We start from the raw sequence: 57,671 nt of genomic DNA on the forward strand, positions 1-57,671 counted from the left end.
CAGCAAAAAGAGGTAGTGGGCGAGCAAAATAGCTGCGTAAGTTAGCGCTGTAGTAATAGACAACGCGGTTGAGAAGTCATCACTACCATGAGTAAAGATGAGTTCTCTGGCGCTATCGGAAAATTGCACGAGTGACATCAAAATAAAAAGAGCAACTAACAGTACAAATGCAGTTTGGAATGTAGCAATAAAAAATGCTTCTGTGATTAGCTGAAAATTGGACGCGCCAACGGCTTTTTTTATATAGAAACTGTTTCTCTTCTTTGTGTTTATCACATTGTTAATATTGAAGAAATTCATTGTCGTAGCAAAAAAAATAAATACACCTGATGTGTATAAAATATTTAAGTATGAGCTTGAAACTACAGTGCTAATTTCATCAGGCAATGCATTGTCGTAATGGATATCTGCAATATTATGAGCTGAAAGCTGAATGAATTCTTCTGGACTAAAAGGGGCTCCTGGAAGCTGTGGTGCGTGCTGAATAACGTGAGAATTTAGTTGCTCTGGGGTGGGGGTCATCCCAGATTTCATCGTGATAAAAGCGTAGGCATGGGTGTCATACCAATCATGTCTTTTATCGTGATAGCCATCTAATATTTCAGGAGCGAATGCGATAATTGCAGTCGTTTTAAAACGGCTGGATGGATTAAATTCAACAACATCTTTAATAAGAAATTGGCCTTTATCACCTAACGTTATGACATGCCCTTGAGGGTTATCCAGATGAAGATATTGTCGGTTAAACTCTGGGGTAATGATAATTTCATTCTGCGCCAGATAGAGATTTTTTTGTTGATAGGGATTTAATGTGTTAAAAAAATCGGTGCTAATTGCATAGATATCAATATTTGAATACGTCTTATCATTGGAATGCAGGTTGGTGAAAATACGTACGATGTAATCAATTTTCTTGATACTTTTATCATTTCTTAATACGGAAATAAGTGGGAAGGGGACTTGTGCTGACTTCACTTCATCGCCATTAGGTAGATTAAATGATGTTTCTATCCGATATATATCTTTATAGTTACTATTATGTTTTTCAATACGAGAGTCTGTTAAATAAATAAGCAATACAAAAAATAGTGAGATCAATCCTATAGCCGTTATTAGTATTGCTAACAGGCTTGATACTGGGCTTAGCTTCAGATCATTGAAAAATTCACTTGTTAGCATGGGAAATATCTCACTGATTTTAATAAAATATAGAGTGATGGTGTTGCTTTTTTCTAAAATTCATCAAACGATAATAATTATTATAATTAAGATGCTATTAATAGCATCTTAATTTGTTTTAATTAAAAGCATAATTGTTTGATTTATTGTTGTGTAAAACTTTTTGACCAATTCCATGCAGTTATTTTGTTGTTGGAGTTGCTGCGTGTTAGATTTTCTATTTCATGATCATTTATAGAAAATAAATTATCTTTAAATGATTGTTCTAACGACTCTAACTTAGTCTTTAATGCCATTAAATGAGTGTTATTTATTCTTTCATTTGATTGGTTCGAAGTAAACATATGAATCTCCTTTTAAGTTTATTCCTTTTTTGTGCTGCTCAGCCTCGGTGAGTATTGAGCCATTTATTTGTAATTCTTTTCTTCGATTTTATCAATGTTTTTTTCATCATGCTTTTTATAATAATTTATTAATTATGTTATTAAACTAAAGGATTATTAGTTATTAGCGTAACGAGAGTAAACTATATATTTGCAATAAAATAAAAAGCTCCCGAAGGAGCTTCAGACTGCTGACAAACCTCGACAACCCAATCTTGCAAGGTGAGGACAGGTAGAAGAGTAAAGCGTCCGCGCCAAGGATAATGAAATGGACGCTCCAACTTTTACGGCATCAGAGTGCCTAAATGTGAGTGTTAAAACTCAGAAGAAGGAGCGTCCACATGAAAGTATCTACTCTTGGTATCGACTTGGCAAAAAATGTTTTCCAGCTTCATGGTGTCGGCTGCAACGGTCAAACTGTTCTTAAGAAGAAACTCACCCGCGATAAATTCCTTCCTTTTCTCATGCAACTTGAACCTTGCTTGATTGGCATGGAGGCCTGTGCTTCCAGTCATCATTTTGCGCGTGTTTTACGGCAGTATGGGCATGAGGTTAAACTCATTCCCCCTCAGTATGTGAAACCTTATGTCAAAACGAATAAGACAGATGCCGCTGATGCAGAAGCCATTTGTGAAGCTGTTGCACGGCCTAATATGCGTTTTGTTCAGATTAAAACGGCAGAGCAACAAGCTATTCTGGTGCTGCATACCGAGCGAAATATCCTTATCCGCGAACGCACTGCTTGTGCTAATAGTATGCGGGCCATTTTGGCTGAATTTGGCATTATCATGCCTCGCACATTAAGTCAGCTGTATAAGAAAGTCCCTGAAATACTGGAAGAATATGATAACGAGTTATCACCTTTTGTCCGTTGTAGTGTCGCACGTCAACTTGAACACCTTCAGGGTGTGGAAGATCAAATCACGTTGATCGAACAAGAACTTAGCAGTTGGGCAAAAACACAACCCGCCTGCCAGCGGGTCTTGAAAGTCCCTGGTGTGGGATTGATGACGGCGACCTACCTTGTGGCGTCAGTGGGGAATGGGCAACAATTTCATTCAGCGAAACAGTTTGCTGCCTGGTTGGGATTGGTGCCGAGAGAGTTCTCCAGTGGTGGTAAGCAGAGATTGGGCCGAATCAGCAAAAGAGGTGACCGCTATTTCCGTTATCTTCTGGTCCATGGTGCGCGGGCAGTTGCAGCCGTTATTGAGAGACACAAAGACAATATGCCGTGGCTTTACAGGCTGTTGAGTAAAAAGGCCTATAACGTAGCCGTTGTGGCACAGGCCAATAAAACGGCACGTATTTTGTGGTCGATGCTGGTTCATCATACGGAATATCGAACCTTATCCGCGGTTTGAGATAATCTCAAACACGGACAAGGCTCAAGAAAAAAAGTGAATACGTTTCAGGTAATTGCAAGTGTAATTATTGAGATGGCAAAACAGGTAAGACCGCAAGTGAGAAACTCCGTGAGCCGCCGGGGCATTTGGCCCGTAAGGATGATAGGAACTCACTTGGCGGATTTCATCATGGTTCGGGCGCAATCGCGCCCATAAAGAAACCGGATATATGGCTGCAATACCTGAGCGCTATTTTCAAGAAAAAACACTTGGTTTATTGGGAGCGTCCATATACGCGGCTCGAGCCTCCAGGGATGCTTGTTTTAACAAAAGAAGTACGGCGTCTTTACGATCTGCCTGTTTTCACCGCTACGGGCACTTTGTCATTAACCTCAAGCTCCCGAAGGAGCTTGAGGTTTCTATTATTACTGATCGGCTGAGTTATATCCGTTAGCGATGTAAGTATCCCGCATGGAAACGCAGATGATCTTCAATAAATGTCGCTATGGTGAAATAGCTATGATCATAGCCCGGCTGAATACGCAAGGTCAGAGGCCAATCACGTTGACGAGCCAATTCTGCTAATTTCGCCGGTTGTAATTGATCGGCAAGGAATTGATCTCCATCTCCCTGATCGACCAATATTGGCAACTGGGTTGGTGCATGCGTGAGTAAATGGCAGCTATCATATTGCAACCATTGACTTTCATCAGCACCCAGATAAGCACTAAAAGCCTTGCGGCCCCACGGAACCTGACACGGGTTAACTATCGGTGCGAAAGCAGACACGGATTGATATTGCTGAGGATTACGCAATGCCAACATCAGCGCACCGTGGCCGCCCATTGAGTGACCACTGATAGATTGACGATCACTCACACTGAAATGCTGGCGGATCAACGCAGGTAACTCTTGGCTGACATAGTCGTACATATGAAAATGCTCAGACCAGGGCGCTTGTGTCGCATTCAGGTAGAACCCAGCCCCTTGGCCTAAATCATAGCCGTCATCATTGGGTACGTCATCGCCACGTGGGCTGGTATCTGGCATCACCAGTACCAACCCGAGCTCAGCCGCGATCCGCTGTGCGCCTGCTTTCAACGTGAAGTTTTCATCATTACAGGTGAGCCCCGATAGCCAGTAAAGTACCGGCGGCGGGTTATCATCCCGTGGTGGTGGCAGATAGATGCTGAAGGTCATATTGCAATTCAGGCTGCTGGCGGCGTGGCGATAGCGTTGCTGCCATCCACCAAACATCCGGTGCTCTTCGAGAAGTTCAAGTGACGTGTTCATGCGTTGTCTGCCTCCCTGCGCTATTTATTTTGTAAAGTATGTTTTTTTGGTGACTGATCAAAATGAATCACGGTACGGATAGATTTGCCTTCATGCATCAAATCAAAGGCTTCATTGATTTGATCCAAACCCATGGTATGAGTGATGAAATCATTTAGGGCAAATTTTCCATCCAGATATTGCTGCACAATACCCGGTAATTCTGAGCGACCTTTGACTCCGCCAAAAGCAGAACCACGCCAGACTCGGCCTGTCACTAGTTGGAATGGGCGAGTTGAAATTTCTTCACCTGCACCAGCGACACCAATAATAACTGATTCGCCCCAACCTTTATGGCAGCACTCTAAAGCTGAACGCATGACATTGACGTTACCAATACATTCAAATGAGAAATCGACGCCGCCATCAGTCAGCTCGACAATCACATCCTGAATAGGTTTATCATAATCTTTCGGGTTAATCAGGTCAGTTGCACCCAGTTTGCGGGCCAGCTCGAATTTGCTGGTATTGAGATCGATCCCGATAATCCGGCTGGCACCGGCCATTTGTGCGCCAATAACCGCAGACAAACCAATACCACCCAAGCCGAAGATAGCCACTGTGTCGCCCGGTTTCACTTTGGCAGTATTGATAACTGCCCCCATACCAGTGGTCACACCACAACCTAACAAACAAACTTCTTCTAATGGTGCTTCTTTATTGATTTTTGCCAGTGATATTTCTGGTACGACGGTCAATTCAGAAAAAGTTGAAGTGCCCATGTAATGGAAAATAGGCTGGCCATTCTTCGAGAAGCGCGTGGTGCCATCGGGCATCAAGCCTTTACCTTGAGTGCTGCGAATTGCCTGACACAGGTTAGTTTTGCCGGAGCGACAGAATTTACATTCACCGCATTCAGGTGTGTACAGTGGGATCACGTGATCACCCACCGCGACACTGGTCACGCCTTCGCCAATCGCTTCAACAATCCCACCACCTTCGTGGCCCAGAATTGCCGGGAATACCCCTTCAGGATCTTTGCCTGATAAGGTGTAGGCGTCGGTGTGGCAAACCCCACTGGCGACGATCCGTACCAGTACTTCACCTTTTTGTGGTGGCATCAAATCAACTTCTTCAACGGATAATGGCTGGTTTGGCCCCCATGCGACTGCTGCGCGGGTTTTAATCATCTCCATGGTGTTGCTCCTATAGCTTCTGCGTAATGAGTGTTATATAAATATATTCTTTATGTATCATATATGTTGCGAATGGTTGTTCGCGGTAACAGCAGATGATACTTGTATGAATTATGGTCGGAAATCGTGACTCTGCCCGCTCAGTTACTGAGTTTCAATTTGTTCAATGATCAACTCTTTGAGGGCGCGAACGTTGGGGCTAAAGGCATCTTTGCGCCAAATGAGCCAGGTTGCCGTCTCGGCAATATCGGGTGGCAGGTGATGCACTTTTACCCGCTCGTGACCGGGAAGTAGAGCCAATACCGAATGCGGGATCAGCGCCAACCCCGCGCCACTTGCCACACAAGCTAGCATGGCGTGGTAAGACTGGATTTCCATGATATGCCCAGGTAAACAGCCTGCCTGCCGGAACCAGCTTTCCAGTCGTAGCCGGTAAGAACAACTGGGGCGAAAGGCAAACAGAGTTTCATCCACGGCATCACGAGCTTGATTAATCGCTAGGTGATCCAGACAGGAAATGATAACTAACCGCTCCTCAAAAGAGCGGCAGCCGTGCAGTTCATCATGCTGTACCGGGCCATCGACCAATGCCGTCGCTAGTGTTCCGGCTCGGACTTGTTCAATAATTTCGCCGGATGTTCCTGTAGTCAGTGACAAAGAGACTTTGGGATAGCGCTGGTGATAAGCCGCGAGCAGGTTAGGCAGGCGAGTGGCAGCAGTGCTTTCCATTGAACCGAGTGGGAAATTACCAGCAGGTTCACCCGCATGAGTAATGCTCATGGCCTCTTCGCTCAGCGCCAAAATACGGTTGGCATAGCAAAGAAAATTATGACCCATGGGTGACAGGCGTAGGCGCTGCTTTTCACGAATAAACAGGTCTGCCCCCAACTCGATTTCAAGTTGGCGCAGGCGTGTCGTTAAATTTGATGGGACGCGGTGCATCTGCTCCGCTGCTCGGGCAACGGAGCCGGTTTCCGCTACGCAACAAAACATGCGCAGCTGGGTCAGATCCATAGATGTTCTCTTTTTGTGATGAACTTAGTGTGTATTATTCATTTTTTGTGATTCTAATGCTCTGGCATGATATTCGCAACTTTCTTTTAACCCACTGTCCGCGTAATGAGCTGGCAGCAATAGATGGATTGGACAGATGGCATTAAGAATTGCATTAAGTGGTTTTCTGGCATTAGTGGTGGCGATGGGAATTGGTCGCTTTGCTTTCACCCCCCAAGTGCCGCTGATGATTGCAGAGCATCAATTCAGCCTGACCGGAGCAGGGCTGGTTGCGGCGTTTAATTATCTGGGATATCTGTTTGGTGCTTTTGATGCCATGCGGGCCAGCCGCCATGTCGAACGCCGTTTGTGGTTAGGGGTTTGGGGGACGGTGGCGTTAACTCTGCTATCTGCTGTTGTCGACGGGCCGTGGTGGCATGGTGTGGTGCGTTTTGCTATTGGTTGGGCTAGCGGCTGGTCGATGGTGCTGGTTGCGGCCTGGACTAATGAACGATTAGCTCATTTTGGCCGCCCTGCATTGAGCGCCGCGGTTTTTGCCGGGCCGGGGGCTGGCATATTCATCAGCGGTATGTTGGCTGTGCTTATCCATAGTTATGGCTTATCGGCAAGTGAGGCCTGGCTGGTGTACGGTGTATTGGCGTTGGTTATTATTGCTGCTATTAGTATCAATTTACCGCGTAGTGGCGAGTTGCACCGCCCCCATGTTGCAGCGCTACCATTGACTTTAACGCCAGCACTGAAACGATTAGTGTGGAGCTATAGCCTCGCGGGATTTGGCTATATTTTACCCGCCACATTTTTATCGCAGATGGCAACCGCTCGCTTCCCTGAAAGCTTGTTTGCCCAGTTTGTCTGGCCTGTTTTCGGCGGCGCTGCGGTGATAGGTATTACCCTTGGTATTCTGACGCGCCATTGTTTGACATCACAAACTCGACTGGCATTAACCCTATGGGTGCAGGCCTTGGGGGTATTGTGTGCCGAGGTGGTGCCGGGAGTAAGCGGGCTGGTATTAGGTGCTTTACTCACCGGCGGCGGGTTCCTGAGTGTCGTCCAGCTTTCTTTGCAACATGGCCGTGAGTTGGCACCAGAACACACCCGTTACATGGCCGGTCTATTGACTACTGGTTATGCCATTGGGCAGTTGGTTGGCCCGATATTATCCGCAATTTCGACCGCATTAACTCACCGGTTGGAGCCAGCGTTATATGTTGCAATAGTGGCGCTGATTATTGCCGGCGCTTTGGTGATTAAAACGCCAGCCCGGGCGCGGGAAGCTGCCATCGAGCCAGATGCAACTGTTTCATCATGATAAAAAGAACCACTGGAGATGAATAACGATATTGAATATAAAAACAATCATCGAAGATTAAGAACAATCACTGGATAATCATTTTGCTCTCAACTAAAGTGGGGAGCAAAATCTGAACGTGATCTGCATCATGTTTATTCCGCTCAGATACGCACGCCTGTTGGAGAAAATAATGTCATCGCTGAGTAAAGAAGCTGAGCTGGTTCATGAAGCACTGCTGGCCCGTGGCCTTGAAACCCCATTGCGCAAACAAGAATTAGATGCCGAAACGCGCAAAACCCGGATTCAGGAACATATGACGCAAGTCATGCAATTGTTGAATCTTGATTTATCTGACGATAGCCTGGCCGATACACCAAGACGCATTGCCAAAATGTATGTTGATGAGATTTTCTCTGGATTGGATTATGAGAATTTCCCCAAAATTACCCTGATCGAAAATAAAATGAAGGTCGATGAAATGGTAACGGTGCGAGATATCACCCTGACCAGTACCTGCGAACATCATTTTGTGACGATTGATGGTAAAGCGACAGTGGCCTATATCCCGAAAGACAGTGTGATTGGTTTATCCAAAATTAACCGTATCGTGCAGTTTTTCGCCCAGCGGCCACAAGTACAAGAGCGACTGACACAGCAAATTCTGTTGGCGTTGCAGACCTTGTTAGGGACAAATAATGTCGCTGTCTCCATCGATGCAGTACATTATTGTGTGAAAGCTCGCGGGATCCGCGATGCGACCAGTGCGACCACCACTACATCATTGGGCGGGTTGTTCAAATCCAGCCAGAATACTCGTCAGGAGTTTCTGCGTGCTGTTCGTCACAACGGCTAATTAGCCTTTTGCCAGAGCGGGCACCAATGGGTGCCCCTATACAGGATGTCGGGTATGCGTCAACGCATCGCAACGTTAGACAGCGCGCGAGGTCTGGCCATTCTTGGCATTCTTCTGCTCAATATTAGTGCTTTCGGCCTTCCTAAGGCTGCTTATCTTAATCCCGCTTATCTTGGTCTTCCCTCAGTGTCTGATAGCTGGACATGGGCCATTCTTGATATTGTCGCGCAAGCCAAGTTTCTGTCTATTTTTGCTATCTTATTTGGTGCGGGTTTGGAGCTGTTGCTTAAACGCGGTAAAGGCTGGATACGGGCACGGCTTTCCCTCTTATTATTACTGGGATTGATTCATGGCATTTTCTTCTGGGATGGCGATATTCTCTTTGCCTATGGTTTGATTGGCCTGGTGTGCTGGCGAATGATTCGTGATGCCAAAGATGCCGCCAGCTTATTGCGCACCGGTGGCGTGCTTTATTTACTCGGCGTGGCGGTATTATTGCTGCTGGGGTTTGTCACCAGCGGGGAACCAGGCCGTTTCTGGCAGCCGGGGGCGGCTGATTTGCAATATGAGCAATTCTGGAAATTACAGGGCGGGGTTGATGCCTGGAAAAACCGGCTCGATCTGTTGTCATCCAATTTGATTGCTATCGGCGCGCAATATGGTTGGGAGCTGGCGGGTTCTATGCTATTTGGGGCCGGGCTGATGCGTTGTGGTTGGTTACGTGGCGAATTCAGTCTGCGTCATTACCGTTTGCTGGCCGCCTGTTTGATACCGCTTTCATTAGTTATTCAAATACCGAGTGTGGTACTGCAATGGAGGGTCGGATGGGATTTCCGTTGGACCGGTTTTTTGCTACAAGTGCCGCGTGAGCTTGGCGCGCCCTTGCAGGCAGTCGGCTATCTGGCCTTACTGTATGGCTTCTGGCCAACATTATCGCGCTGGCGAGTCAGCCATTGGCTGGCACAGGTTGGCCGCATGGCATTGAGCAATTATTTATTACAGACATTGCTATGTACTCTGATCTTCTATCACTTCGGCCTATACCAGCAGCTAGATCGCCTGCAATTGTTAGCTGTCGTTCCCTTCGTCTGGCTGTGTAATATTCTTTTCTCTCTGTTATGGCTGCATTATTTTGTCCAAGGGCCGGTTGAATGGCTGTGGCGCAAGTTGACTGCTTATGCTTGTGGACAATCGTTACAACCACGCAACACCCGATCCTGAATATATCTAAAACAGAATAATGATTGAGCAGTTGCAAATTTGTATGTAAACGTTTTCTTTCTTGTGACGTATTTCACGTGGCAATCTCAACAAACTGGGTAGGATAGGCCACCTGCCATGACAGATTGTGCTCAACGTATGCATGGCGACTTATTGACAAAATAAGACACAGGATAAGGTCATGGCCGCTTTGCATTCAGCTGGAAACAGTATAACTATTCGCGATGTGGCCTCACGGGCGGGCGTTTCGCTGGCTACAGTATCAAGAGTGCTGAATAACAGCGCCTCTATCCGACCAGAAACCCGAGCTGCGGTGCTGAAGGCGGTGTCAGAGCTGGGCTACCGCCCAAATGCCAATGCGCAGGCGCTGGCAACTCAAAGTAGTGATACGGTCGGTGTAGTGGTGATGGATGTGTCAGATCCCTTTTTTGGTGCATTGGTGAAAGCGGTAGACACTGTTGCTCAACGACATCAAAAATATTTGTTAATTGGCAATAGCTATCATCAGGCAGATAAAGAGCGGCACGCTATTGAAGTGTTACTGCGCCAGCGATGTAATGCTTTGGTCGTTCATGCTAAGGCCTTGAGTGACGGCGAGTTAATAGCCTTTTTAGAGCAAGTTCCAGGTATGGTTCTGATTAATCGGATTATTCCCGGATTTGAGCATCGTTGCGTTGGATTAGACAATGTTAGCGGTGCGCATATGGCATGCCGCCTGTTGCTCAAACAAGGCCATCAGCGTATTGGTTTCCTCGGTTCCAATCACCCTATAGATGATGTAATGCAGCGTCAGACTGGCTACCTCAATGCACTTGAGGGGGCCGGTATCACTGTACCTGATACCTGGCGCGCCTATGGCACCCCGGACTTAGCTGGGGGAGAACGCGCCATGATTGACCTGCTGGGGCGCAATTTGCAACTTAGTGCAGTATTTGCATATAACGACTCAATGGCTGCTGGAGCACTGGCGGTGCTAAAAGAAAACGGTATCAGTGTTCCTGAGCAGTTTTCACTGGTGGGTTTTGATGATATCCCGATCGCGCGTTATACCAGCCCTAAATTAACCACAGTCCGTTATCCTATTGTTTCTATGGCAACTTTAGCCACTGAACTGGCACTTGAAGGCGCGACTCGTGCGCCAGCCCCCCATGCGACCTATTGTTTTAATCCGACACTGGTACCCCGGCACTCGGTCGCAATTTGTGGTGTTGCTCACTAGTTCGGTATTTATTCTTGTGTAACCGTTTTCAATCTGTGAGAAAATTCACAGATTCTTAACAACGGCCCGTCTATGCTCTAGTTGTTTTCTACCTGAATGTATCAATATGTCATCGGTTACCGGATAAAAAAACACACGGTAGCGGGTTTGAGAATAGCGATTTACAAACACAAGTTCCGCAAACAACGAGTTTGTAAATGACATGGTTTTTGACGACTCAGGCAGCTTTTCGGAGTGGAGTGCGCTCAAGGACGAAAGATATTTGTGTCAGCTGCTTTGAACGATGGGGCTTTCTCACGTTAAGGCGATGGTGTTATCACCCTGTACTACCCTACATAAACCCGGAGATACAAATGAATAAGAAGGTTTTCACATTAGCGACTCTGGTTGCCAGCATGATGTTCGGCGCGGCGGCTCAAGCTGATACCCGTATTGGTGTCACTATTTATAAATATGATGACAACTTTATGTCCGTGGTCCGTAAAGCTATCGAGAAAGATGCTAAAGCATCTCCTGACGTTACCTTACTGATGAATGACTCGCAGAATGACCAATCCAAGCAAAATGATCAAATTGACGTGTTGCTGGCTAAAGGCGTAAAAGCGTTGGCAATCAACCTGGTTGACCCAGCTGCAGCGCCAGTGGTTATTGATAAAGCCCGCGCAAACGATATTCCAATCGTGTTCTATAACAAAGAGCCTTCACGCAAAGCGCTTGATAGCTATGACAAAGCTTACTATGTCGGTACTGACTCCAAAGAATCTGGTGTTATTCAGGGTGAGTTGATCGCCAAACATTGGAAAGCTAACCCAAATTGGGATTTGAACAAAGATGGCAAAATTCAGTTTGTATTGTTGAAAGGCGAGCCGGGCCACCCAGATGCTGAAGCCCGTACCACTTATGTCATTAAAACCCTCAATGAGAAAGACATCCCAACACAGCAGTTGCAGTTAGATACCGCAATGTGGGATACCGCACAGGCTAAAGATAAGATGGATGCCTGGTTATCTGGCCCTAACGCCAACAAAATTGAAGTGGTTATCGCTAACAACGATGCGATGGCAATGGGCGCAGTAGAAGCATTGAAAGCGCATAACAAAACCAGCATTCCAGTCTTTGGTGTTGATGCCTTACCTGAAGCGTTAGCTTTGGTTAAATCAGGTCAAATGGCCGGTACTGTTCTGAATGATGCGAATAATCAGGCTAAAGCGACCTTCGATCTGGCTAAAAATCTGGCCGATGGCAAACCTGCCGCTGAAGGCACTAAATGGAAAATCGACAACAAAATTGTACGTATTCCGTATGTAGGCGTTGATAAAGATAACCTGGCTGAATTTACTAAATAACAGTCGATATTTGTTAGATACCCAACAACAACGGGTAGGAAAGAAATATTAACCTTCTGGCCCCGGTACTTTAGCGGGCGTCGAGTGTCGGGGCTGAAGGTTTTCTGTTGCATTGATCCTTATTTTAGAGTGCGCGCTGACGGGCGGGAGTTTAACACCCAGCAATTCAGTGGCGATTCTTAGCCAGGTATAACTATGGCCGATATTAATACAGCACAACCTCGCGAGTGGTTGCTGGAAATGAGTAATATTAATAAATCATTTCCGGGCGTAAAGGCGTTAGATAACGTAAATCTTAAAGTGCGGCCAAATTCGATCCATGCGTTAATGGGAGAGAATGGTGCAGGTAAGTCAACGCTATTAAAATGTCTGTTTGGTATCTATAAAAAAGACTCCGGGAGTATTATCTTCCAGGGGCAAGAAATAGAATTTAAAAGTTCTAAAGAAGCATTAGAGCATGGTGTGTCGATGGTACATCAGGAGTTAAACCTGGTATTACAACGCACCGTAATGGATAACATGTGGCTGGGGCGTTACCCAACCAAAGGTTTCTTTGTCGATCAAGATAAAATGTACAAAGACACCAAAGCTATCTTCGATGAATTGGATATTGATATTGATCCACGCGATAAAGTTGCCACTTTATCGGTATCCCAAATGCAAATGATCGAGATTGCTAAAGCTTTTTCTTACAATGCAAAAATCGTTATTATGGATGAGCCAACTTCTTCATTAACAGAGAAAGAAGTTAATCATCTATTTACTATTATCCGCAAATTGAAAGAACGCGGCTGTGGAATTGTTTATATCTCTCACAAGATGGAAGAGATATTCCAGCTGTGTGATGAAATCACTATTTTGCGTGATGGTCAGTGGATTGCCACCCAGCCGCTGGAAGGGCTGACCATGGATCAAATAATCTCCATGATGGTTGGGCGCTCACTGAGTCAGCGTTTTCCTGATCGCCTCAACAAGCCGGGTGAAGTCATTCTGGAAGTGAAGAATTTGACCTCACTACGTCAGCCTTCAATCCGTGATATCTCCTTTGATCTGCATAAAGGTGAGATTCTGGGGATTGCTGGATTGGTCGGAGCTAAGCGCACCGATATTGTTGAAACATTATTTGGTATCCGCGAAAAAGTAGCTGGTACGATTAAATTGCATGGTAAGAGTATTAATAACCACAGCGCCAATGAAGCCATTAATCACGGTTTTGCATTAGTAACGGAAGAGCGCCGCTCAACCGGGATTTATGCTTATCTCGATGTAGGTTTTAATTCCCTGATTTCTAATATTCGTAACTATAAAAACAAATTTGGGCTGCTGGATAATACCCGCATGAAGAGCGATACCCAATGGGTTATCGATGCTATGCGAGTCAAAACGCCGGGTCATCGCACCAGTATTGGTTCTTTATCAGGTGGGAATCAGCAGAAAGTCATTATTGGCCGCTGGCTATTAACTCAACCAGAAATATTAATGTTGGATGAACCGACTCGAGGAATTGATGTCGGTGCTAAGTTTGAAATCTATCAGTTAATGACTGAACTAGCGAAGAAAGACAAAGGAATTATTATTATTTCCTCTGAAATGCCTGAGCTATTAGGGATCACTGACAGAATTTTGGTAATGAGTAATGGTCAAGTTGCGGGAATTGTTGAAACCAAACAAACCACGCAAAATGAAATATTACGTCTTGCATCCTTGCATCTCTAATCTAGTCGAAGGTTCTTATTATGAATGCGTTAAATAAGAAAAGCATGCTCACTTACCTTAAAGAGAGCGGGATTTACGTCGTATTATTCGTACTACTGGCAATAATTATTGTCAAGGACCCGACATTTTTAAGCCTGATGAACTTAAGTAATATTCTGACCCAATCTTCGGTGCGTATTATTATCGCGCTCGGTGTTGCGGGGCTGATTGTGACTCAAGGTACCGACCTGTCAGCGGGTCGTCAGGTGGGGTTAGCGGCGGTGGTTGCGGCAACGATGCTGCAAGCCATGGATAACGTTAATAAAGTTTTCCCAGATTTGCAGACTGTACCTATCCCAATCGTTATTTTAACCGTGTGTTTGATTGGCGCGATTATCGGTTTGGTCAACGGTATTATCATTGCTTATCTGAATGTGACACCATTTATTACCACATTGGGCACCATGATTATTGTTTACGGGATTAACTCCCTGTATTACGACTTCGTGGGTGCTTCACCGATTGCTGGTTTTGATCCTGCATTCTCAACCTTTGCACAAGGGTTCTTGCGGTTTGGTGATTTCAAACTCTCTTACATTACCTTCTATGCATTGATTGCTATCGGTTTTGTTTGGGTGCTGTGGAACAAAACGCGCTTTGGTAAAAATATTTTCGCCATCGGCGGTAACCCAGAGGCTGCTAAAGTTTCTGGTGTCAATGTGCCACTAAACTTAATCATGATTTATGCGCTGTCTGGTGTGTTCTACGCATTCGGCGGGATGTTAGAAGCCGGCCGTATCGGTAGTGCAACCAATAACCTGGGCTTTATGTATGAGTTAGATGCGATCGCCGCTTGCGTAGTGGGCGGGGTATCCTTCAGTGGTGGTGTTGGTACTGTTATCGGTGTTGTTACCGGGGTTATCATCTTTACCGTGATTAACTACGGGTTGACTTATATCGGTGTGAACCCCTACTGGCAGTACATTATTAAAGGTGCGATCATTATCTTTGCGGTAGCTCTGGATTCACTGAAATACGCCAAGAAAAAATAATCAGCCATTAGCAAGACAAGAAAGCCAGCCAGAGTCAAACTCGGCTGGCTTTTCTAACTGTCATATTCTTCGTCAAAATTGTCGAAAGACATCATCATATCCAGCACAGCTCAATGGGCCGGATTACGCAGATAAATAATCCAATAGGTCAGCCCTACTAATAATCCTCCACCAATAATATTACCGATCGTCACCGGAATAAGATTATCGATAATAAAATTGGACATGGTGAGGGAAGGGAATTGGTCTGGCCCTGAATTAATCGAATGCCAGAATTCAGGTGATGCAAAATCACGGATCACAATAGCTAATGGGATCAAAAACATATTGGCAATGCTGTGCTCAAATCCACTGGCAACAAACATACCAATAGGGAGTAGCATCACCACGATTTTGTCTGTCAAAGTATGGCCTGAATAACTCATCCATACCGCCAGGCAGACCATCAAGTTAGCCAGTATTCCCAAACACACCGCTTCTATAAAGGTATGGTGTAATTTATGGTCGGCTGTTTGCAGCACATTTAGTCCCCATAAATCATTCGCCGCAGTATGTTGACCGGCATACCAAATCAGAGCAACAAAAAACAATGCACCAATCAGATTACCGAAATAGACATTGATCCAATTAGTCATTAATTGTCGCCAACTGATCTTGCCACTGGCTTTGGCTACCACAATTAATACCGTGGAGGTGAACAAATCAGCACCACAGATAATCACCAGAATCAGGCCAAGGGAGAAACATAAACCGCCGACTAATTTTGCCAGCCCGTATGCTACACCTGCAGTACCGGTGGTTGCTGTTATGTAGAAGACAAAAGCAATGGAGATAAACACACCAGCGGTCATCGCTAAATAAAAAGTTGTTGCTGGATTTTTAGTGGCTTTATATATACCAACTTGCTCTGCAAGCTTTGCCATATCAACTGGAAGTCGCAGATCAAAGGGATTTTCAATACTCATTGATAACTCCTTGTTGCTTATTTTCTTGTTAAGAGAAGGGTAAGGAAGAATTAGATATTTATTTTAATAACAGGGATTTTATGCATTTTTCATACCATGAAGTTGACGGCATCTTTACAATGTGCTGGTGGGGTGAGGAACGAGATCAGGTATTTTATGCGAGGTTTTCAGTGAATATATAACCATTTCGCTATGCATTCATTTATACATCGATATGCTTATAGTAAATATCAAATAAAAAGTGTAGTAGTATATAACTATATGTTTTAATGCTCTTTTTTATGTAAATGAGACGTGATTTCAATAATAAGTCTTTACAGGTGAATATGCTAAAATAGTTTGTTAATCCAGATCAAGCTTATCGCGGGTTAATATATATTTGTTCATTTCAATACCTTAAAGTAGTTATCATCCATTTTTTGGGCTTAATTACTTTGGGTATATATGGATAGCGCAAAAAAACTACTCCGCCCCACATTGGCTCAAGTCTGGCAAGACACATTGTTCACGGTCTCGAAAAAGTTATTATTGCTGCGGGATATAACCGATTTAGTTAACGAACTCAGAAAACTCTCTTTTTCTGTCGTTCGTTTCCAGCGGGTCAATTTATTACTGCTTAACCCCCTGTATAACCAAATGACGCTCTATACCCACGATGATGTGTCTGACACTGTTGTGGCGTCGCAAAATGTTTTATTTGCCGAAGGCCCCGGTGGGCTGGCATGGCAGCAACAGACCCCTTTGCAAACTGACCATCTCCGTATGCAAAGGGAGTTTTCTGCTGTGGGTGATTTAGCACCGTATCAGGAATTACATGCTGGCTGCCATTTCCCTTTGGGCCATGATAACCATTGGTCAGGCTGTGTTGAGTTTATTAAAACCGATAATAGCCAGTTTGATGAGCAAGCTATTACCTTTCTGGGCTTATTGGCAGACGTAGTGGCCATCGCGGTCGACAATATTACTGAGATAAACTGGGCATTCTCCGAGCGCGAACGGTTGCGCTTTGAACGGGATCATTTCCGTATATTAGTGGATGTCACCAATACGGTTATTTCTAAACTGGAGTTGGATGTTTTAGCGGCGGAGGTCTCAAAAGAGATACACCGCTTTTTCAATATTGATTACATCAGTTTGGCAATATGCGGTACGCACAATGACAAAAATAAACTGAATGTTTTTTCTACTCGCTATCAGTCTGGTCAAGCGGTACAGCATCAACAAGCCTGGGTAGATATGACGGGCACATTAGCTGGGCAGGTTTTACACAGCCGGGAATTATTGCTCGTCAATCTGGCTGATATTGCTCTTTTGGCTCCGGATGATAAACAACTGGCAAGTATGCTGGATGCTGGCTTACAAGCAGTTTGCCTATTGCCACTATTTTTCGGTCATAAGATGCTGGGCGTATTGAAACTGGCACAATGTCAGAGTGATATTTTCACTGACAGTAACCTTAAACTGCTACGACAAATAGCTGCGCGAATTGCTATTGCAGTCGATAATGCCTTGGCTTACAACGAAATTACCCGCTTGAAAGATTCATTGGTCAACGAAAATCTCTATTTGACTGACCAGATTATTCATAATGAAGAGTTTGGTGAGATAGTGGGTCACAGCGCCGCTATTCAAGCGGTGCTGGAACAGGTTGAAATGGTGGCATCCAGTGACTGTACAGTATTGATTCTGGGGGAAACTGGCACCGGTAAAGAGTTAATTGCCCGTGCCATCCATAATTTAAGTACCCGTAAGAATAAACGTATGGTGAAAATGAACTGTGCGGCCATTCCCTCCGGTTTGATGGAGAGTGATCTGTTTGGTCATGAGAAGGGGGCTTATACTGGTGCCGCCTCACAGCGTATTGGTCGTTTTGAAATGGCGGATGGCGGTACGTTATTTCTCGATGAAGTTGGGGATATCCCTCTTGAATTGCAACCTAAGCTCCTGCGGGTTCTACAAGAGCGAGAAATAGAGCGGCTGGGGGGCAGTAAAATTATCCCAGTTGATGTTAGGTTGATTGCCGCGACTAACCGAGATTTAAAACTGATGATGGTAAATCGGGAATATCGCAGTGATCTCTATTATCGGCTTAATGTTTTTCCAATTGTGATCCCACCGTTGCGTGAACGTCCTGAAGATATCCCTTTGTTAGTGAAATTTTTCACTCAGAAAATAGCCAAACGCATGAACCGCACTATTGATACCATTCCGGGTGATACATTGCGTTTACTCAGCCGCCTACCTTGGCCGGGTAATATTCGCGAACTGGAAAATGTTATTGAGCGGGCGGTGATCCTCAGCCGTGGCACCACGCTAAATTTACAGTTACAAGAATTGGAATATCATTTATCGCCATTAGAAGTGGCGAAACCTGTATTGGAGCGAGTGGTTCACAAACCATTATTACCTGAGAGTGAAGAGCCAGAGTTTTCAGAATCTGAACGTGCGCGAATTATTCGGGTATTACGAGAAACCAATGGTGTAGTCGCCGGACCGAAAGGAGCCGCAATTAAGTTAGGGTTGAAACGCACTACTCTGTTATCCCGCATGCAGCGGTTAGGAATATCAGTAAAAAGTATCGAAGACGAAGATGGAATAGAGTAACTCATATAATCTTTTTCTTTGTTCTGATTTATATTCTATTTGCGTAAGCAGCAGAGTTGAACCAAGGGGAAACACGCCGTTGGGGTCGTCAGCGGCGTAAGCCGCCGAAGTGCCCCTAGGCGTGGTCAACCATTGGCCCACTGCACTTTATTCGATTCGCAGAACAGTAGCTGTCAATCGAGTAAGTACATGACGGTGGCGAGCACTGCGTAAACCCAGAATGGCAAAGCGCAGTAGCCGTTAACAGATCAAATCACTTCGGCTTCCCTACGTAACCGCGCCTTCAACTGGCTATACTCTTGCTGCACGTAATTTTCCGCCCAAGTTTGATCGGCAATGGCCTCCAATTTCACCGCACAATACTTATATTCTGGCGTCTTGGAAATAGGGTCCAGATGGTCCAGTGTCAGCTCATTACACGCGCCGATCCACCACTGATAAGTCATATATACCGCGCCGACATTGATGCGTTCACTGACTGACACCCGAGTAATAACCTTACCGCGCCGCGAGGCAACCCACACCAATTGTTGGTCCTGCAAGCGCATTTTATCTGCATCCTGCGGGCTGATTTGCACGTAACCCGGTTCATCGGCAAGTGTTTGTAATGCTGAACAGTTGCCGGTCATGGAGCGGCAGGAATAGTGGCCGACTTCACGCACGGTACACAGCACCAGCGGGTATTCTTCATCCACCTGTTCCATTGGCGCACGCCATTCGCTGGCAAACAACAACCCTTTGCCGCCGGGGCGGTCAAACTTATTACCCGCATATAACCACGGTGTGCCGGGGCTGTCTTCAGTAGTACAAGGCCAGGGAACATAGCCCAAACCGGCCATTTTTTCGTAAGTTGCGCCGTAATACAGCGGACATAGCTCGCGTAGTTCGTCCCAAATCTCTTTAGTATTGTTGTATTTCATCGGATAGCCGAGGGCTGTCGCCATTAGGCTGATAATTTCCCAATCCGGTTTGACGTCACCTTGGGGTTCTACTGCTTTCTCAAACCGTTGGAAACCCCGGTCGGCGGCAGAATAAACGCCTTCATGTTCGCCCCACGACGTTGCTGGGAAAATAACGTCGGCTTCGGCAGCGGTTTTGGTCATAAAGATGTCTTGTACAATCAGCAATTCCAATTCGCTGAATGCTTCGCGCATCATCGAAAGGTCCGGTTCGGTTTGCAACGGATCCTCGCCCATCACGTAGTTGGCTTTGATTTTGCCTTCTTTGACCTTGTGCGGAACGTCGGTCAGCGAGTAACCAATTTTGCCAGAGAGAGAAGGAACCCCCCAGGCTTTGGCAAACTTCTCCAGTGTCGCGGGGTCAGTCACGGCTTGATAACCGGGGTACATATTGGGCAATGCGCCCATGTCGCAGGCACCTTGCACATTATTTTGCCCACGCACCGGGCCAACACCAACATTTGGCCGGCCTAAATTGCCCGTCAGTAATGCCAATCCAGATAATCCCTTAACCACATCCACGCCCTGGCCCCACTGGGTAACACCCATGCCCCACAAAATGGTGGCAGAAGGTGCGGCAGCATAGATGCGCATCGCTTCACGAATGGTGTGTGCTGGCAGGCCGGTGATACTTTCGACATACTCCGGCGTGTATTTGGCAACAATTGCGCGATACTCGTCAAAACCTTCGGTATAACGCGAAACATAGTCTTTATCGTAGAGTTCTTCAGTAATAAGCACGTTGGCGAATGCATTCACCAGCGCCATATTGGAGCCATTTTTCAATGGTAGCCACAGATCGGCAATACGCGCAGTTTCGATATGGCGTGGATCGCAAACAATAACTTTAGCGCCTTTCTCTTTGGCTTTGAGAATGCGGCGGGCCACGATTGGGTGTGAATCAGCCGCGTTATAGCCAAACACCAAAATACACTTGGTATCTTCAATTTCGCAGATGGAATTACTCATCGCGCCGTTGCCCACAGTCACCTGCAAACCCGCGACTGACGGGCCGTGACACACGCGAGCACAGCAGTCAATGTTGTTACTGCCAGTGACTGCGCGGGCAAATTTTTGCATCACATAGTTGGTTTCATTGCCCGGCCCACGGGACGAACCGGTATGCATAATGGCTTCCGGGCCATATTTCTCTTTGATTGCCCGCAATTTACTGCTGGCGAACTCAATAGCTTCGTCCCAGGAAACCGCTTCCAGCTTGCCACCTTTTTGACGACGGATCATCGGCTGTTTTAAGCGTGGCGTCAGCAGCTTGGTATCATTGAGAAAATCCCAGCCATAATAGCCTTTCAGACAAAGCTCACCCTGATTGGTGACGCCATTTGCCCCTTCAGCGCCAACAACTTTGCCGTTTTCGACCAGTAAATTGATTTTGCAGCCGGAGCCGCAGTAAGGACATACCGTTAATGCTTTATACATTTTTAATCCCCTTGGCCTTTTAGGCTGACTAAAAGTTCATCTCGTTGGCTTCGTCCAGTGCGGCGCGCAGCTGTTTCTTGCGTAGCATGGCTTGCATGGTGTCACGACCAATCAGGTGCAGTGCCTGAGTGGGGCAAACCGAGATGCAGGCAGGCCCAGCGGCACGCCCTTCACATAAATCACACTTTTGCGCTTCAGCTTTCAGGCAAAAGCCCTGCGAGAGGCCGTTGAACATCACTTCAACCTGTTTGGTCACCACGTTCATGGCACCGTAGGGGCAGGCAACGACGCAGGTTTTGCAGCCAATGCATTTTTCCTGCAACACCTGAATGCTGTCTGCCGCCCGCACAATCGCGCCGTTCGGGCAAACATTGGCACAAGGCGCATCCTCACAGTGGCGGCACAGAATGGTGGTACTGACATTCATTCCTTTGACCACTTTCAACCGCGGGGCGAAATTGGCTTTAGTCAGGGTGTCCAGTTTGCCGCCATTGTGTGCCAGCACGCAGGCAACCTCACAGGTACGGCAGCCAATACACTTTTTTGGATCGGCGATGATGAACCGGTTCATTGTTTTCTCTCCTCCCCCTTCATCTTTCAAGTTGCAGGTGTGTTGGCTGCACTCGCTTGCCGCCTTCCTACACCTTGAAATCTATTGGGATAAATTGATAGATCTGGCAGATTCACGTTTAGAACAGCTAATCTGGCTCATTGCCCTACATACTGCATGGTTTATGCCAACTTGAAATGGTGGCGTAAAAGTGGATGAATATGATTGTTTTATAAAGGATTAGTGGATATTGATGCGGGAGGGAGTATTAACAGGAAACTGTCGGCAGGCATGACGTCGGCAAAATTGACGACGGCATGCCGTCATTTAGCTATAAATGTGCGAAACCGCCATCACCTTGCCAGTGTGGCAGTTGTTGATACACCGTTTCTACCGCCTGTTTTACTGGCTCGGTCATCGGAAAGTAGAACGCCACCAGGGTAGGTTGGATGCCGACGAAGATAACTTCGCTGATATCTTCCTTTAACTGATCAATCAGAAAATTGAGCGGTAAATTATGCGTGCTCATGATGAACATTTCGGCAATTCGCTCAGGATCAATGATGCGAATCTCACCCGGCGGCAGCTCCATATCGGCGGCATCAACAATAATCAGGCGGGTGGGCTGCAACGCGCGAATACGATGCACGACATTTTCCGGTGCCGAACCACCGTCGATAACGTGCCAGCCAGCTAATGGTTGCTCTGTCATACGCTCAGCCAGTAACGGGCCAGCGCCATCATCGCCCATCATGCTATTGCCGACGGTTAACACGATATTTGTGACTGGATATTGATGTTTCATGGGCGGCGCTTCACCATTAAATAAATTGCCGGTTCCTGCTCAATATCGTACAGGGTTTGCAGCAGTTGTTGGCTCCAGGGCTGATGCAATGAATCTGCATTCTGTGCCAGTGGCGCAAAGGCTTGGGCCAGCAATTGGGTATGGGTGCTGTCGATGGTGATTTCGCCAAATTTCAGCAAACCAGCCATTTTGCGGCGAGCTTTACCTTCGGGTAACTGACTGAACCACTGCTCATACTCAGCCAGTGGACATTCCATAATGGCTTTTAAGCAATCAATGACGCCGACATGGTGGCCGATAGCCAGTGAGTAATACATCACTTGTTGCGCCTGTTCGGGCATGTCTTCATCACTGTCGAGGAACTTCTGGTTCAGGGCATAAAAGATCACTTTAGGCATTAACATGCCCTCCCGCCAATTGCATCAGGGTTATCTGTTGCAGGTTGGCAAATATCTCACTTAAACGCGGATCATCTTGTTGCTGGAGGTAACTCTGGCAACGCTGTTCCAGTCCTTGCAGCGGTTGATTGACCAGCAGTGATAAGAAACTGTCGGTAATTTCTCGCCCGTGACGATAACCGGCCATACGGCGGGCCTCACGTTCTAATAATACCCGCAGAGTTAGCGGTGCATCAGGGTGAATAAGCGCCACGCGTTCATCGGCGGCTTCCTGGTGATCCTCACCTTTTAACTTTTGTTCCAGCAAGCCCAAAGCGACCGCAAAGCCATAAATGGTCGCTGCCGGGGTGGGAGGGCAGCCGGGGATATAAACATCAATCGGCACAATGGTGTCGCTACCGCCCCAGACACAATACAGGTCGTGGAAGATACCGCCGCCGCAACCACAAGCGCCATAAGAGACACAAATTTTGGGGTCAGGAGCGGATTCATAAGCACGTAAGGCCGGTGTGCGCATGGCGCGAGTGACGGCGCCGGTGAACAGTAAAATGTCCGCATGGCGTGGTGAGGCAACCACTTTGATGCCAAATCGCTCGGTGTCGAACAGCGGTGTAATTGAAGAGAAAATCTCAATTTCACAGCCATTGCAACCACCGCAGTCCACTCGATACACATAGGCCGAGCGTTTGATATCTTTCAGTAATTTGCCTTTTAACTGGGCGATAGAAGAGTCAAGTGCAGCGGGTTGGCTAACGTAATGGCCCCAAGCTGGTTTCAATGAATGTGGTTGGCTCATCAATTGCTCCCCCCTTCAAGGTGGTGATTCGGTATCATGCTGTTATTCATGGAAACATTATTTTTTATGGAGACATTGTCATTACCTATAATGTTCTGTTTGCGCTTACAGTCAGGACAGGTTTCAAAATGGGGGCGCTGTTGCTCGACATCATCAATACCCATCCCGGAATGAATCAACAGTGCCATGACGTAATCCACCTCTTTTTTCGGCGCAAAAGGCTTCTGGCACTGCTGGCAATGGGCGAGAGTAAAGGTGGCGCGCTGATATAAATCGGCTTTATTGAATACTGCCAGTTCAAACTCTTGTGATAACACAATGGCGCGGGTCGGGCAGACTTCTTCACAGCGGCCACAAAAAATGCAACGTCCGAGGAACAATTGCCACTGGCGAGTGCCCTTAGCAAGGTCGGTCTCCATCGTCAGCGCATTGGCGGGGCAGGCCATAGTGCAGGCGCCGCAGGCAATGCATTGCTCGGCATCATATTGTGGTTTGCCACGGAATCCGTGACTGACCTCAAGTGGCTTAAACGGATATTTCACCGTGGTATCGCCGACTTTCAGGATGGTTTTAAACAGTTTTAACATTCTTCATCCCTCTATTTGAGCGGCGAATGGGTGCGCTCAATGCCATAGCGTTCGATCTCTTTGTACGGCACGGTGACGGATTTCTGCTTGCGTACATCCACCAATGTCACCCGGTCAGTGCAGGAATAGCAGGGATCGAGGCTGCCGATAATCAATGGCGCATCAGAAACCGTATTGCCGCGCAGCATGTAGCGCAGCACCGGCCAATTGGCGTAAGTGGCGGCGCGGCAGCGCCAGCGGAACAGCTTCTGATTGTCGCCGGTCATGCTCCAGTGGACATCTTCGCCACGCGGCGCTTCCGAGAAACCAAGGGCAAACTTATACGGCTGATAGTGGACTTTCTCCTCCAGCAACGGCCCGCCCGGCATATGGTTTAGCCCGTACTCAATCATTACCAGCGAGTCGAAGAACTCCCGCACCCGCACCAACAGGCGCGAATGCACATCACAGCCATCAAGGCTAAACAGCTCTTTCGGGATATTGGCGTAGTTGGCGTAAGGGTGGTCGTGGCGCATATCGCGTGCATAGCCACTGGCGCGGATCATCGGGCCAACTGGGCTGAAATCACGAGCGATTTTGCGATCCAGCATGCCAACGCCCATTGTGCGCTGCTCGATATTGGCGGTGCTCATCAGCATATCCACCAGCTCGCTGATATCAGCGCGTATCTCTGAGACTAATTGCAGCGTTTTAATACGGTCGGCTTTCAGAATATCGCGCCGCACCCCACCAATCAGATTTAGGCCGTAGGTTTTTCGCGCGCCGGTAAGCATCTCGGCGATAGTCATGGCTTTTTCGCGCACTCGGAAGAACTGCATAAAACCGGTATCAAACCCGACAAAGTGGCAGGACAAACCGATATTGAGCAGATGGCTGTGTAGCCGTTCTACTTCCAGCAAAATGGTACGGATCATCTGCGCCCGCGGTGGCACGATAATGCCGAGCGCATTTTCAATCGATGAGGTATAAGCCACGCTGTGGGTGAAGCCGCAAATGCCACAGATGCGATCTGATAGGAAAGTGATGTCGTTGTAGCCCATGCGGGTTTCAGCCAGTTTTTCCATGCCACGATGGACATAAAACAGGCGGTAATCGGCGTCGATAATGTCTTCGCCGTCGACGAACAGCCGAAAGTGACCTGGCTCATCAGAAGTGATATGCATCGGGCCGATGGGCACCACCCGGCTGCTACTGCCCGCTTCGTTTTCAAACTGATAGGTTTCAGTGTTGCTGGTGGGAGTCGGGCGCTGGCGGTAATCCATGGTGTCTTTGCGCAGCGGATAGAGGTCGTCTGGCCAATCATCGGGCAACACTAAACGGCGCTCATCAGGCAAGCCAATAGGTTGTAGGCCATACATATCGCGCACTTCGCGCTCACCCCAGACGGCTGCCGGAACTCGTGGTGTCACGGACGGGAACTCGGGCCGTTCGGGGCTAATCAGCGCTTTGACAATTACCCAGCACTTATCGCCATACTTTTTACCCGTATCAATGCCGTATTGTTCGCGGCCTTCCATTGACAGCACATAGTAGATGGCAAAATAGCCATTCAAACTGCGCTCGTCATTACCAAATAGCACAGATAACCAACCACCTTGTTGATAATAAAGGTGTTCAACCACATCCGGCAGGCTGTTCAGTTTGATGGTTATCGTCAGTTGATCAGGGGTTTGCCACTCTTCATCAAGAATTACAGTTGGAAATTGTTCTCGCAGCTGGGCCACATAGGCGGCTCCCAGTTTTTCACCGCTGTGTGGCTGCCCTGAAACCGGCTGTTCTGAAACCAAAAGAGCTGAAGTAGGTGTTTCGTGAGTCACGTTACATCTCCTGACGAGTCGGGGTGAATGGCAGAGCGGCGTGCGTATCTGCGATGGATGGGGTCAATAGGGCCGGAGAAATGTCTTTTATTGGGCTGGGCAATTGCCATGGCAACATAAAGGGTGGTTGGATAGGGTCGCGGCTGTCGTTATTGAGGACAATCTGCGCCGCATCAGTCAGCAAGCGGGTCACTGGCGTGGGAATATGCACCCCGAGCAACAGCATCAGCAATAATAGAATCGCCATCGGCGCGGTAGTCAGAATACCCAGTTCACCTTTGCTTACCGCCGTCGGTGGGGTACCCAGCACCGTGCTGGCGATCATGCGTACCAACCCCGCCAGTACCAAAGTGAGCAGCAATAGCAACACAATAACTAAGGTGATATGGCCGGTTTTAATCGCTGCGGCGACCACCATAAATTCACTGATAAACACGTTAAATGGCGGCATTCCCGCCAACGCCAATGCGCCACCGGCCAGCATCACCGCAGTGAGCGGAGCCACACGGATAATGCCTTTGATAGCACCCATATCCCGCGTGCCATATTTCAGCAGCACATTGCCAGAACCGCAGAACAGTAAGGTTTTTGCCAGGCTGTGATTCATGGTGTGAAACAGTGCGGCTAATACACCCAGTGGGCCACCAATGCCTAAGGCCACGGCGATTAACCCCATGTTCTCTACACTGGAGTAAGCCAACAAACGTTTCATATCGCGCTGTGCCAGAATGAAGAATGCAGAGACGGCAACCGACATCATGCCGAACACCAACAGCAACATTTGTGGGAAATGTGGCCCGATGGCGGCACTGATAATGATGTAATAGCGAATGATCACCAGCAGGGCGCAGTTGAGTAATACCGCGGATAACAAGGCGCTGGTGGGGCTGGGGGCTTCGCTGTGAGCATCCGGCAGCCAGGAGTGCATTGGGAACAGCCCGGTTTTGGTACCAAAGCCAATCAGGATAAAGACAAATGCCAGATGCATCAGGCTAGGATCTAGCTCTTTGGCATGCTCGGCGACCACCGTCCAGAAGATAGCGCTGCCGGGGTCGGCCAGCACATTGGCAGCATTGGCATACACCAATACCGTGCCATACAGCCCGAACGCCACACCAACGGTACAGATAATAATGTACTTCCACGCCGCCTCCAGTGAGGAACGCTGGCCGTATAATCCCACCAAAAAGGCCGAACTGAGGGTGGTGGCTTCAATGCCAACCCACATCAGAATCAGGTTATTGCTGGTTACCACCAACAGCATGGTGAACAGGAACAGATGGAAAAAGCCGTAGTAATTACACAAGGTGCTGACAGTAATTTCACCGTTATTCACTTCATGGCGCATATAGCCAAGGGAGTAAAGGCCAGTGATAAAGCCGATAACGCCTAAAATAGCGAGGAACAGCGCACTGAGGCTGTCGATATGCAGCCAATGGTGAACCGCCAGAATTTCCCCGCCCACTGCCACCCGGCACACTACCGTCAATGCCACTATCAGCAGTAAACTGATGCCTGCAAAATGTACCCAGGTGGTTGCCATGCGGGCGGCACTCCCCAAGGCACGGCAAGCAAATGCCAGCAGCGAGGCTATCAGAGGTATCGCCAGCAGTAACAGCAGCAGGTCAGTATTGCTCATTTTATTACCCCTTTAGCGCTGTCAGTTGTTTAACATCCAGCGTATGCAGCGTGCGGTAAATTTTGCGCGCCATTAGCGTCATCACAATCACGGCGAAGATGGCATCAGTGGCAATACCTACCTCGACCAACTCCGGCGCGCGGAAAGCCAACAATGCCAACATCAGGTGCGCGCCGTTTTCCATCAGGCAGTAACCGAAGATGTTTTTCAGGATATTGCGTTGGGTGACGATACACAGCAGGCCAATCAGGAAGTGCCCAAGTGACACTGCCAATGCCGGTTTTAGCGCACTGACCATCGGCAATTGCACTGGCTCGACCACGAAGTAGCTCAATAAAATGATGATGGCGGCGATAAATATCAGGCCAGCGGTACCTACCACGCCGCCGTTGGCTTTAGGGTCTTCCATCTGGCGAAATGCGCGATACATAATCCACGGCACCAATATCACCTTGGTGATAAAAGCGGTCAGCGACCACATATACAGCTCGTGGGCGTGCAAGGTTTCGGCTAATACCAGGAAAATCAGCACCAAGACCAGTGACTGCAAAGCATAAAACAGCGCTGATGTGGCGGGTTTTTTCACGATAATCACCAGCAGCGAGGTAATGATCAGCAGGCCTGCCAGATTATTGACGACCAAATTGTTGACAATAAGTGTTCCGGTCATTTTTTACTCCCTTATCCGAGCCAGGCGACGGCAATAAAACTTGAACACACCGACATCACCACCAGCACTACCAGCACACCCTGCATGGCTAATGGCAGCGGCTTGGCACTGGCGACTTCTTCTGACGGCTTGCCTGGTACAGTTTGTCCGAACCAGTAGAGGAACCAGCCAAAGCTGGCAACCGATTCAATCAACGCCAGTACCAGCAGCGGTATCAGCAGCCAATGTTCATGAGAAAGTGAGAAACCGGCGGCAAAAATGGGGAATTTACTAAAGAAACCGTTAAATGGCGGTACCCCGGTGATGGCCAGTGCAGCCACACAGAATCCGACGCCCAGCAGTGGCATTTTGCCCATGATGCCTTTAAGTTTGGGCAACATACGGGTGCCGCAGCTGTAACTCAGCGCCCCGGCGACCAGGAAGAACAGGCTCTTGGCAAATGCGTGGTTGAAGATGTAGGCAATGCCGCCATCAAAGGCCAGTTTTGAGCCATAGATAGCCAACGACAGAGCGAAGAAGATGTAAGACAACTGGGTGATGGTGGAGTAGGCCAGTAGCCGCTTCATATCTTTTTGCGGCAGATACATAAAGAAACCGTAAATCAAAGTAATAACCGCCATCACCATACCGACAGTGCCGATAATCTGCGGCACATCACCGGCGGAGTAGATGGCGCGAGCGAAGATATAGACGCCGACTTTGACCATCGACGCGGCGTGCAGATAGGAACTGACTGGGGTCGGGGCCTCCATCGCATCCGGTAACCAGATATGCAGTGGTAACTGGGCCGATTTCCCCCAGGCGGCAAACAGGATGCCACCGAATACAATGACTTTGGTGGTGTGGTCCAGTTGCGCCAGTGCCGTTAAAGCAAAGGTGCCGGTATTGACCAGTAGCACTGCTGCCGCCAAATACAGGCCGATGGCTGCCACATGGGTAACCAGCAAGGCTTTTAGCGCCGAGCGCAGTGACTTCTGGCTCTGGTAGTAACCAATCAACCCCCACGAACAGCCGCCGGTAATTTCAAAGAAGAACAGCTGTCCCAGCAGGGTGGATGATAAGACAAGCCCTGCCATAGCGCCAATGAATACCAATAGCAGCGCATAGTAGCGGTTGGTGCCTTCGTGCGGGTGCTCGCGATTACCTAATGTCAGATAGCCGGTGGAATAGATACTGACCAGCAAGCCGAGGAATACCACGGCGAAAGCAATTAAGGTGCTGATGCGGTCGATGGTCAGACCGAACAGTGCCATATCACCGTAATGAATCAGATCAAAAGTGACATCAACCTTGCCGCCACTCAGATAGACATAAGCCAGCAGAATGGTGCCGAGGGTGGCCAGCAGTGAGAAGAAAGTACAAGACCATTTCGCCCATTGCTGTGGCAAACAGGCGGTGAGAATGGCACCGGCAAACGGCAACAGAATCGTTACAAGGGCGATGTTTATCAGGACTGAATTTATAAGAGCCAGGTTATCCATGATGGGTTTATTAGCTCCTTAAAGGCCGGTGAGATAGAAAACCAGAGACAAGGCAGCGACGCCAAACCCCAGCCAGGTAACACGGGAGGTCAACAGGAAGCGCCCACGGGCAATACTGTTTTCCACGATGGAGGCCAGTACAAATACCACCACCAATTTAATAACACAGGCCACCAGCGCCCACAGCAAGCCCGGCCCACTCAGTACCGCCAGCTTGCCAAACGGGATAAATACGCCGAGGAAAAGCTGCGCCACCACTACCTGTTTCAGGCTTATGCCCCATTTGACCAAGCCCAGTGACGCACCGGAGTATTCGGTCAGTGGCCCTTCCTGTAGCTCTTGTTCCGCTTCAGCGACATCGAACGGAATTTTGCCCATTTCGATAAACACGGCGAAACCGCAGGCCAACAGCGCCAGAGCCGTTGCGGTCGGTGACTGCCAGTGCCCTTGAGATAAGGTAGTACTGATGGTGCCGATATTGGTTGAGCCAGCAATCAGCCCCACCACCAGCAGTGAAAGGATTAGTGTCGGTTCAACCAACACCCCCAGCGTCAACTCGCGGCTGGCACCGATACCGGCGAAGATACTGCCGCTATCCAGACCTGCCAGTGAGAAGAAGAAGCGAAACAGCGCGAACAGATACAGCAGAGCTATCAGGTCGCCTGCCACGCCAAAGGGGGAGGCCAGCGTGAAAATGGGTAACGTCATAGCAATCAATAACATGCTGCCCAGCAGTACATAGGGCATCAACCGGAAAATAATCCCAGCATTGGCCGGTGCCACATCCTGACGTTTCAGTAGCTTGGCTAAATCTCGATACTCTTGCAGGATGCCCGGCCCACGGCGCGAGTGCATTCTGGCTCTTACCATGCGCGAAATCCCCGCCATCAGCGGTGCCAGCGCCAGCATCACCAGCGCCTGCCCGATGGCGAAAGCAATCATAGAGAGCGCAGGCATATCAGTAGTTGGCATTGCTCGTCTCCTTAAATAGCCGCAATAATCAGCAGGGTTACCAGCGCGGCGACCACATACAGACAGTAGAGGCGGAAATCACCCTGTTGCAGCCATTGAATTCGTTGGCTGAGCCATTGGATAGAACGGATAAGCGGGGCCACTATTTTGTCATCCCAGACAGGTTCCACCCGGCCCGCACCACTGATGGAATATTCCAGCGCACGCTGCATCATCGGGGCGGGATCGAGTGTTTTACGCAGTCGATAGAGCGGGGCAAACATGGCTCGCAGGGGTTGAGTAAAGCCACCGGCCGAGACAGTCATGGCCTGCTCATAGGCATAACCGCAAGCCCACGGGTCGCCAGCATGACGAAATGCCAGGCGGCTGCCTCTGTATAAGCTGGCGACCAGTAGAATCACCAGCGGCAAAATCAATAAACCAAAGAAGATATATAGGGTGGACAGCATGGCCTGAGAGCTGTGTTGTGGGAATAACACCGCGCCTTGCGCTACCTGTAAAGAAGGCACCGGAGGGGCAGTTATCAAGCTGGAGGCAATGCGGCCAATCACCGGAGCGACGTGAGTGGCACCTATTCCCAAAACCAGGCAAAGCAGCGCCAACAACAGCATGGCGGTGGTCATCGGCCAGGGGACTTCGCGCGCAAGGGCGGCTTTTTCTGTACGCGGCAGGCCGCAGAAGCTGATGCCATAAACTTTCACAAAACACATGGCCGCCAATGCACCCGTGATTGCCAGCATCACAATGGCGATTGGCCCGGCGAGGCGGATAATAAAACCGCCGTCTTTGGTCATGGTAAACAGTGATTGGTAGGTGAACCATTCACTGACAAAACCATTGAATGGCGGCAGGGCTGAAATCGCCATACATCCCACCAGAAAGGCCAGTGCGGTATAAGGCATCATTCGGGCCAACCCGCCCATCTTTTCCATGTCTTTGGTGTGTAAGCGATAAATGACCGCACCAGCCCCGAGAAACAGCAGCCCTTTGAAGACGGCGTGGTTAAGCAGGTGGTAGAGCGCACCCAGTAAACCCAGCGCGGCGAGTACCGGCTGATGGCTGGCAATACCAATCATACCGACACCGACCCCCATCAGGATAATGCCGATATTCTCAACCGTGTGATACGCCAGTAGCCGTTTGATGTCGTGTTCGGCTAATGCGTACAGCACGCCCAGCACTGAGGATACGGCACCAAAGCCCAGCACCACCACACCCCACCACAGTTGGCTGGCACCGAGCAAATCAATGCCGACTTTGATGATGCCGAAGATGCCTATTTTCACCATCACGCCGGACATCAGGGCAGAAGCATGGGAAGGGGCAGCAGGGTGCGCCCGTGGTAACCAGCCATGCAGTGGCAGCATCCCTGCTTTGGCACCAAAACCGAAGAAAGCCAATAAGAAGATAACCGAGGCCATAATGGGTTGCGGATTAGCCTGCCGGAAGGCGGCAAACTCCAGACTGCCGCTCAGTCGGTACAGCAGGAAGAACGCAATCATAATCAGCACGGAACCGGCGTGGGCAATCAGAAAATAGAGTAAACCCGCGCTGATGGCATCGTCATCCTGATCGGCAATCACCAGGAAGTAAGACGCCAGCGACATCATTTCGAAAAAAATAATAAAGTAGAAAGCATTATCCACCACCACCAACGCCACCATTGAGGCGATGAATAGGTTCATAAACACCCCCATTCCCCACGCCCCGCGCCCTTTGTATTCCTGCACATAGGCCAGTGAATAGAGCGCGGTTATCACCACTAATAGTGAGATGACCATCAGCATAAATGCGGCTAATGGATCAAGACGCAAACTAAATGCGACAAACGGGAATGGCCCAGCGGTGGTGAAGGTGATAATCCCGCCGTCAAGTAGAGTGGGGGCCGCAGCAAACAAGCCCGCAAGGCCACCTAACAATGACGCCAATCCGGAGGCATAAATCGCGAGTGTTTCTCGTCGTGCCAGCAGCAGAGAAAGCAGTGCGCCAGCCAGATAAAGTAGTAAGGAGAGCCACAATAGCTCAAGCGAATTCATCATCTTTTCTGCTCCTCGTGAGAGATAGCTGACGAGGTGTCCACGGCCATAAAGGGCAGCTCGTTGGCAAACCCACTGGCGGCGGCCAGGCGCTTGGCGTGATTTGCCTGTTCAATGCTGTGCTCATCCACCAGCATTAAGGCGTTAGTCGGGCAGACCCGCACACATTCCGGCCCCTGAGATTGGAAGCTGCATAAGTCGCATTTCACGGCAACAGCACGTACTCCGGCATTCCAGGCAAGGAACGGATTCATGTTGGCCGGGCTAAATGGCACATCAGATAGCAGGGGCATCGGAATGTATTCAGGGAAATTTTCTGGCACTGCCAAGGGTTTACTGCCCGCCGGTGTGATTGCACCAAACGGGCAGGCGATACCGCAGAGCTTGCAGCCGATACAGGTGGTTTCATCCAATTCGACCGCGTTATTGGTCAGGGTAATGGCATTGACCGGGCAAACCCGCGCACACCATGCATCTTCACAGTGACGACAGAGAATCGGTGCCGTGACCGTGGCGTTACGCATAACAGTCAATCTGGGATGCTGTTGTAAACCCTTGGCTTTATGCACCTGGCTGCAAGCAGCCATGCAGGTATTGCATCCAATACAAAGCCTCGGTTCCGCAATCACAAAGCGGTTCATGGCTATACCCTCCGGGACAAAAATCTGGTGACAGTCAGGCTGATAGCAATCATTTCTCAGCTCCAAAGCATATTCTGTGCCAGCACGGTGACCGCCAATGCAAAAGAGTAGTGAAGCCGCGCCAGCAGGGCATTAAGGTGATTGCAGATAAAGGGCAGGCATTTAAAAGGCAGTAAAAACAGAGGGATTGCTAGCGTGAAGTGTCGACAATAGTGACGAAATCTTCACTGTCGGATGACACTTCGACAGTGAAGATTCATATCGTGAATTTATACCCAAGTGATTTTGGAAAATATTAATATTTATCAATTTGTTAAAATGGATATAGATATCCATGATATGGCCGGTATTACTGGCATCGTCTTTGCATTGATTTTGCCAGAGAAATCCATAGTGGGAGAACAGTCATGCATGAGATTACCTTGTGCCAAAATGCTATTGCCATGATGGAACAGCAGGCACGGTTGCACGGTGCACAGAGAATTACCGGCGTGTGGCTGGAAACCGGTGCTTTTTCCTGTGTCGAGCCGCAGGCACTGGCGTTCTGTTTTGAGTTAGTGTGTCGTGGCACTTTGGCGGAAGGCTGTGTTTTGCATCTTAGCCAGCAGCCATCACAAGTGTGGTGCCATGACTGCCAGCAAGCGGTTAATTTGCTCAGCAGCAAAGTGACTCGTTGCCCGTTATGTGCGGGCAGCCACTTACGTATTGGGGCGGCTGATGATGGCGTGATAATTAAGCGGTTGGAGGTGGAATGAATTTGCTTTTTTTATGCCGAGATACTGCGGGAGCCGGATTATGTGTATAGGGATCCCTGGGCAAATTGTCGCGTTGGATGACACTCAACCAGGCACGGCATGGGTGGATGTCTGTGGCGTGCGCCGCTCGGTCAATATTATGCTGGTGGCAGCGGATGAGCAGGCGAGTTTAGCATTAATCGGTCATTGGGTTTTGGTGCATGTGGGGTTTGCCATGAGCCGACTGGATGAGGATGAAGCGCTGGAGACCTTGCAGTTATTGCAAGAGATGGGGGAGGTTGAAAGTGATGTCGGGGCGTTTTTAGGGCAAAGGGAGTAGTGGGGGGCGCTTTTGATCGTTATTGACGCAAAACAAAAGCGCATTCAAAATCATGGTGCAGGTGCAGGTGCAGGTGCAGGTGCAGGTGCAGGTGCAGGTGCAGGTGCAGGTGCAGGTGCAGGTGCAGGTTTTTTCGCTTTTTCTTCTGCCAGCCGGTGTTCCAGTTCAACCAGTTGCTCAGGGGATACAGCGGGGTAACCTTGCGCATCATCCGGTATCACGTGTACTGCCGGAATAGGGATTAATGGCCCCAGGAAGCGTGGCTCGCGTTTCATAATATAGAGATCTGACAGCGCGCCGAGGCGGGCAAAGATCTCACGTACCCGAACATTGAGCATATCTTTGGGGGACGGCACAGCAAAACACTGCGCTTGAATCCCCATATGCATAGCGATAAACAACGCCCGCTCGCAATGGAAACGCTGAGTAATGATAATAAAATCATTGGTATCAAATACTTTTCGAGTGCGCACAATAGAATCTAGTGTGCGGAAACCGGTATAATCCAACACAATGTCAGAGGCGGGCACACCGGCGGCCATCAAATCGCGGCGCATGGTCATCGGCTCATTATAACTGTGTAGCGCATTGTCACCACTCAGCAGTAAGTAACTGACTTTGCCACTGTTATAGGCGTTTAGCGCCCCTTGGATGCGGTATTGATAAAACTGATTTATACCACCGGTTTTATAATACTTAGCCGTGCCTAATACCACACCAACCTGCCGGTGCGGTAAGTCTTGCAGTTCATCGTAGATAAAAGGGGCTGTTTTCCAGCTGATCCAGCGATCGAGCGCAATAGCTGTCACCATCAGCAACCCTGCGATGATAATTAAGCTAATAATCAGGCGTTTCCACATTCTCTGGCCTTTGATGCATTCAATTCACTGGTGATACTGCAAGGCTACTGTACCCACCGATATCATGCCAATAGTTTCTTCTTATTATATTAATGATTAAGGGGGAACTGATGACAAGAGAGTTAGTCTATCACCGGCCTGAGCAGTAGCGCAGGCCGGATAATAACTAGAACGAGGTTCGTTTGTAAGTCCGATACTGTGGCTGCCAATAGTTGTGCTCAATGGCCTTAGCTAATGCTTCCTCAGAAGTGACAATAGCGACACCTTGCAACTGCGCAGCTTTCCCTACTTGCATAGCGATGGTTTTTGACACCGCCTGAATATCATCGATATTGGGTAGTAATGCTCCTTCGCCGTTTTGCGCCAGCGGTGAACACTGCGCCAATGCACGGCTGGCGGCCATCAGCATGCCGTCGGTGACACGCTTGGCACCGGATGCCAGCACCCCCAAACCAATGCCGGGGAAGATATAAGAATTATTGCATTGTGCAATTGGATACAGTTTCTCTTTATAGCTGACCGGTGAGAAGGGGCTACCTGTTGCGACCAATGCTGCGCCATCCGTCCAGTTAATAATATCTTCTGGCCGCGCTTCTACCCGTGAAGTGGGGTTCGACAGTGGCATCACTATCGGGCGCGCACAGTGCTTGTGCATCTCGCGGATCAACTCTTCGGTAAATAACCCCGGCTGACCAGAAACCCCAATCAGCACGGTAGGTTTGGCATTACGAACCACATCCTGCAATGAGATTGAGTCACTGGTTAGATTCCAGCTTTGCAACGCATCGCTTTTTTGCACCAATTTACTTTGGAAATCCAACAGATTAGGCAGTTTATCAGTCAACAGGCCGAAACGGTCGACCATAAAGACACGCGCCCGAGCTTGTTCTTCACTCAGACCTTCCGAAATCATCTGCGCAATGATCTGCTCAGCAATACCACAACCGGCTGAACCTGCGCCGAGGAAGGTGACAGTTTGGTCGCGCAACTGGCTGCCAGCGGCATGACTTGCCGCAATCAGGCTACCCAATGTGACCGCTGCTGTGCCCTGAATATCATCATTGAAGCAGCACAGCTCATCACGGTAGCGGTTGAGCAGCGGCGTGGCATTGTTCTGAGTAAAATCTTCAAATTGTAACAATACATTCGGCCAGCGGCGTTTGACTGCCTGAATGAATTCATCAACAAAGGCATAATATTCATCGCCGGAAATACGCGGATGACGCCAGCCCATATACAGCGGGTCGTTCAGACGTTGGGGGTTGTTGGTGCCCACATCTAATACCACTGGCAAGGTATACGCCGGACTAATACCACCGCAGGCGGTATACAGTGACAATTTGCCAATAGGAATCCCCATGCCGCCGATACCTTGGTCGCCAAGGCCGAGAATGCGTTCGCCGTCAGTAACCACGATAACTTTCACATTTTGCTTGGTGGCATTTTGCAGCATGTCATCAATGTGTTCGCGGTTCGGATAAGAGATAAATAACCCGCGCGCGCGGCGATAGATGTCGGAGAAGTGTTCACAAGCTTCGCCGACCGTCGGGGTGTAAATAATGGGCATCATCTCGCTAAGATGCGCTTCCAGCAGGCGGTAAAACAGGGTTTCATTAGTATCTTGAATATTACGCAGATAAATATGTTTATCGTCGTCGTTTTTGAAATCCTGATACTGACGATAAGCACGTTCAGCCTGTTCTTCGATGGTTTCAACCGCTTCTGGCAATAAGCCGTGTAAATTGAAGTGGCTGCGCTCATCATTGGTGAAGGCGCTACCTTTGTTCAATAAAGGGAATTCTAATAGGATCGGGCCAGCGTAGGGGATGTACAGGGGGCGTTTACTTTCGTATTCAAGTTCCATGAGTTTCACTCTTAAACGTTATCAAGTCGTTACCCTGATCCTAAAAGATAAGAAAAAAATGTACAGCTTTTGTTAGTTAAATATGTCGGCTAGCAGTAAATGTGGGTTGTATCACATTCATGGAGTAAGTCCGTAAAGCTGTATTTTTGTTAAAAAATTTTTTTACGTATCGAAATGATTTAAATCGTAGTGTTGGCGCGCATTCCCACGTGATTATTGGCGATAAGCCGACACTGTTTATATAAATGAAACTATAACAGTTATTCAATAGCTCTTTTAATTTGAAGGGAGAAATGCGATTTTCACCCTTGAATTAAAACTGTAAGAATTAATTAAATTAAAAAATTTTATTAAATAACAATCGAGTATCACCAAAGTAAGACTATGTTAGATAATTTATATAAATTAAATTCCTGTCGGGCTAAATGCGCACCCTGTAGTGTTAAAATAATCGATGAAAATAAAAATGGATAAATGTAGTGTTATTACTCTGATGCTTCTGCTATCAGCTTGCTCAAGCTATACAATACCAGTAGAAGATTTATCTGGTCTTTCGAATGATGATTTGTGCATCGCTTTAGGTGAGCGCAATGACAATGGGCCGATGGTTATTCGCATCACAAAAGAGATTGAAAGTAGAGGGGGTGTAATTAATCAAGAGCGATGTTATATCGCCTCTTCAATGGCAATACAAAAAAGTAAACAAGAGTTCAAAGTCACACCTTATCAACCACCCACTTCATACTGTGGACTGGATCCCCAATGTATTCCCCCTCAACTGAGAGGTGCGTTTTTATTACGTAATGGGGAGTAGTTAACCAACAAATGGCGTTGCACAGTTGGTGTTTATCGGGGTTAGCAGGTAACCCCGTTGCGGTTTTATCTGTTTAAAATGTCACGCGTTTTACATCGCTACAGCCTAATGTGGCCAGCGTTGCTTGGGTGGCATTCCACTGAGTCAACACCGGTTTATTACCTTCAACCAGCACTGCGCGGCGAATAGAATTACAATTCTTATCAGACATATTCGCCATAATTAACGCCGCTTGTAGCGGTGGCAGGCTTGGATTAAAAGCTGCGTTTTCTGCATAGCGCCCGGTATAAATAGTGCCGTCAGCGGCCTCCAATGCCACACCGCTATGGGAGTTACTGTAAGGCGCATGGCTGTGGTTTGCGCCATCAAGTGCTGCCTGAGTCAGGACATCAGTTTCAGTAATTTTATAGCCGTGATCGACAGGGTCCATCAGCAGGGTAGTGATATTCAAATCTTTCGGGCCGAAAGAGTCGGGCAAATATTGCCCCAGAGTCGATGCTGGGCGGTTTGGCAGATGAATATGCAGGCCGGTTCCGCTGTTTAGTTCATTCATAAACTGACGGCAATGGCCACACGGCGTGTAATTGACGGTAATAGAGACCAGACTGGCCTCATTGCGCAACCAGGCATGTGTTACGGCACACTGTTCGGCGTGGATGGTTTGTTGCAATGGGGCACCACTAAACTCCATATTGGCACCGAAATAGAGATTGCCGCTGATACCGCGAGCAATAGCCCCGACCTTGAAATTAGAGACGGGTGTCAATGCACAAGCGGCGGCCAGGGGTAGCAAGGCAAATGCCAGCGCATCATCATCTAATCCGCTGATAGTTTTCACCGCTTTCACTTGATCTGCTGTCAGCATTGTCGGGAAATCGTTTGCGCTCATGATAGGTTCAAGTGCGGATTGCAGCGAGGCGGGCAACTTAGCCCAAGCGTCATGAAAACGTGCTTGCATAAGGTTCTCTCCAATAGTTACGGGAAACTATTTTAGGCAGCTTGGGGCTTTCTTGGTGTGACACAGATCCCGTTATATATGAAATTCATGCAAGTAAAATCTCAAATGGGAGATGTACCTCAAATTTATACTGCGATGTTAGCCAAATAAATGTAGCAGCACCGGAAACAAAAAGGGCGCTAGCAGTGAGGTGATAATCCCACAAATGACCAAGGCCAGTGAGCTGAATGCCCCTTCCTGAAAATCTAACTCAGCACAGCGAGCGGTACCCAGGGCGTGCGATGCAGTCCCCATTGCCAGACCGCGCGAAGCTTTGGTGGTAATTTTTAACAAATTCAACAAGCTGTGGCCAAACACCGCCCCCAGAATCCCGACAAAAATAACGCACACTGCGCTGATGGCCGGTAAACCATGAATAGATTCGGCCACCGCCATAGCAATAGGCGTGGTAACAGATTTAGGTAATACCGAGGCGGCAATTTCAGGGGTTGCCCCCATCCACAGGGCCACAGCAGTGCCACTGACCATAGCGGTTATACTACCGATAAAACAGATGCTAATGATTGATTTCCAGCGCGCGCGAATTTGATGCAATTGCTCATACAGCGGGAAAGCCAACGCCACCACGGCCGGCTGCAACAGGTCGTTTAGTACTTTGCTGCCTGCAAAATAATTGGCATAAGGCATATGTGTCACCAACAACAATGGAATGATAACAACCATTGATATCAGCAAAGGGTTCAGCAAAGGCATTTTCAACCAGCGGGCCAAACGGCGTGCGCTGAAGAACACAATTAACGTGAGTGGCAGCGACCACCATAAGTTACTGATCATTTGTCCTCCTCGGTATGAGTGGGAGAACCTATCACCTTGCGCTCACGATGGACAAAATGCGAGCTGTAGCCGACGACCAACATCACCACCAAGGTACTGACAAAGCAGGAAACTACGATCGGGCCAAACTGCTTGGTGAGCTGGTCATAATATTGCATAACGCCAACACCGATCGGCACAAACAGCAGCGCCATGTAACGAATTAGCAGGTGACAACCGGGCTTTACCCATGTCGAAGGCAAAATCTGTGAGGAAAGCAGGGCAAACAAAATCAGCATCCCGAGGATGCTGCCGGGGATGCTGATGGGCAGCAGTAAGGTCACTGCTTTACCTGCCCACAAACACAGATAAATAATAACGAAAGCCCGCAGATACTGCCAGCCAAGTGAAGTCACATTGCGCATAAAAAGAGTCCTGAGTGACGGAATGTATTCATCATACAATTTACGTTAACACTGTGCTAGGTATCACACTATGAATAATTTTTATGGAATTATGCCAATTACGACTCGTCTTGCAACTGAGAGGGTTGCTGGGCTGGCGATTTGGCTAATTGGTAGCCACGATAGAAAAATACCAACCCTAAAATAGCCGCCACAATCAACATGTAGAACATCATCTCCGGTGCGGCATAGGCTAACAGAAAACCGCAGAGTACCGGATTCGCCGCGCCACCTAATTGACCGAGGTTCTGTACGCCATAGTAACTGCCTTTGAGATTCGCGGGTGCAATAAAATCGATAAACAGATATTCGACTGGGATAACAATAATCTCACCCAATGAGAAAATCGCCATTGCTAGCATCCACACGGGGATTGACTGTTGCGCGGCCATAAATCCGAACAAACCAATAATAAAGAACAGCGTCCCTAGCATTAGCCAGCGCATTAAGTTCTGTTGATTCATACGGCGACTTAATAGGTATTGCAAGGTAATGACAATGGCCGCATTGACCGTCATCACAGCTCCAATTACCTGATAAGCAAATTTGGCATCAGAAACAGTAATCAGGTATTGAGATAAATAGCCGGAGAACTGACCAAAGACAATGGCACTGAGCATGCTGCCGACGGTGAAATAGATCAGTCGTTTGTCATGGCGCAAAATACGAAATGTTTGGCGGAAATCTGGTACAGATTCAGTCTGCGTATGCTCCGTGACCGACATATCTGCACTGTCGATTCTAAATTTCAGTGTGATGGCAACCAACAACGCCAGTATGCCCGAAATGATAAAGGGGACTTGCGGCCCCATACTGACGACCAAAACACCCAATCCTGGGCCAACCGCCCAGCCAACATTGACAAGTGTGTAGTTGGCCGAGAAGGCTTTGATGCGCTCATTGACTGGCAACCAGTCGGCAAAACAGGCTTTAATAGCGATGCCATAGACTGAGTATGCCGAATGCAGCAATGCTAAAATCAGGATAATCCACGCCGGATGTTCAATCCACGGCAAGGTAAAAAAGGTGGCAGAGAACAGGGTAATTGCCAGCAAAATCAAGCGCTTTTTATTGAATTTATCCACCAGATAACCGCCATACAGGCTGGTGAAAATCCCCAAGGTCAAACTTGCTCCCAACACCAGCCCAACCTTGTCTGGCGCTAGCTGAAAATGTTCGGCCAAATAGATAGTGATAAACGGAAGCGTTACCGCTCGGCCAATGGTCAACACCAGCGAGGCAATTAGCAGGTTAGTGACACGCGATGGAAATCCTTTCATGGTATTTTCTTATTTTTTAATTATGGGTAATAAGTTGTTTCTATGCGGATTATTGCCAATAAAAAGAATGGCACGCACAGCATTACGACGCGACTCAGCCAATTACAGTAGACTATTGCAGGAGCGAAAGAGAGGGGGGGAGGAAATTTTTTTTGCAAATAGCAGATCGACCTGAATCGACCAGCTATTTATAGATTTTTAACCTAAATATTCGATGATAGATAGCCCGCCATTATAATCAGTGCTGTAGATAATCCCTTGAGCATCAACAAACACATCACATGACTGAATCACTTGTGGGCGACCAGGTCGTTTATCCATCATTTTTTCCGGTGCAGCGGGCACCAGAGCGCCAGTTTCTTTCGGCTGATAGGGGTTGCTGATGTCATAGGCCCGAACCCCCGCATTCTGATAAGTGGCAAAAATCAGCGATGAACTGATAAAACTGCCAGGACGGTTTTCATGCAGATTATGCGGGCCAAAATGTGCGCCTTTTTTGACATAATCTCGCTCATCAGGCACGGGGAAGGTTGAAATACTCACCGGATTGCTCGGCTCACGAATATCAAATACCCAAATATGTTTCTCGCCATCCTCTTGATTATCCAGTACTGCTTCATCCAGCACCACCAGTAAGTCGCGATCTGGCAGGGGAAGCGCAGTATGAGTCCCGCCACCAAAAGGGGGGCTCCAGTTACGATGACTGATAAGTTTTGGCTCAGTGCGGTCGCTGACATCTAATAGTGTCAGGCCACCATCACGCCAACTGCCGTAAGCTGTATCACCGCTGATAATGGCATGGTGCAATGCATAGCGCTTACCTTCAGGCCAGCTGGCTTGTTCGCCCGCAGCGGTATGCATACCGGGCAAAGCATAACGCCCAGCAACCTGTGGTTTTTGCGGATCAGCCAAATCAATGGTTAGAAAAATATAATCACTGTAGCCGTCGAGCAGCGCAGAAACATAGGCCCAGCGCCCACCGACATACCAGATACGGTGGATACCTATACCATCAAGTGGCAGGAAACTTATCTCGCGGGGCTTGTTCGGTACCGAAATATCAAAAATACGTAAACCGGCACTCCAACTACGGCCTTCTTGCCGGGTACTAATCGTTTGGGCCACTGAGCGGGTGTAATACACTTTCTCTTCGGCAAAACTAGCGTCAGCAAACAAGTCACGGGCATTAATGACCAGTAGCAGGTCATCATGAGCTTGTAAGTGTACATTCCACGTATTGGGTGGCGCGGCGATAAAACCAGCCGGACGTGGTTTTTTTGCATCTCGTACATCAATAATCGAAACGCCCTGGGACACCATATGGCCGACATAAGCGAAACCACGATGCACCATCACCTGCACGCCATCGGGTTTTCCACCCTGATCACTATGACCAATCAGCCGCATATTGCAGCTGTATTCAGGTGTTGGCAAAACTCCTTGCGCTGCCATTTATTTCACTCCAAATCAATTTTTCGCATGGGTCTTTAATGACGCACTACGAGATTAATGACAAAGCTATTGATAGTTTGCTGAGTAAAGGGGTTACCGTACCTGGGGGCACTTCGGTGGCTTGCGCCGCTTGTATTTAAAGCTAATAGCGACCCCAATGGCACGATTCCCCTTCATTTGATTTTTTCAGCGGTCTGACTACTGACCATTTTTGGCAGCAAGGGTAGCAAACCAAGGTGAGTTGAAATCATCTGACTGACCCCAGCCAGGGATAATTTTACTCAAACCGGAAACATTAACTGGGCCAGGTTGGCTCACCAGCAGTGCTTGTGGAATAGAGGCTGCGCGGAATTCATAACTGGCAGGGGTCTCTTCACCGGCAATTTTCTTGGCGACCAGACGTAAGTTAACGGCACCAATAAGCTTAGGATCGACGGCAACGCTGACTTTCCAAGGGCTATTCGCTTCGCGCATCAACTGCAAATCCTGATTCGAGATATCAATGCTGTACAATTTGATCTCGGTACGGCCGTTTTCTTGCAAGGCTTTATAAGCACCTTGAGTAAAGGCATCCCAAGTCCCCCAAATTGCATCGATTTTTCCTTTTGGGTATTTCGCCAAGACTGCCCCCACTTTATTCGCGGTATCGCCTTGAACATCGGATGAAACAGCACCAATAGATTCCAGTTCGGTAATACCTGGGTTTTGTTTCAGCAGTGCTTGATAAGCGGCCTGGCGACGTTCCATCGGTGGGAATCCGGCTACCCAGAGTTTGATAATATTTGCTTTACCGTTGAAGTCCTTGACCAGCTGACCGAAGGATTCATTAGTCAGTGAAGCATCATCTTGTTGAGTGACGGTCAGACCGGGGATATCACCCTGAATGGCGGTATCAAATACAGACACGGCAATGCCGTTCGCCACAATGCGTTTTACCAGTTCAGTCGAGTAGGGGTCACGGCCCTGGGAAAGAATAATCCCGTCGTATTTCTGGCTGATAGCCTGATTAACAAAGTCCTGAAAACGCGCGTCATCGCCATTACTTAAGAAAGTATCGACTTTGAAACCCAGTTTTTTGCCTTCTTTCAATACACCAGATAGGAATTGAGTGGTGTTGTCGTCGGAACCTAAATTACGGATCACCGCAATTTTAATTTGCCCTTGATGCTTAGCAATGGCATCAGGAATAGGGGCTACCGTGGCGGTGTCCGCAGCGAATACTGGCAGTGCCGTCAACAGGCTCAGGGCCAGTAATGGGGAAGCAATTTTTTTCATCCGGAACTCCGTCATGGTGTTGATAAGTTATGCAATGTGTATGGTGCTATCATTCATTGTTATGGCTATCTTTGCGTCTAGATGTCTATCTGTCTCTGTGTAGCATCATAACCATAACTATTTTGATAAGGAATTAACTTTGTTATGAATTTTTGGCTCGCGTTATAACTTTTAGTTTGGACAGCTTAAATAAGCAGCAAAGTACCGGGGGAAGGTGAGTATAATGAGTGCAAATAGAGCTAATAACCTTTTGCTCTTAGTGGTTTGTCTCGGAGGAACTTTATAACCTTATATTTTTTGAGACAAATATTAGCGATAATATTTTATTTCGCTGCTTACTCAGTCCTGATATTCTAAATAGGATTGAGTCATAAGAATAAAATAATAGAGGTTAGCTACCATAACAAAAATGAATTTTCACCATTTTAAGTTTAATGATATTTAAAGGATTAAAGTCACCATGGTTAAAATTAGCAGCCTATATAAATCAAGAAAGGATAGCGCTGATATAACACAGCTGAATTTGAGTTATTGCATTAATAATCTCATATGTCGTTATATGTCTCGTAGTGAATGTCTTTTTTTATTTTTCCGCTACGCGCTGGTACTAATAACAATTATCTTTCTGGTCACTATTTTATTTCCAGACTTGATTGATGAAATTCTGGATTTTTCTGTTTCATCTTTTCTGGCAGTACTTTCATTGGTGCTTTTGCTACCTTGTTCATACCGTTTAGCTAGCCAAAGGTTAAGCCCATATTTATTAATATTTCACCTTCTTCCATTCGGTTTTTATTTCTCGCACAGCTTATTAGCATTATGTTTATCAGGTTTATTTTTGCTCTATTTTATTGCTATAAATATTTATGATATAAAACTGCCCACATGTGAACGTAGAAAACAGTTAGCTTCAGCCTTACCTAATGAGTATCCATTTGGGTTGGCACTGATTTGTTTTGGCTTATTATACCTAAGTTTTTTCCTAATTTTTGAATTGGATGATGCCATTATATCTCTGATGATATTGTCGTGGATTTTCTTTTTATTAGCCAAATGGCATTGGCCGGTTGTGGTATTAAATATAGTGGGTTCTGTCGGTGTGTTCTGGTTTTTTTCGTCAGGTTTCGTAGCAGTAAAACATCATAAGAATATTATTATTAATGCTCTCGTTAAAATTTCCTTGCTGGATAATATTTTATTCCTGATCTTCTCATTAAGTTTATTTATTAATATGCTGTTTTGGTTGGAAGCCTGGCAGCGGGAACGGCAATGCATGTCGATGGATCAGCAGCGATAACAGCAGGATTAATCTATTGGTTATAAAAAATGCCGGTCTGGTTGCTCCAAGACCGGCATTTTTGCGTGCTAGTATAGGATTACTTCACTTGCATACCTGGCTGAGCACCATTGTCAGGGCTGAGCAGGAAGATGTCCTTACCGCCAGGGCCAGCAGCCATCACCATGCCTTCAGAAATACCGAAGCGCATTTTGCGCGGAGCCAGATTTGCCACCATGACAGTGAGTCGACCTTCCAATACTTTAGGGTCAGGGTAAGCTGAGCGGATACCAGAGAAGACCTGACGGGTTTCACCGCCGAGATCCAATTTCAGTTTTAATAGTTTATCTGAGCCTTCGACAAAATCTGCTTCTTGAATCAGCGCGATGCGCATATCTACTTTAGCAAAATCATCAAAACTGATGGTTTCCTGAATGGGGTCATCGGCTAATGGGCCGGTTACCGCGACAGCTGCCGCCATATCTTCTTTAGAAGAAGCAACCATTTCGTTCACCTTATCCACATCAATGCGGTTAAACAGTGCTTTAAAGGCATTAATCTGATGGTCTAACAGGGGTTGTTCAATGCTATCCCAAGTTAATTCAGTATTGAGGAAAGCCTCAGTGCGTTCAGTCAGTGCGGGCAGCACCGGCTTGAGATAAGTCATCAGCACTCGGAACAGGTTGATACCCATAGAGCAAATAGCTTGCAAGTCGGCATCACGGCCTTCTTCTTTTGCCACTACCCAAGGTGCTTGTTCATCAACATAGCGGTTGGCGATATCGGCCAGAGCCATAATTTCACGAATTGCTTTGCTTGATTCACGGTTGCTATACGCATCGGCAATACTGGTTGCTGCATCGGTGAAGGTTTTATATAACGCAGGGTCAGCAAGGTGATCGGCTAACTTGCCAGCAAAACGCTTATTGATAAAACCTGCATTACGCGAGGCCAGATTAACCACTTTGTTGACGATATCGGCATTGACGCGCTGGACGAAATCTTCCAGATTCAAATCAATATCATCGATGCGAGAGGACAGCTTGGCGGCGTAGTAATAACGCAGACAATCGGCATCCAGATGTTTCAGGTAAGTGCCCGCTTTAATGAATGTGCCACGAGATTTCGACATTTTTGCGCCGTTTACCGTGACATAACCATGAACGAATAGGTTGGTTGGCTTACGGAAGTTACTGCCTTCCAACATCGCTGGCCAGAACAGGCTATGGAAGTAAACAATGTCCTTACCAATGAAATGATACAGATCGGCTTCAGAGTCTTTACGCCAGAACTCATCAAAATCTAAATCGCCACGCTTATCGCACAGGTTTTTGAAAGCACCCATATAGCCGATAGGTGCATCAAGCCAGACGTAGAAATATTTACCTGGCGCATCTGGTATTTCGAAACCAAAGTAAGGGGCATCACGGGAGATATCCCACTGTTGCAGGCCCGATTCAAACCATTCCTGCATTTTATTTGCAACTTGTTCTTGCAGTGCGCCGGAACGTGTCCAGGCTTGCAACATATCGCTAAATGCAGGTAAGTCGAAGAAGAAGTGCTCAGATTCGCGCATGACCGGCGTCGCGCCAGAAACCGCAGATTTGGGGTCGATAAGTTCAGTCGGGCTGTAGGTTGCGCCACAAACTTCACAGTTATCGCCATATTGATCCGGTGATTTACACTTGGGACAAGTGCCTTTGACAAAACGATCGGGCAGGAACATCCCTTTCTCAGGATCATAGAGCTGAGAAATAGTCCGATTCTTGATATAGCCATTCGCTTTTAGGCGGCTGTATATCAGGCTCGACAGTTCACGGTTTTCATCACTGTGGGTAGAGTGATAGTTATCATAACTGATAGCAAAACCGGCGAAATCTTGTTGGTGCTCCTGGCTCATCTCGGCAATCATCTGCTCCGGTTCGATACCCAGTTGCTGAGCTTTCAGCATTATTGGGGTGCCGTGGGCATCATCTGCACAGATAAAATGAACCTGGTTGCCGCGCATTCGCTGGAAACGGACCCAGATGTCTGCCTGGATGTGCTCGAGCATGTGACCGAGATGAATAGAACCGTTAGCGTATGGTAGCGCGCACGTCACCAATATTTTTTTCGCGACTTGAGCCATAGTGGGAAATTGCTTTCTTTATGTCGATTAAAGGGTCTTTGATGTTAACCGATATACTGGCTTGTCGCTAGGGTAAGGCGGCCTGCGAATGGCCTTAAGTCATAACAATGTTGTTTTAGACTGTTTTCAGCATATTTGGTTATTAACAATTCGGTTATGTGGGCTGAACCCGTTTTCTCTTTATTAGGCTCACACAGGTGTGACCGAGTTCTGGTACACTATTATTGTCTAATAACGATAAGTTCTGTTGGTTAATAACGATAAATTCAAGGAGCCGGGATGAGCCCAAAATCCCCCGAGCAGACCACCCCTGACCTGCTGCAATCACAAATTTCAAAGGTTCTTGCTGCCTTTACACACCCAACTTTGCAAAAAAGCCTGACTGAGCTGCGAGCTATTCATCACTGTGCCTTATTGGACAATGTGCTACATATCGAGCTGGTGATGCCTTTTGCCTGGCAGTTCGGTTTTGACCTATTAAAAGAGTCCGTCAGCGGAGAATTGCTGGCAGTGACGGGTGCCAAGGCCATTGACTGGAAGCTGTCTCATAATATCACCACACTGAAACGCGCCAATGATCAACCCGGAGTCAAAGGGGTGCGTAATATTGTGGCGGTCAGCTCCGGTAAAGGCGGGGTGGGGAAATCCAGTACCGCCGTGAACCTGGCACTGGCCTTGGCTGAAGAGGGCGCAAAAGTCGGTATTCTGGATGCTGATATCTATGGTCCTTCCATTCCAAATATGCTGGGCACCACAAATCAGCGGCCAACTTCCCCAGACGGTAAGCATATGGCACCGATCATGGCCCACGGTATTGCCACCAACTCGATTGGCTATTTGGTCACCGATGAGAATGCTATGGTGTGGCGTGGCCCGATGGCCAGCAAGGCCTTAATGCAGATGTTGCAAGACACCTTATGGCCGGATTTGGATTATTTAGTCATCGATATGCCGCCGGGTACCGGTGATATCCAATTGACACTGTCACAGAATATTCCGGTTACTGGTGCGTTGGTGGTGACCACGCCACAAGATATTGCCTTGATTGATGCCATGAAAGGTATCGTGATGTTTGAGAAGGTACATGTGCCAGTATTGGGTATTATTGAAAATATGAGCATGCATATTTGCAGTAATTGCGGCCATCTGGAGCCTATTTTTGGTACCGGTGGGGCAGAAAAATTGGCTCAGAAATATCATTGCAAATTGTTGGGGCAAATTCCGTTGCATATTTCACTACGCGAAGACCTCGATCGCGGCGAGCCAACGGTAGTTAGCCATCCTGACAGTGAGTTTGCTGATATCTATCGTCAACTGGCATCCAACGTTGCGGCACAGATGTATTGGCAGGGTGAAGCAATTCCGACGGAAATATCATTCCGCGCGGTGTAATAGCCATAACCCCTGCGGCGTCAAAGGCGCAGAGTCATACCCAAAGTCATTGGCGGTGCAGGTAGGCAGCAAGTGAGCAACAAATCGGTCGGGAATCGATTTGAACAGCATTTATGCTAGCCCGTAGGGTGAACCTCAAGGATGAGGTTCATTAATCCCGATGAGCTGACTCAGGTCAGTGATTCGGGTGAGTGAGCGCAGCTAACACCCCTGCGGCGTCAAAGGCGCAGGGTATTGTACTGGCATCAAACCCGTTAACTCCTTATAATTGCCGCGCTCAAAGCACATTGCGTGCTTTGTCTCCCTTCACACTTCGTAATCAGGTCTTTAATTTTATGACTGACAAAGCACACCAGTGCGTCATTATCGGGATAGCGGGTGCTTCAGCCTCCGGGAAAAGTCTTATCGCTAGTACGCTGTATCGTGAATTGCGTGAACAGGTCGGTGACCAACATATTGGCGTCATCCCTGAGGATGGTTATTACAAAGACCAGAGCCACCTATCAATGGAAGAGCGGGTCAAAACTAACTATGACCATCCCAGCGCTATGGATCACAATTTATTGCTCGAACATCTGCAATCGCTGAAAGCGGGCAAGCCGATTGAATTGCCGCTATACAGTTACACCGAGCACACACGTAAAAAAGAAACCGTCCATTTAGAACCGAAAAAAGTGATTATTTTGGAAGGGATCTTATTGTTGACTGATATTCGTCTGCGTCAGGAGATGAACTTCTCGATCTTTGTTGATACACCGCTGGACATCTGTTTGATGCGCCGAATGAAACGTGATGTCAATGAACGTGGCCGTTCTATGGATTCGGTGATGGCTCAATACCAGAAAACAGTGCGCCCAATGTTCCTGCAATTTATCGAGCCTTCTAAGCAATATGCTGACATTATCGTCCCACGCGGCGGTAAGAACCGCATTGCGATCGATATCCTTAAAGCAAAAATTAGCCAGTTCTTTGAGTGATGTTCGTCTGGACCTTTGCTTCTTAATATGGCAGCTTTCATAAAAAGTGAGCTGTAACATACGAATTTTGATGGAGATTTTAGCAATGAGACTGTGCGATCGTGACATAGAAGCCTGGCTGGATAGCGGTAAACTGGGGATTGATCCCCGCCCGCCAGTAGAACGAATTAATGGCGCCACAGTCGATGTCCGCTTAGGGAATAAATTCCGTGTCTTCCTCGGGCATACTGCGGGGTTTATTGACTTAAGTGGCCCGAAAGATGAAGTCAGCGCAGCGTTGGAACGGGTGATGAGTGATGAAATCATTCTGCCTGAAGGGGAAGCGTTCTTCCTACATCCGGGTGAGTTGGCGCTGGCGGTAACATTGGAATCCGTGACTATTCCCGATGATTTGGTCGGCTGGCTTGATGGACGCTCCTCATTGGCCCGTCTGGGGCTGATGGTGCATGTGACTGCCCACCGAATCGATCCCGGTTGGCAAGGCAGAATTGTACTGGAGTTCTATAATTCAGGTAAGTTGCCGTTGGCACTGCGCCCTGGCATGCTGATTGGCGCGCTGAGTTTTGAGCCACTTTCTGGCCCGGCAGCTCGTCCTTATAATAGTCGTCAGGATGCCAAGTATCGTGGTCAACAAGGTGCTGTAGCCAGTCGTATTGATAAAGACTAGCCATTTTTCTCGCTGATACTTTAGCCTGTTTGGACGTTTTAGCCTGATTAGACAAGAGGATGTCATGAGACGATTACTAACGACGTTAATTATCCTGCTGGTGGTATTGGTAGCTGGGATGAGCGCATTGGTATTGCTAGTAAATCCTAATGACTTCCGTGCTTACATGGTCAAACAGGTCGAAAGAAAAAGTGGTTATCACCTGCAACTGGAAGGTGATTTGCGGTGGCATGTTTGGCCGCAACTGAGCATTATTGCCGGCCGAATGGCCTTAACCGCGCCCGGTGCTGCTACACCGGTAGTTAGTGCTGAAAATATGCGCCTTGATGTAAAACTTTGGCCACTGTTGTCGCATCAACTTGATGTTAAACAGGTGATGCTAAAAGGCGCTGTTATTCGCTTAACTCCTGACAGCGAAGCACAACAGCAACCTGGAGCGCCGGTTGCGCCGACTGGTAATGCGCCGGTTGATGAGCAACGCGCGTGGAAGCTTGATATCAATAAGGTTCAGGTTGCCGACAGTCTGCTCATTTGGCAACGGACAGATAATGATCAAGTGAATGTTCGCGATATCAATCTTGAACTGCAACAAGATGCTCAGCGCCAAATACATGTCACGCTTGCCAGCCGTATTAATCGTAATCAGCGCGATGTCACTTTCTCTATGGTTGCTGATGTAGATATGAGTCATTATCCGCAGCAGTTCGGCGCGAATATCAGCCAGTTCAGCTATAAATTGGAAGGGGCGGATATTCCTGTTGGTGGCGTGAGCGGAGAGGGGGTGTTACAAGCCAGTTATCAACACGATATCCAGCAATTGCTGCTCAATGAACTCAGTTTCACGGCAAATAATAACCAGTTGACCGGGAGCGCCAAAGCGACTTTTGGCCCAGTTCCTGAATATGTTATTAATCTGGCGGCTGATAATCTCAACTTGGATGCTATCTTCGGTTGGAAACCCCAAAATACCGTCAGCACTGAAGACTCCGCCAAACCGGCGACGGTGACCGCGCCAGTAATTGCTATTCAAGCTGATGATGATGTCGGGCAGGACTTACAAGCATTACGTGATTTTACCGCGCAAGTTACACTCACCGCGAATAATTTGATTTATCGCGCAATAAAAGTCTCACAGCTCAATCTACAGGCATCAAACCAGCAAGGTGATGTCCTGATTAGCCGTTTGACGGGCAATGCATTGGGCGGTGATTTTTCGCTACCTGGTTCGCTGGATGTGACCGGTAAGAAGGTACTCGCCGCTATCAACCCAGTGATAAACCATATGGAATTAGGCCCGGTATTGGCAGCCGTGGGTTTACCACCGACGATGACCGGTAAATTCTCCATGAAAGCACAACTGTCGGGTGATGGCCTTGATGTGGAGGCATTCAACCACCGTTGGAAAGGTAACGCGCAGTTCAGTATGAATGATGCGAAGTTAGAGGGGCTGAACATTCAGCAACTTATTCAGCAGGCGGTCACACGCAGTTCCAATGATGTTAAAGGCCAAGACCGTTATGAGCGCTACACTGCGGTTAAACAACTGCAAGCCAATCTGGCCCTGAACCGAGGGAAGATGAATATCAGTAACCTCAGTGCCGATTCCGAATTGATTGCTATTAATGGTAAAGGGGAGCTCAACTTACCGGCTCAGCAATGCGATATGAATCTGTCAGTGCGAGTGATGCAAGGTTGGAGCGGGCAAGATAGCCTGGTCAAGATGCTACAAAACACGGATATTCCACTGCGTATCTATGGCCCCTGGACTCAACTGAGTTATCAACTGAATGTTGAGCAGCTTTTACGCAGTGAATTACAACAGCGGGCCAAAAAAGCACTCAATGACTGGGCAGAACGTAATCAGCAGAGCCGTGGAAGTCAAGATCTTAAAAAGCTTATTGATAAGCTTTAATACGGCATCACCTCCGATAGTAATAAGCATATCGGGGGTGATAGTCTCTCTTTGTTATTTTCCTGTTGTTGAATTGTTCGCCAATATCGCCGGTCTAAATATAAAATCCTCTCTCCTGCTCACAAACTAATATTTGTTTCTAAAATCTCTGTGAATTATTGATAGATGTCATAAACTCGCCGATGGACTTTGGGCAGAGTGCAGGGCTATTTCTGCGTTTTAACAATAATAATGACTGATACCTAAAGTCATCGGCATGCCGCTGGTTACGATGTTATGCCGAAAGCAAAGGGTATTTAGCGACAAACGAGTATTCGGCGAGAGAGGGTATATGTTAGATCTTTTGATTGGGGTTGTAGTGGCCATCGGTGTCGGCCGTTATATTATTAAAGGCTACTCAGCCACCGGCGTACTGATGGTCGGCGGATTACTGCTATTAATTATCAGCGCCCTGATGGGCAAAAACGTCTTACCTGCCAGTGCAACATCAACAGGTTGGCGGGCGACGGATATTGTCGAGTACGTCAAAATCTTGCTGATGAGCCGTGGTGGCGATCTTGGCATGATGATCATGATGTTATGTGGTTTTGCTGCCTATATGACCCACATTGGCGCGAATGATGTGGTGGTCAAGATTGCATCCAAACCACTACAAATGATCAACTCACCCTATTTATTGATGGTCGCAGCTTATATTGTGGCCTGTTTGATGTCTTTGGCTGTGTCATCGGCAACTGGGTTGGGTGTATTGTTGATGGCGACATTGTTCCCAGTGATGGTTAACGTTGGCATCAGTCGGGGTGCTGCGGCTGCAATCTGTGCATCACCTGCGGCTATCATTCTGGCACCAACCTCTGGTGACGTCGTGTTAGCCGCAAAAGCCTCTGAAATGCCACTGGTCGATTTTGCCTTTAAAACCACATTACCGATCTCCATTGCTGCGATTGTCTGCATGGCCATCGCTCACTTTTTCTGGCAGCGCTATCTGGATAATAAAAGCCAGGAAAAGCATGAAATGATGGATGTTAATGACATCACCACCAATGCCCCGAGCTTTTACGCTATTTTGCCCTTTACACCCATTATCGGTGTGCTGATCTTTGACGGTAAATGGGGGCCAGAACTACACATCATCACGGTATTGGTTATCTGTATGCTGATTGCCGCAGTGATTGAGTTCTTGCGTAGCTTCAATGCGAAGACGGTATTTACCGGCCTTGAAGTGGCGTACCGAGGGATGGCAGATGCATTTGCCACTGTGGTGATGCTGTTAGTTGCCGCAGGGGTATTTGCGCAGGGATTGAGTACTGTTGGTTTTATCAGCGGTCTGATTGGATTAGCGCAATCATTTGGTACCGGCGGCATTATTATGATGCTGGTGCTGGTCACCATCACTATGCTGGCGGCCATGACAACCGGTTCAGGTAATGCACCGTTTTATGCATTTGTTGAATTGATTCCCAAACTTGCTGCGCAAATGGGGATTAATCCAGCCTATCTGGTGATCCCAATGCTACAAGCTTCAAATCTGGGCCGCACACTATCCCCGGTTTCGGGCGTGGTGGTTGCGGTAGCAGGCATGGCAAAAATTTCACCTTTTGAAGTGGTAAAACGTACCTCAGTACCGGTGCTGGTTGGGCTGGTAGTGGTCATTGTTGCCACGGAAATCTTGGTTCCTGTACATTTATAATCTCTGACAGCAATAAAAAAGCCGGGTGGCAATAAGCGACCCGGCTCTACTCTTCATCATTCACTCGGCCTGATATTTTATACTGCCAGTGCATTACACCTCATAATCAGGGTCTGGCACCTTCAGTGGTGTTATCTTCACTTTTAAGATACGGTGGCTGCTCACTTCAATTGGCTCAAATAGATAGTCGCCAATTTTCAGCTGTTCACCGACTTTAGGTATCCGCTGGGTATACTCCATCAACAATCCGGCCAATGTATGATATTCACGTTTATCATCAATCGGCAGTGGCAGATAGAGCACCAAATCTTCCAACGGCATATAGCCATTCGCTACCCAGCAGCCATCATCAGTTTGCTGAATGTCATGACGGGCATCTAGCTCTTCACCTGCTACAGGCAGATTACCTGCAATAGTTTCCATCACATCGGTCAGGGTCACGACCCCTTCAATAGAGCCAAATTCATCTACCACAAAGGCAAAATGGGTTTGCGCCTGACGGAATTGCTCCAAGGCCATCAACAGCGAAACCTGTTCAGGGAAGATTAATGGTTGGCGAATCAGGGCCCGCAAATCGAGTTTTTCGTTCGCTAATTGCTGCTTCAATAAATCAATGACGTGAATGACACCCAGAGGTTCATCTGTTGAACTATCTTCAGTCACCACAATTCGGGTATGCAGATTTTTCGTCAGTAACTGAGTCAGTTTCTCGGGTGGATCATTCAAATCGAGATACTCTACATCATGGCGAGACGTCATGATGCTGCTGACTGTCCGTTGCGCCAGCCCTAATACCCGCTCAATCATCCGGCGTTCTTGCTCGTTGAACACCTCTTGGCCCACACTGGTATTATCAGCAATCAAATTAGCGGTATGGTTATCCAATTCCGCTTCTTCGTGCTTGCCACTGAGCATTCGCAGAACTGCTTCTGCTGTCCTCTCCCGTAATGGGCGCACGGTCGACAGGAAGCGGCGGCGGTTAAATTGGGCAAACTGATTCAGTGACTCAATAATGACTGAGAAACCAATGGCGGCATACAGATAACCTTTCGGAATATGGTAGCCAAAGCCTTCAGCCACTAAACTAAAGCCGATCATCAGTAAGAAACTCAAGCACAGAATGACAATCGTGGGGTGTGCGTTTACAAAGCGAGTTAATGATTTACTGGCTAACAGCATCAGACCGATGGCGATACAAACCGCCGCCATCATTACCGCGAGGTGATCGACCATGCCAACGGCGGTAATCACCGAATCGAGAGAGAAAATAGCATCCAACACCACAATCTGTGCAACAACCGGCCAGAACCGTGCGCCTTTGCGCTGCTGATTTTGCTGGTGATCCTTGCCCTCAAGCCGCTCATTAAGCTCCATAGTGGCTTTGAAGAGCAGGAATACCCCGCCGATCAACATGATTAAGTCACGCGCACTGAACGGATGGTTAGAGATCGTGACTAATGGCGCGGTGAGTGTTGCCAACCATGAGATACTTGCCAATAACACCAGACGCATGACGAGTGCGCACAGCAACCCCGTGACTCTGGCCTTATCTCGTAGATGACGTGGCAGCTTCTCCGCCAAAATGGCAATAAATATTAGGTTATCTATACCTAACACAATTTCGAGCACAACCAGCGTTGCCAGCCCCGCCCAAATCGTAGGATCTGCGATCCATTCCATATAGCTAACTTCACCTTTTATTTCTACGGCTTATGCCACTAAAGCGAATAATGGGCGCTGAGAGCGTAAAATTCAATATCCAGCCCTGCAATAACTTAAAGCGACGAACTTTCGTTAGACAACTGGCAATGAAATGAAGTGCAATTCTCATCAGTGTGGGATGAAAAGTAATCAATTATGTAGAAGGATATTTCTGTTTAATGCATTGATTCGGTTTATTCTTAAAAAAGTTTTATTAGTAAGCAAGTTGCGTAAGGTTAATTTAACAAAGTGTTAAGGTGGAATATAATAAATGACTATAACGTCAATGTTTCGGAGTCAGACTGTTGAATTTAAATTAACGTAACACATTGAGATAATATATAAATATAGGGATTCTGTAATTTGAATTACAGTCTACACTATTGGTACTGTGAGTCGGTATTTGTAGATATTTGAAGCCCTGCTCAGTGACTACCCCAGAAAAGGTATGGTAGATGGATAAGAAATTGAAAGCAGTCATTCCTGTTGCCGGGCTTGGCACCCGTATGTTGCCAGCGACCAAGGCGATTCCGAAAGAAATGCTGCCAGTAGTCGATAAGCCCCTGATTCAATATATTGTTAATGAATGTGTTGCTGCCGGGGTCAAAGAGATCGTACTGGTGAGCCACTCTTCCAAGAACGCAATAGAAAACCATTTTGATACTTCATTTGAACTTGAAGCGGCCTTGGAGTCTCGGGTTAAGCGGCAGTTATTAAAAGAGATTAAGAGTATTTGCCCGCCAGATGTCACTATCATGCAAGTGCGTCAAGGTCACGCCAAAGGGTTAGGGCATGCGGTACTCTGTGCTCAGCCGATGGTGGGTGATAATCCCTTTATTGTATTGCTGCCAGATGTATTACTCGATGATTCAACCGCCGATTTGTCGAAAGAGAATCTTGCCAGCATGATCAAACGTTTTGAGGAAACCGGGCGTAGCCAGATCATGGTGGAACCGGTACCTCAAGCTGATGTTTCTAAATACGGTATTGCTGATTGCGGCCATGTCGATTTAGCGCCGGGTGAAAGTACTCTTATGACTGCGGTGGTAGAGAAGCCTTCTGTGGCGGATGCGCCGTCTAATCTTGCTGTGGTGGGGCGCTACGTTTTGTCTAAAGATATTTGGCCGTTGCTGAAGAAAACTCCGCGTGGTGCTGGTGATGAAATTCAATTGACTGATGCCATCGCGATGTTAATGGAACAAGAACCGGTTGAAGCTTTCCACATGACGGGTAAATCTCACGATTGCGGCGACAAATTAGGCTATATGAAAGCCTTTGTGACTTATGGTGTTCGTCATAATACTGAAGGTGAAAATTTTACAGCTTGGCTGAAACAGCAAATTGACTAATTCTGTTGTCATCGACGGAATATGAATAGATTTTTATTTCGCTATATATAATCAGTAGGTTAATTATGACCAAATTGAAAGCAGTCATTCCAGTGGCAGGTTTAGGCATGAGAATGCTGCCAGCGACGAAAGCCATTCCGAAAGAAATGCTGCCAATTGTTGATAAGCCACTAATCCAATATGTGGTTAACGAATGTGTTGCTGCTGGCATCAAAGAAATCATTTTGATAACCCACTCATCCAAGAATGCGGTAGAAAACCATTTCGACACTTCTTATGAACTGGAAGCCATGTTGGAGGCGCG

At 47.7% G+C, this 57,671-nt stretch carries 49 protein-coding genes (2 of these 49 only partly in view); 20 read left to right on the forward strand and 29 right to left on the reverse strand.

All coding sequences use genetic code 11. The annotated features are described in order from the left end of the window. Both darB and darA read right to left on the reverse strand, forming a co-directional pair. Positions 1-1,179 carry the beginning of a darobactin export ABC transporter permease subunit gene (gene darB, locus FGL26_RS01415; RefSeq protein ID WP_005168238.1) on the reverse strand. 1,194 nt of this gene lie to the left of the window's left edge, so the window shows 1,179 of its 2,373 coding nt (coding positions 1-1,179); it begins with the start codon at positions 1,177-1,179; the stop codon falls past the left edge of the window. Between the two features lie 143 nt (positions 1,180-1,322). Further along, positions 1,323-1,523, reverse strand: coding sequence for a darobactin family peptide antibiotic (darA, locus tag FGL26_RS01420; protein WP_005168240.1), 201 nt, complete (start codon positions 1,521-1,523; stop codon positions 1,323-1,325). Positions 1,524-1,903: 380 nt separating this feature from the next. On the opposite strand from darA, the gene FGL26_RS01425 reads away from it, so the two are divergent. Beyond that, entirely contained in the window at positions 1,904-2,923 is a 1,020-nt protein-coding gene (locus FGL26_RS01425; protein ID WP_011816033.1) for an IS110-like element ISYen1 family transposase, read from the forward strand. 432 nt (positions 2,924-3,355) lie between these two features. Here FGL26_RS01425 and fghA read toward each other — a convergent pair whose 3' ends face one another. The 3 genes from fghA to ptrR form a co-directional block, all read right to left on the reverse strand. Beyond that, complete coding sequence (gene fghA, locus FGL26_RS01435) at positions 3,356-4,198, reverse strand: S-formylglutathione hydrolase (RefSeq protein WP_005168249.1); 843 nt, start codon at positions 4,196-4,198, stop codon at positions 3,356-3,358. A gap of 20 nt (positions 4,199-4,218) precedes the next feature. Then, entirely contained in the window at positions 4,219-5,373 is a 1,155-nt protein-coding gene (locus FGL26_RS01440; RefSeq protein ID WP_005168250.1) for an S-(hydroxymethyl)glutathione dehydrogenase/class III alcohol dehydrogenase, read from the reverse strand. Positions 5,374-5,517: 144 nt separating this feature from the next. Then, a complete protein-coding gene (ptrR, locus tag FGL26_RS01445) occupies positions 5,518-6,387 on the reverse strand; it encodes a putrescine utilization regulator PtrR (RefSeq protein ID WP_005168253.1) in 870 nt (289 codons plus the stop codon). A 136-nt stretch (positions 6,388-6,523) separates the two neighbouring features. Here ptrR and FGL26_RS01450 point away from each other — a divergent pair, with 136 nt between their 5' ends. The 7 genes from FGL26_RS01450 to mglC all read left to right on the forward strand — a co-directional run bounded on the left by FGL26_RS01450 (position 6,524) and on the right by mglC (position 15,064). After that, positions 6,524-7,696: a YbfB/YjiJ family MFS transporter gene (locus tag FGL26_RS01450; protein ID WP_005168254.1), complete on the forward strand. Its 1,173-nt coding sequence runs from the start codon at positions 6,524-6,526 to the stop codon at positions 7,694-7,696. Between the two features lie 172 nt (positions 7,697-7,868). Continuing rightward, on the forward strand, positions 7,869-8,531 hold the full coding sequence (folE, locus tag FGL26_RS01455) for a GTP cyclohydrolase I FolE (protein ID WP_004709152.1): 663 nt from the start codon (positions 7,869-7,871) through the stop codon (positions 8,529-8,531). Between the two features lie 54 nt (positions 8,532-8,585). Further along, positions 8,586-9,752 carry a DUF418 domain-containing protein YeiB gene (gene yeiB / locus FGL26_RS01460; protein WP_005168255.1) on the forward strand — a complete coding sequence of 389 codons (1,167 nt, stop codon included), beginning with the start codon at positions 8,586-8,588 and terminating at the stop codon, positions 9,750-9,752. A gap of 181 nt (positions 9,753-9,933) precedes the next feature. Beyond that, the gene (gene galS / locus FGL26_RS01465) at positions 9,934-10,971 is read left to right on the forward strand and encodes an HTH-type transcriptional regulator GalS (RefSeq protein WP_005168256.1); all 1,038 of its coding nucleotides are present in this window, start codon (positions 9,934-9,936) and stop codon (positions 10,969-10,971) included. A 353-nt stretch (positions 10,972-11,324) separates the two neighbouring features. Continuing rightward, positions 11,325-12,317 carry a galactose/glucose ABC transporter substrate-binding protein MglB gene (gene mglB / locus FGL26_RS01470; RefSeq protein ID WP_005168257.1) on the forward strand — a complete coding sequence of 331 codons (993 nt, stop codon included), beginning with the start codon at positions 11,325-11,327 and terminating at the stop codon, positions 12,315-12,317. 195 nt (positions 12,318-12,512) lie between these two features. Then, positions 12,513-14,033, forward strand: coding sequence for a galactose/methyl galactoside ABC transporter ATP-binding protein MglA (gene mglA / locus FGL26_RS01475; protein ID WP_005162291.1), 1,521 nt, complete (start codon positions 12,513-12,515; stop codon positions 14,031-14,033). A gap of 20 nt (positions 14,034-14,053) precedes the next feature. Then, positions 14,054-15,064, forward strand: coding sequence for a galactose/methyl galactoside ABC transporter permease MglC (gene mglC, locus FGL26_RS01480; protein WP_004388732.1), 1,011 nt, complete (start codon positions 14,054-14,056; stop codon positions 15,062-15,064). 110 nt (positions 15,065-15,174) lie between these two features. Here mglC and focA read toward each other — a convergent pair whose 3' ends face one another. Then, entirely contained in the window at positions 15,175-16,029 is an 855-nt protein-coding gene (gene focA / locus FGL26_RS01485; RefSeq protein WP_005168258.1) for a formate transporter FocA, read from the reverse strand. 444 nt (positions 16,030-16,473) lie between these two features. Between focA and flhA the strand changes: the two genes are divergently transcribed. Further along, positions 16,474-18,633 (forward strand): formate hydrogenlyase transcriptional activator FlhA, encoded by a 2,160-nt coding sequence (gene flhA, locus FGL26_RS01490; RefSeq protein ID WP_005168259.1) that lies wholly within the window; start codon positions 16,474-16,476, stop codon positions 18,631-18,633. A gap of 248 nt (positions 18,634-18,881) precedes the next feature. Here the strand turns inward: flhA and fdhF are convergent, their stop codons facing one another. The 13 genes from fdhF to FGL26_RS01555 all read right to left on the reverse strand — a co-directional run bounded on the left by fdhF (position 18,882) and on the right by FGL26_RS01555 (position 33,421). Further along, positions 18,882-21,029: a formate dehydrogenase subunit alpha gene (gene fdhF / locus FGL26_RS01495; protein ID WP_005168261.1), complete on the reverse strand. Its 2,148-nt coding sequence runs from the start codon at positions 21,027-21,029 to the stop codon at positions 18,882-18,884. Between the two features lie 28 nt (positions 21,030-21,057). Further along, a complete protein-coding gene (locus FGL26_RS01500; protein ID WP_005168263.1) occupies positions 21,058-21,600 on the reverse strand; it encodes a 4Fe-4S binding protein in 543 nt (180 codons plus the stop codon). Between the two features lie 310 nt (positions 21,601-21,910). After that, positions 21,911-22,384: a hydrogenase maturation peptidase HycI gene (gene hycI / locus FGL26_RS01505; protein ID WP_005168265.1), complete on the reverse strand. Its 474-nt coding sequence runs from the start codon at positions 22,382-22,384 to the stop codon at positions 21,911-21,913. Next, positions 22,381-22,782 (reverse strand): formate hydrogenlyase maturation HycH family protein, encoded by a 402-nt coding sequence (locus tag FGL26_RS01510; RefSeq protein ID WP_005168267.1) that lies wholly within the window; start codon positions 22,780-22,782, stop codon positions 22,381-22,383. Before FGL26_RS01510 ends, hycI begins: the two co-directional genes overlap by 4 nt. Further along, positions 22,775-23,578, reverse strand: coding sequence for an NADH-quinone oxidoreductase subunit B family protein (locus FGL26_RS01515; RefSeq protein ID WP_005168270.1), 804 nt, complete (start codon positions 23,576-23,578; stop codon positions 22,775-22,777). Before FGL26_RS01515 ends, FGL26_RS01510 begins: the two co-directional genes overlap by 8 nt. After that, positions 23,578-24,165: a hydrogenase 4 subunit H gene (hyfH, locus tag FGL26_RS01520; RefSeq protein WP_005168275.1), complete on the reverse strand. Its 588-nt coding sequence runs from the start codon at positions 24,163-24,165 to the stop codon at positions 23,578-23,580. The genes FGL26_RS01515 and hyfH overlap by 1 nt, the downstream gene beginning before the upstream one ends. 11 nt (positions 24,166-24,176) lie before the next feature. Next, entirely contained in the window at positions 24,177-25,982 is a 1,806-nt protein-coding gene (locus FGL26_RS01525; RefSeq protein WP_005168278.1) for a hydrogenase large subunit, read from the reverse strand. Position 25,983: 1 nt separating this feature from the next. Further along, positions 25,984-27,621, reverse strand: coding sequence for a hydrogenase 4 subunit F (locus FGL26_RS01530; RefSeq protein WP_005168279.1), 1,638 nt, complete (start codon positions 27,619-27,621; stop codon positions 25,984-25,986). A gap of 4 nt (positions 27,622-27,625) precedes the next feature. Then, complete coding sequence (hyfE, locus tag FGL26_RS01535; RefSeq protein ID WP_005168280.1) at positions 27,626-28,291, reverse strand: hydrogenase 4 membrane subunit; 666 nt, start codon at positions 28,289-28,291, stop codon at positions 27,626-27,628. Between the two features lie 11 nt (positions 28,292-28,302). Beyond that, a complete protein-coding gene (locus FGL26_RS01540; protein ID WP_005168281.1) occupies positions 28,303-29,772 on the reverse strand; it encodes a hydrogenase 4 subunit D in 1,470 nt (489 codons plus the stop codon). A gap of 18 nt (positions 29,773-29,790) precedes the next feature. Beyond that, positions 29,791-30,744, reverse strand: a complete 954-nt coding sequence (locus tag FGL26_RS01545) for a respiratory chain complex I subunit 1 family protein (protein ID WP_005168282.1) — start codon at positions 30,742-30,744, stop codon at positions 29,791-29,793. Positions 30,745-30,755: 11 nt separating this feature from the next. After that, entirely contained in the window at positions 30,756-32,783 is a 2,028-nt protein-coding gene (hyfB, locus tag FGL26_RS01550; protein ID WP_005168285.1) for a hydrogenase 4 subunit B, read from the reverse strand. Continuing rightward, positions 32,780-33,421 carry a 4Fe-4S dicluster domain-containing protein gene (locus FGL26_RS01555; protein ID WP_005168287.1) on the reverse strand — a complete coding sequence of 214 codons (642 nt, stop codon included), beginning with the start codon at positions 33,419-33,421 and terminating at the stop codon, positions 32,780-32,782. The genes hyfB and FGL26_RS01555 overlap by 4 nt, the downstream gene beginning before the upstream one ends. A gap of 407 nt (positions 33,422-33,828) precedes the next feature. Here FGL26_RS01555 and hypA point away from each other — a divergent pair, with 407 nt between their 5' ends. Continuing rightward, positions 33,829-34,176 carry a hydrogenase maturation nickel metallochaperone HypA gene (hypA, locus tag FGL26_RS01560; RefSeq protein ID WP_005168288.1) on the forward strand — a complete coding sequence of 116 codons (348 nt, stop codon included), beginning with the start codon at positions 33,829-33,831 and terminating at the stop codon, positions 34,174-34,176. 40 nt (positions 34,177-34,216) lie between these two features. Beyond that, a complete protein-coding gene (locus tag FGL26_RS01565) occupies positions 34,217-34,495 on the forward strand; it encodes a HypC/HybG/HupF family hydrogenase formation chaperone (RefSeq protein WP_005168291.1) in 279 nt (92 codons plus the stop codon). Between the two features lie 50 nt (positions 34,496-34,545). Here FGL26_RS01565 and sanA read toward each other — a convergent pair whose 3' ends face one another. Together sanA and FGL26_RS01575 are read right to left on the reverse strand one after the other, a co-directional pair. Continuing rightward, a complete protein-coding gene (sanA, locus tag FGL26_RS01570) occupies positions 34,546-35,355 on the reverse strand; it encodes an outer membrane permeability protein SanA (protein WP_032912676.1) in 810 nt (269 codons plus the stop codon). Between the two features lie 166 nt (positions 35,356-35,521). Then, positions 35,522-37,219, reverse strand: a complete 1,698-nt coding sequence (locus FGL26_RS01575; protein ID WP_138060208.1) for an NAD-dependent malic enzyme — start codon at positions 37,217-37,219, stop codon at positions 35,522-35,524. 466 nt (positions 37,220-37,685) lie between these two features. On the opposite strand from FGL26_RS01575, the gene FGL26_RS01580 reads away from it, so the two are divergent. Continuing rightward, entirely contained in the window at positions 37,686-38,033 is a 348-nt protein-coding gene (locus FGL26_RS01580; protein WP_032902617.1) for a hypothetical protein, read from the forward strand. A gap of 73 nt (positions 38,034-38,106) precedes the next feature. Here the strand turns inward: FGL26_RS01580 and cdd are convergent, their stop codons facing one another. The 6 genes from cdd to FGL26_RS01610 all read right to left on the reverse strand — a co-directional run bounded on the left by cdd (position 38,107) and on the right by FGL26_RS01610 (position 44,275). Next, a complete protein-coding gene (cdd, locus tag FGL26_RS01585) occupies positions 38,107-38,991 on the reverse strand; it encodes a cytidine deaminase (protein ID WP_005168300.1) in 885 nt (294 codons plus the stop codon). Between the two features lie 138 nt (positions 38,992-39,129). Next, the gene (locus FGL26_RS01590; RefSeq protein WP_005162334.1) at positions 39,130-39,825 is read right to left on the reverse strand and encodes a CidB/LrgB family autolysis modulator; all 696 of its coding nucleotides are present in this window, start codon (positions 39,823-39,825) and stop codon (positions 39,130-39,132) included. Continuing rightward, on the reverse strand, positions 39,822-40,229 hold the full coding sequence (locus FGL26_RS01595; protein ID WP_005168301.1) for a CidA/LrgA family protein: 408 nt from the start codon (positions 40,227-40,229) through the stop codon (positions 39,822-39,824). Before FGL26_RS01595 ends, FGL26_RS01590 begins: the two co-directional genes overlap by 4 nt. Before the next feature lie 98 nt (positions 40,230-40,327). Next, positions 40,328-41,548 carry an MFS transporter gene (locus FGL26_RS01600; protein ID WP_005168302.1) on the reverse strand — a complete coding sequence of 407 codons (1,221 nt, stop codon included), beginning with the start codon at positions 41,546-41,548 and terminating at the stop codon, positions 40,328-40,330. Positions 41,549-41,746: 198 nt separating this feature from the next. Beyond that, positions 41,747-43,000, reverse strand: coding sequence for an LVIVD repeat-containing protein (locus FGL26_RS01605; RefSeq protein ID WP_005168308.1), 1,254 nt, complete (start codon positions 42,998-43,000; stop codon positions 41,747-41,749). 198 nt (positions 43,001-43,198) lie between these two features. Beyond that, positions 43,199-44,275 (reverse strand): sugar ABC transporter substrate-binding protein, encoded by a 1,077-nt coding sequence (locus tag FGL26_RS01610; protein WP_005168309.1) that lies wholly within the window; start codon positions 44,273-44,275, stop codon positions 43,199-43,201. Between the two features lie 460 nt (positions 44,276-44,735). Between FGL26_RS01610 and FGL26_RS01615 the strand changes: the two genes are divergently transcribed. Next, a complete protein-coding gene (locus FGL26_RS01615; protein WP_005168314.1) occupies positions 44,736-45,572 on the forward strand; it encodes a hypothetical protein in 837 nt (278 codons plus the stop codon). Positions 45,573-45,651: 79 nt separating this feature from the next. Here the strand turns inward: FGL26_RS01615 and metG are convergent, their stop codons facing one another. Beyond that, positions 45,652-47,679: a methionine--tRNA ligase gene (gene metG / locus FGL26_RS01620; RefSeq protein WP_005168315.1), complete on the reverse strand. Its 2,028-nt coding sequence runs from the start codon at positions 47,677-47,679 to the stop codon at positions 45,652-45,654. A 279-nt stretch (positions 47,680-47,958) separates the two neighbouring features. Here metG and apbC point away from each other — a divergent pair, with 279 nt between their 5' ends. The 5 genes from apbC to dcuC all read left to right on the forward strand — a co-directional run bounded on the left by apbC (position 47,959) and on the right by dcuC (position 54,317). Next, positions 47,959-49,071: an iron-sulfur cluster carrier protein ApbC gene (apbC, locus tag FGL26_RS01625; RefSeq protein WP_005168318.1), complete on the forward strand. Its 1,113-nt coding sequence runs from the start codon at positions 47,959-47,961 to the stop codon at positions 49,069-49,071. Positions 49,072-49,406: 335 nt separating this feature from the next. After that, a complete protein-coding gene (gene udk / locus FGL26_RS01630) occupies positions 49,407-50,048 on the forward strand; it encodes a uridine kinase (protein ID WP_005162352.1) in 642 nt (213 codons plus the stop codon). A gap of 85 nt (positions 50,049-50,133) precedes the next feature. Further along, the gene (gene dcd / locus FGL26_RS01635) at positions 50,134-50,715 is read left to right on the forward strand and encodes a dCTP deaminase (RefSeq protein ID WP_005168320.1); all 582 of its coding nucleotides are present in this window, start codon (positions 50,134-50,136) and stop codon (positions 50,713-50,715) included. 64 nt (positions 50,716-50,779) lie between these two features. Then, a complete protein-coding gene (asmA, locus tag FGL26_RS01640; RefSeq protein ID WP_005168321.1) occupies positions 50,780-52,627 on the forward strand; it encodes an outer membrane assembly protein AsmA in 1,848 nt (615 codons plus the stop codon). 331 nt (positions 52,628-52,958) lie between these two features. Continuing rightward, the gene (dcuC, locus tag FGL26_RS01645; RefSeq protein WP_005162366.1) at positions 52,959-54,317 is read left to right on the forward strand and encodes an anaerobic C4-dicarboxylate transporter DcuC; all 1,359 of its coding nucleotides are present in this window, start codon (positions 52,959-52,961) and stop codon (positions 54,315-54,317) included. A 93-nt stretch (positions 54,318-54,410) separates the two neighbouring features. On the opposite strand, the gene FGL26_RS01650 is transcribed toward dcuC, so the two are convergent. Then, the gene (locus FGL26_RS01650; protein WP_005168322.1) at positions 54,411-55,997 is read right to left on the reverse strand and encodes a TerC family protein; all 1,587 of its coding nucleotides are present in this window, start codon (positions 55,995-55,997) and stop codon (positions 54,411-54,413) included. A 476-nt stretch (positions 55,998-56,473) separates the two neighbouring features. On the opposite strand from FGL26_RS01650, the gene galU (FGL26_RS01655) reads away from it, so the two are divergent. Next, positions 56,474-57,367 (forward strand): UTP--glucose-1-phosphate uridylyltransferase GalU, encoded by an 894-nt coding sequence (gene galU / locus FGL26_RS01655; protein WP_005168324.1) that lies wholly within the window; start codon positions 56,474-56,476, stop codon positions 57,365-57,367. Between the two features lie 65 nt (positions 57,368-57,432). Then, positions 57,433-57,671: the 5' end (the start) of a UTP--glucose-1-phosphate uridylyltransferase GalU gene (galU, locus tag FGL26_RS01660; RefSeq protein WP_005168326.1), read on the forward strand. Its footprint extends 655 nt past the window's final position; only the first 239 of its 894 coding nucleotides appear in the window; the start codon lies at positions 57,433-57,435; its stop codon lies off the right edge, out of view.

This window comes from Yersinia enterocolitica subsp. enterocolitica (assembly GCF_901472495.1).
Lineage (GTDB): Bacteria > Pseudomonadota > Gammaproteobacteria > Enterobacterales > Enterobacteriaceae > Yersinia > Yersinia enterocolitica.

Bases quoted from the DNA above. Each gene is read 5' to 3' on its own strand.
- yeiB (WP_005168255.1), top strand. From the start codon at position 8,586: ATGCGTCAACGCATCGCAACGTTAGACAGCGCGCGAGGTCTGGCCATT.
- hyfB (WP_005168285.1), bottom strand. From the start codon at position 32,783: ATGATGAATTCGCTTGAGCTATTGTGGCTCTCCTTACTACTTTATCTG.
- hypA (WP_005168288.1), top strand. From the start codon at position 33,829: ATGCATGAGATTACCTTGTGCCAAAATGCTATTGCCATGATGGAACAG.
- dcuC (WP_005162366.1), top strand. From the start codon at position 52,959: ATGTTAGATCTTTTGATTGGGGTTGTAGTGGCCATCGGTGTCGGCCGT.
- galS (WP_005168256.1), top strand. From the start codon at position 9,934: ATGGCCGCTTTGCATTCAGCTGGAAACAGTATAACTATTCGCGATGTG.
- hyfE (WP_005168280.1), bottom strand. From the start codon at position 28,291: ATGACCGGAACACTTATTGTCAACAATTTGGTCGTCAATAATCTGGCA.
- FGL26_RS01540 (WP_005168281.1), bottom strand. From the start codon at position 29,772: ATGGATAACCTGGCTCTTATAAATTCAGTCCTGATAAACATCGCCCTT.
- FGL26_RS01545 (WP_005168282.1), bottom strand. From the start codon at position 30,744: ATGCCAACTACTGATATGCCTGCGCTCTCTATGATTGCTTTCGCCATC.
- FGL26_RS01595 (WP_005168301.1), bottom strand. From the start codon at position 40,229: ATGCGCAATGTGACTTCACTTGGCTGGCAGTATCTGCGGGCTTTCGTT.
- dcd (WP_005168320.1), top strand. From the start codon at position 50,134: ATGAGACTGTGCGATCGTGACATAGAAGCCTGGCTGGATAGCGGTAAA.
- mglA (WP_005162291.1), top strand. From the start codon at position 12,513: ATGGCCGATATTAATACAGCACAACCTCGCGAGTGGTTGCTGGAAATG.
- hyfH (WP_005168275.1), bottom strand. From the start codon at position 24,165: ATGTTAAAACTGTTTAAAACCATCCTGAAAGTCGGCGATACCACGGTG.
- ptrR (WP_005168253.1), bottom strand. From the start codon at position 6,387: ATGGATCTGACCCAGCTGCGCATGTTTTGTTGCGTAGCGGAAACCGGC.
- FGL26_RS01590 (WP_005162334.1), bottom strand. From the start codon at position 39,825: ATGATCAGTAACTTATGGTGGTCGCTGCCACTCACGTTAATTGTGTTC.
- FGL26_RS01600 (WP_005168302.1), bottom strand. From the start codon at position 41,548: ATGAAAGGATTTCCATCGCGTGTCACTAACCTGCTAATTGCCTCGCTG.
- FGL26_RS01565 (WP_005168291.1), top strand. From the start codon at position 34,217: ATGTGTATAGGGATCCCTGGGCAAATTGTCGCGTTGGATGACACTCAA.
- hycI (WP_005168265.1), bottom strand. From the start codon at position 22,384: ATGAAACATCAATATCCAGTCACAAATATCGTGTTAACCGTCGGCAAT.
- FGL26_RS01425 (WP_011816033.1), top strand. From the start codon at position 1,904: ATGAAAGTATCTACTCTTGGTATCGACTTGGCAAAAAATGTTTTCCAG.
- darA (WP_005168240.1), bottom strand. From the start codon at position 1,523: ATGTTTACTTCGAACCAATCAAATGAAAGAATAAATAACACTCATTTA.
- FGL26_RS01500 (WP_005168263.1), bottom strand. From the start codon at position 21,600: ATGAACCGGTTCATCATCGCCGATCCAAAAAAGTGTATTGGCTGCCGT.
- fdhF (WP_005168261.1), bottom strand. From the start codon at position 21,029: ATGTATAAAGCATTAACGGTATGTCCTTACTGCGGCTCCGGCTGCAAA.
- galU (WP_005168324.1), top strand. From the start codon at position 56,474: ATGGATAAGAAATTGAAAGCAGTCATTCCTGTTGCCGGGCTTGGCACC.
- metG (WP_005168315.1), bottom strand. From the start codon at position 47,679: ATGGCTCAAGTCGCGAAAAAAATATTGGTGACGTGCGCGCTACCATAC.
- FGL26_RS01450 (WP_005168254.1), top strand. From the start codon at position 6,524: ATGGCATTAAGAATTGCATTAAGTGGTTTTCTGGCATTAGTGGTGGCG.
- fghA (WP_005168249.1), bottom strand. From the start codon at position 4,198: ATGAACACGTCACTTGAACTTCTCGAAGAGCACCGGATGTTTGGTGGA.
- asmA (WP_005168321.1), top strand. From the start codon at position 50,780: ATGAGACGATTACTAACGACGTTAATTATCCTGCTGGTGGTATTGGTA.
- FGL26_RS01650 (WP_005168322.1), bottom strand. From the start codon at position 55,997: ATGGAATGGATCGCAGATCCTACGATTTGGGCGGGGCTGGCAACGCTG.
- FGL26_RS01555 (WP_005168287.1), bottom strand. From the start codon at position 33,421: ATGAACCGCTTTGTGATTGCGGAACCGAGGCTTTGTATTGGATGCAAT.
- FGL26_RS01440 (WP_005168250.1), bottom strand. From the start codon at position 5,373: ATGGAGATGATTAAAACCCGCGCAGCAGTCGCATGGGGGCCAAACCAG.
- FGL26_RS01530 (WP_005168279.1), bottom strand. From the start codon at position 27,621: ATGAGCAATACTGACCTGCTGCTGTTACTGCTGGCGATACCTCTGATA.
- FGL26_RS01605 (WP_005168308.1), bottom strand. From the start codon at position 43,000: ATGGCAGCGCAAGGAGTTTTGCCAACACCTGAATACAGCTGCAATATG.
- flhA (WP_005168259.1), top strand. From the start codon at position 16,474: ATGGATAGCGCAAAAAAACTACTCCGCCCCACATTGGCTCAAGTCTGG.
- FGL26_RS01575 (WP_138060208.1), bottom strand. From the start codon at position 37,219: ATGGAACTTGAATACGAAAGTAAACGCCCCCTGTACATCCCCTACGCT.
- folE (WP_004709152.1), top strand. From the start codon at position 7,869: ATGTCATCGCTGAGTAAAGAAGCTGAGCTGGTTCATGAAGCACTGCTG.
- mglC (WP_004388732.1), top strand. From the start codon at position 14,054: ATGAATGCGTTAAATAAGAAAAGCATGCTCACTTACCTTAAAGAGAGC.
- cdd (WP_005168300.1), bottom strand. From the start codon at position 38,991: ATGCAAGCACGTTTTCATGACGCTTGGGCTAAGTTGCCCGCCTCGCTG.
- FGL26_RS01510 (WP_005168267.1), bottom strand. From the start codon at position 22,782: ATGCCTAAAGTGATCTTTTATGCCCTGAACCAGAAGTTCCTCGACAGT.
- FGL26_RS01580 (WP_032902617.1), top strand. From the start codon at position 37,686: ATGGATAAATGTAGTGTTATTACTCTGATGCTTCTGCTATCAGCTTGC.
- FGL26_RS01615 (WP_005168314.1), top strand. From the start codon at position 44,736: ATGGTTAAAATTAGCAGCCTATATAAATCAAGAAAGGATAGCGCTGAT.
- mglB (WP_005168257.1), top strand. From the start codon at position 11,325: ATGAATAAGAAGGTTTTCACATTAGCGACTCTGGTTGCCAGCATGATG.
- sanA (WP_032912676.1), bottom strand. From the start codon at position 35,355: ATGTGGAAACGCCTGATTATTAGCTTAATTATCATCGCAGGGTTGCTG.
- FGL26_RS01610 (WP_005168309.1), bottom strand. From the start codon at position 44,275: ATGAAAAAAATTGCTTCCCCATTACTGGCCCTGAGCCTGTTGACGGCA.
- focA (WP_005168258.1), bottom strand. From the start codon at position 16,029: ATGAGTATTGAAAATCCCTTTGATCTGCGACTTCCAGTTGATATGGCA.
- udk (WP_005162352.1), top strand. From the start codon at position 49,407: ATGACTGACAAAGCACACCAGTGCGTCATTATCGGGATAGCGGGTGCT.
- apbC (WP_005168318.1), top strand. From the start codon at position 47,959: ATGAGCCCAAAATCCCCCGAGCAGACCACCCCTGACCTGCTGCAATCA.
- FGL26_RS01515 (WP_005168270.1), bottom strand. From the start codon at position 23,578: ATGAGCCAACCACATTCATTGAAACCAGCTTGGGGCCATTACGTTAGC.